We start from the raw sequence: 57671 nt of genomic DNA, 5'->3' as shown, positions 1-57671 counted from the left end.
GAGGGTATCGCCGACGAGACGTTCATCGCGGCGCAGATAGTCGGCGACGCCGCGCAGCGACAGCAGGCGCACGCCGAGCTCGCTGCGGCCAAAAAAGGTCTCGACAAAGTCATTCTTCGGCTGCAGCAGCATCTGCAGCGGCTCCCCCTGCTGCACCACTTCGCCGCCGTCCATCAGCACCAGGTGATCCGCCAGCCGCAGCGCTTCGTCAATATCGTGAGTAACCAGCACAATCGTGCGCCCCAGCAGCCGGTGAATGCGGATCATCTCCTGCTGCAGCGCCTCGCGGGTCACCGGATCGAGCGCGCCGAAGGGCTCGTCCATCAGCAGCACCTCCGGATTGGCCGCCAGCGCCCGCGCCACCCCAACCCGCTGCTGCTGGCCGCCGGAAAGCTGGTGCGGATAGCGCGCCCGCAGCGTGGCCTCCAGCCCCAGCAGCGCCATCAGCTCATCAACCCGCGCCTCCACTTTTTGGCGCGGCCACTTCTGCAGCTGCGGAACGGTGGCGATATTCTGCGCCACCGTCCAATGGGGAAACAGGCCTATCGACTGGATGGCGTAGCCCATCCGCCGCCGCAGCGCCAGCACCGGCTGCTCGCGGATATCCTGGCCGGCGAAGCGGATCGCGCCGCTGTCGTGCTCAACCAGCCGGTTGATCATCTTCAGCGTCGTCGACTTGCCCGAGCCGGAGGTGCCGATCAGCACCGAGAAAGCCCCCTCGCGCAGGCGCAGGTTGAGGTTTTTCACCGCCGGCTGCCCGGCAAAAGATTTGCTTACGCCGTCAAATTCAATCACCGGCCTCTCCTTTTAGCAACGCGCCCCACAGCGCAAAAAGCGCATCCACCACCACCGCCAGCGCAATCGTCGGGATCACCCCCAGCAGCACCAGGTCCAGCGCGCTGCTGAGCAGGCCCTGGAAGACCAGGACGCCGAATCCGCCGGCGCCGATCAGCGCCGCCACCACCGCCATGCCGACGGTTTGCACGCTCACCACCCGCAGGCTACGCAGCAGTATCGGCAGCGCCAGCGGCAGCTGTACCTGCCAGAAGCGCTGGAGCGCGCTCATGCCCATCGCCACGGCGCTTTCCAGCGCTTCCCGCGGCACCTGCTGCAGGCCGGTGACCACCCCGCGCACCAGCGGCAGCAGCGCGTAGAGTACCAGCGCAATCAGCGCCGGCGCCGTTCCGGTACCGGAAATACCGGCATCGGCCAGCGCGGGAAAGCGCCGCGTCAGGCCGGCAAGCGGCGCGATCAACAGGCCAAATAGCGCCACCGAGGGGATAGTTTGAATCACGTTGAGGCAGGTAAACACCGACGACTGCCAGCGCGGCTGTCGCCAAATCCATACGCCCACCGGCACGCCGATGAGCAGAGCGGGCAGCAGCGTGCCGAACAGCAGAAGCACGTGCTGGCGCAGGGCATCGTCAAAGATGTCCTGACGGTTGGCGTACTCTTTGAGCAGCGAGAGCGAATCAAGCCTTCCCGCCGCCAGCAGAACGCAGGGGATAACCCAGATTTGCGCATTGAGCAGCCAGCGCCACAGCGCCCGCGGCGTCAGGCGCCGTATCGCATCGCTGGCCAGCAGCAGGCACAGCGCCAGCGAAAGCCACAGGCCGCTGCCCGGCGACGTGCGCGCCAGCGGCGACCCGCTTTGCGCCAGCTGCAGACCCGCCTGCCCGGCGCCGTACCACAGCAGCGGCAGCAGCGCATCGGCGATCAGGAAGGTTAGCAGCAGCGGTAAACGGCCCGGAAGCGCGCAAAGCAGCAGGACGGCCAGCGCCATCCCCAGCTGCGCGGCGGCCAGCCACGGCCAGCTCTGCCACAGCCAGCGCGCCTCTCCGGATAGCAGCCGGTTCGGCGCATAGTTCACAAACGGCAGCGCCACCATCATCAGCAGTAAAAGTGCCAGCAGCAGCGAAACGCGGTTATAGCAACGAATAGCCACCAAAACCTACTTCAACAGCCCTTTTTGCTGCAGATAATCTGCGGCAACTTTCTTCGCATCCAGCCCTTCCACCGCGATGCTGGCGTTGAGCTGCTGCAGCGTTTTTTCATCAAGGCTGGTGAAGACCGGCTGCAGCCACTGCGCCATCTGCGGATAGGCCTTCAGCACCGCTTCACGCACCACCGGCGCCGGGGCGTAGATCGGCTGCACGCCTTTCGGGTCGCTCAGGGTTTGCAGCCCGAGCGCGGCCACCGGCCCGTCGGTACCGTAGGCCATCGCCGCGTTGACGCCGGAGGTCTGCTGCGCCGCCGCCTTGATGGTCACCGCCGTGTCGCCGCCCGCCAGCGACAGCAGCTGGTTTTGATTCAGTTTGAAATCGTAGGCCTTTTCAAAGGCCGGGAGCGCGTCCGGGCGTTCGATAAACTCGGCGGAGGCCGCCAGCTTGAATTCACCGCCCTTCTGCAGATAGCCGCTCAGATCGGCCAGCGAGGTGAGATGGTTTTTTTGCGCCACATCCTGACGCACGGCGATAGTCCAGGTATTGTTGGCCGGCGCCGGCGTTAGCCAAATCAGCTTATTCTTCTCGCCGTCCAGGGTTTTGACCTTCTCATAACCCTGCTGCGCGTTTTTCCACGCCGGGTCGTTCTCCTGCTTAAAGAAGAAGGCCCCGTTGCCGGTGTACTCAGGGTAAATATCTAATTCCCCCGCGGTAATGGCGCCGCGCACCACCGGCGTGGTGCCGAGCTGAATTTTATTCACCGTCTTCACGCCGTGGCTCTCGAGAACCTGCAAAATAATATTGCCCAGCAGCGCCCCTTCGGTATCAATTTTTGAGCCCACTTTGACAGGTTCCGCCGCCTGCAGCGGCAGGCTCACCAGGGCTGCCAGCGCCAGCGCGCCCGACCATTTGCTTGCAATCATCATCCCGCTTCCCTCTTTAATTTGCGCTCCATTTACAGAAGGTTAAGAGAAAAGCGTAGCCCAAATGCGCGATGAAAGGAAAAGAAAAGGCCGGTTACCCGGCCTGATAGATGGTCAACGTCGGCGCACCGCGCCCGGCGAAATTAGAGCAGTTCAAACTCACCCTGCTTCACGCGGGCGGAGTCTACGCCAATAAAGACGTTGAATTTCCCCGGCTCGGCGGCGTATTTCATTTTCTGGTTCCAGAACTTCAGCGCGTCGACCTCAATCGGGAAGCTGACGGTTTGCGTCTCGCCCGGTTTGAGCATCACGCGCTTGAAGCCGCGCAGCATTTTCACCGGCCGGCTCATCGAGGCGGTCACGTCCTGCAGGTACAGCTGGATCACCGTCGCCCCTTCGCGCTTGCCGGTATTGGTTACCTGCACGCTGGCGGTCACGCTGCCGTCGGCCCGCATGGTCGGCGCCGACATTTTGACGTCAGAAACGCTAAAGGTGGTGTAGCTCAGGCCGTAGCCGAATGGGTACAGCGGGCCGTTGGCCTCGTCGAAGTAGCGCGAGGTGTACTTGTTCGGCTTATCGGCGTTGTAGGGACGACCGGTATTGAGGTGGCTGTAGTAGACCGGGATCTGCCCCACCGAGCGCGGGAACGACATCGGCAGCTTGCCGGACGGGTTCGCGTCGCCGAACAGCACGTCGGCGATGGCGTTGCCGCCTTCGGTGCCGGCGAACCAGGTTTCCAGTATCGCGTCAGCCTGCTGGTCCTCTTTAACCAGCGCCAGCGGGCGGCCGTTCATCAGCACCAGCACCAGCGGCTTGCCGGTGGCCTTCAGGGCGCTGATTAAATCGCGCTGGCTCTGGGGCAGCGTGATATCGGTGCGGCTGGAAGCCTCGTGCGCCATCCCCTGAGCTTCGCCAACAACCGCGACGATCGCGTCAGACTGCTTCGCGGCGGCCACCGCCTCGTCGATCATCGCCTGCGGCGAGCGCGGATCGTTCTGCACCGCTTTCTCATACAGGTTGAGGAAATCAACGATGCCTTGATCGTTCGTCACGTTGGCGCCGCGGGCGTAGATCACCTTTCCGCGATCGCCGAGCGCCGTTTTGATCCCGGCGAGCACGGTAACCGACTGATCGGCGACGCCCGCCGCCGACCAGCTGCCCATCATGTCGCGCTTGCTGTCGGCCAGCGGCCCGATGACCGCCACGGTGCCCGATTTTTTCAGCGGCAGGGTCTCGAGACGGTTTTTCAGCAGCACCAGGCTTTCGCGCGCCACTTCGCGGGCCTCTTTGCGGTGCAGGCGGCTTTCGGCGTTGGTGTCCTGCGGGTCGGACTCCTTCGGCCCCAGGTGGCTGTACGGATCGTTAAACAACCCCATATCATATTTGACGTTCAGAACGTGGCGCGTGGCGTCATCCAGCTCTGCCATCGTCACCTTGCCGGACTTCACCAGATCCGGCAGGTATTTGCTGTAGTACTCGTCGCTCATGCTCATATTGATGCCGGACTTCAGCGCCACGCGCACCGCGTCTTCCGGGTCGGAGGCGACGCCGTGCTTGATCAGCTCTTTAATCGCGCCGTGGTCGGAAACGGTAATGCCCTTAAAGCCCCAGTCGTCGCGCAGCACCTCTTTGAGCAGCCACGCGTCGGAGGTAGCCGGCGTGCCGTTGAGCGAGTTAAGCGCCACCATGACCGCGCCGCTGCCGGCATCCAGCCCCGCTTTGTACGGCGGCATATAGTCGTTGAACAGGCGCTGCGGGCTCATATCGACGGTGTTGTACTCTTTCCCGCCCTCCACCGCGCCGTAGGCGGCGAAGTGCTTGACGCTGGTCATCACCGAGTAGCGGTCCGCCGGGCTCTTGCCCTGCATCGACTCAACCATCGCTCTGCCCATCATGGTGGTTAAGTAGGTATCTTCGCCAAAGCCTTCCGAAGCGCGCCCCCAGCGCGGATCGCGGGAGACATCCACCATCGGCGCCCAGGTCATGTTGAGTCCATCGTCGGCGGCCTCATAGGCCGAAATACGCCCGACGGTATTCACCGCGTCGAGGTTAAAGGAGGAGGCCAGGCCGAGGCTTATTGGGAAGACGGTGCGCTGGCCGTGGATCACGTCGTAGGCGAAGAACAGCGGGATTTTCAGCCGGCTGAGCTGCATCACCTGGTCCTGCATCGCGCGGATGTCCGGGCGGGTCACGGTGTTAAAGATCGCCCCCACCTGGCCGTCCTTGATCATCTCGCGGATCGCCTCTTTCGGGTTATCCGGGCCGACGCTAATCAGCCGCAGCTGGCCGATTTTTTCATCGACGGTCATTTTCGTCAGCAATTCGCTGACGAACGCATCTCGCGCCTGCGGCGTTAAGGGGTGGTTGCCAAACAGTTCATCCGCCAGCGCGGGTTGCAGCGCCAGACTTACGGCGACGCCTACAGTGCAGAGCCATTTCATTGTTATCTCTCTTCTCTCAGGCCGGGATCACGGCAAAACATAAATAAAAACCGCAGTTTGCCATAAACATAGGCGAGACGCCTGTAGAAAGCTCGGCTTCTGCTCTGATTTTTCGCAACATTCATGCACCAAATTGTCATACAAAGCGCTATTCTTAGTGCAGAATTTTTTGTCCCACCACAAGGAGTGGATCATGTCATCTGCAGCAACACCGCAAAATAACGCTTTTCTGACCGAGCTGGCGAGAGTGGTTGGCGCCTCGCACCTGCTCACCGATCCGGCCAAAACCCAGCGCTATCGCAAAGGGTTCCGCTCCGGCCACGGCGATGCGCTGGCCGTGGTCTTTCCCGGAACGCTGCTGGAACTCTGGCGGGTGCTGAACGCCTGCGTGGAAGCCGATAAAATTATTCTGATGCAGGCGGCGAATACCGGCCTCACCGAAGGCTCCACCCCCAACGGCAACGATTACGATCGCGATATCGTGATTATCAGCACCCTGCGCCTCGACAAGCTGCATCTGCTGGATAAAGGCGAGCAGGTGCTGGCCTTCCCGGGCACCACGCTCTACTCGCTGGAGAAAGCGCTGAAGCCGTTTGGCCGCGAGCCGCACTCGGTAATCGGCTCCTCCTGCATCGGCGCATCGGTTATCGGCGGCATCTGCAATAACTCCGGTGGCTCGCTGGTTCAGCGCGGCCCGGCCTATACCGAGATGTCGCTGTTCGCGCAGATTGACGAAAGCGGCAAGCTGCGCCTCGTTAACCACCTCGGCATCGACCTCGGCGCCACGCCGGAGCAGATCCTCAGCCGCCTCGACGACGAACGAATTAAAGATGAAGACGTCCTCCACGACGGCCGCCACGCCCACGATCATGATTACGTCACCCGCGTGCGCGACGTCACCGCCGACACCCCGGCGCGCTACAACGCCGACCCCGATCGCCTGTTTGAGTCTTCGGGCTGCGCCGGCAAGCTGGCGGTCTTTGCCGCCCGTCTGGACACCTTCCCGGCGGAAAAGCGCCAGCAGGTCTTCTATATCGGCACCAACCAACCGGCGGTGCTAACGGAAATCCGTCGCCATATCCTCGCTGAATTCGAGCATCTGCCGGTGGCGGGGGAATATATGCATCGCGATATTTACGATATCGCCGAGCGCTACGGCAAGGACACCTTCCTGATGATCGACAAGCTCGGCACCGACAAAATGCCGTTCTTCTTCACCATGAAGGGCCGCACCGACGCGCTGCTGGAGAAGGTGTCGCTGTTTAAACCGCACTTCACCGACCGCTTTATGCAAAAAATCGGTCACGTTTTCCCGGCGCACCTGCCGGAGCGGATGAAAACCTGGCGCGATAAATATGAGCACCACCTGCTGCTGAAGATGGCGGGCGACGGCGTCGAGGAGGCCCAGGCGTGGCTGACGGAGTACTTTAAACAGGCCGAGGGCGACTTCTTCGTCTGCACGGCGGAAGAAGGCAGCAAGGCGTTCCTGCACCGCTTCGCCGCGGCGGGCGCCGCCATTCGCTACCAGGCCATCCACGCCGACGAGGTGGAGGATATTCTGGCGCTGGATATCGCCCTGCGCCGCAACGACAGCGAGTGGTTTGAGCATCTGCCGGCCGACATCGACGACCAGCTGGTCTATAAGCTCTACTACGGCCACTTTATGTGCCACGTCTTCCACCAGGATTACATCGTCAAGAAAGGCGTGGATGCCCACGAGCTGAAGGAAAAAATGCTGGCGCTGCTAAAAGCGCGCGGCGCGCAGTACCCCGCCGAACACAACGTGGGGCATCTGTACGAGGCGCCGGAGAGCTTAAAGCAGTTCTATCGCCAGAATGACCCGACCAACAGCATGAACCCGGGGATCGGCAAAACCAGCAAGCAAAAATACTGGGGCGAGCCGCGGGAGAGCGACAGCAGCGCCTCGTAGGCGCGCTGGCCGAATCCGTTCGGCCTGGCCGTCATCCGCGGGCGGCCAGGCCGAAGGACGATCCCCGCCGGGGCTATTCATCTACCGGGGTTATGTATTACGCTGCATGCCGAAGAAAACGCGTCCCCGGTAAACCTGGCTTAAGGAGCCCCACCATGTCCGAAGCGGATATGTTACACAGCGCTGAATTAGAGATCCGCGAAGCCCTGCCCGATGATGCTCACGCCATCGCCGCGCTGTACGTCTGGCACGTGCTGAACGGCCGCGCCTCCTTTGAGGATATTCCCCCCACCGTCGACGAAATGCGCAAGCGGATTAAAACCGTACGCGACAACGGGCTGCCGTGGCTGGTAGCGCTGTGGCGGGGGAGCATCGTCGGCTACTGCTACGCCACCTTTTACCGCCCTCGCCCGGCCTATCGCTACACTCTTGAAGAGTCGATTTACGTCGAGTCGGGCATGGGCGGGCGCGGCATCGGCAGCGCCCTGCTGTCGCAGCTGATCGCCAGGTGCGAACAGGGTCCGTGGCGGCAGATGCTGGCCATCATCGGCGACGGGCACAATAACGCCGGCTCGCTGGCGATCCACAAAAAATTTGGCTTTAGCGTGGCGGGCCAGCTGCGCAGCGTGGGCTACAAGATGGGCGACTGGCGGGATACGCTGATTATGCAGCGTCCGCTCGGCGACGGCGACCTGACGATCCCGGAATAGGTTCGGGTGAAAATCCGCAGCGGCGTCGCGCGCCGCCTGCGGGGAGAGCGCATACTCGCCGGCCCGGGCCGGCGAGTATGGCGAAGTTTGACGTTCGCTTAATCGTTCTGCGCGGTCTGCGCGCCGCCTTTCAGCATCGCATCCGCCATCTGCGCTTCGCGCTGCTTTTTATAGCTCAGCGCCGAAGCCGGAACCGGCATCACTTTCCCGGTCTCAATCCACGTCCGCAGGCGGCTGGCGTCGGCAAAGTGCGTATATTTGCCAAAGGCGTCCATCACCACCAGCGCCACCGGGCGCTGATTAATCACCGTGCGCATAATCAGGCAGTGCCCCGCGGCGTTAGTAAAGCCGGTTTTGGTCAGCTGAATATTCCAGTTATCGCGATACACCAGGTGGTTGGTGTTGCGGAACGGCAGCGTATAGGCCGGCCGGGCGAACGTGGCCATATCCTCTTTGGTGGTGCTCAGCTGGCCAATCAGCGGGTACTGCTCGCTGGCAATCAGCAGCTTAGTCAGATCGCGCGCGGTCGAGACGTTGTGAATCGACAGGCCGGTCGGCTCAACGTAGCGGGTACGGGTCATGCCCAGCGCCTGCGCCTTGGCGTTCATCGCGCGAATAAAGGCGTCGTAGCCGCCGGGATAGTGATGGGCGAGGCTCGCGGCGGCGCGATTTTCCGAAGACATCAGCGCCAGCAGCAGCATGTTACGGCGGCTGATTTCGCTGTTCAGGCGCACGCGTGAATAGATCCCCTTCATTTCCGGGGTGTGGCTGATGTCCACGCTCAGCATCTCATCCAGCGGCAGATGGGCATCAAGCACCACCATGGCGGTCATCACCTTGGTGATCGAGGCCATCGGGCGAACCAGATCCGGCTGGCTCTGGTAGACAGTTTTTTTACTCGCAAGATCGACAATCATCGCGCTGCCGGAAGCGATATCCGGCTGCATGGCGTGAACGGTCGCGGGGGTTTTTGCTATCGCCTGAGGCGCAAAAGGAACAGCCAGTAGCAAAGTCAGGCTGAGCAAAGAAACTCGAAATTTCGGCATGGTGAGCATTCTGAAAAGTATTTTTGCACGTTTATACGTACGCTGCGGCGCTGAAGCAAAAGCGACGCTGGCAGGGGCAATCATACCGCGCCACGGCGGCGCCTGGCTAATAAGAATCGTGAGCAAATGCTGCATTGCCAGCATAAAAATCTATTTATGCTGGCAATATGTGTTGTCAGAAAAGCCGGTAGCCGTAGCCCCACAGGATAACGGTGATCGCCAGCAGCACTTCCAGCACCAGCACCCCGATCGCGAGGGTGGAGCTGGCGAAGCTGAGCCCCTCTTCACGATTGATATTCAGGAAGGTTGGGATCCCGAGATAGAGCAGATAGCCGGTGTAGAATAGCGCCACCGTACCGACAAACGCGCACAGCCACACCAGCGGATAGAGCGCCACGATCCCGCTTAAAAACAGCGGCGTCGCGACGTAGCCGGCAAACACCATGCAGCGTTTTAGCGAAGGCCGCTGCGGATAGCTTCTCGCCATCCACCAGATGACCCGCCCCATCACCGCCACCCCGGCGAGCATCACGGCATAAAACAGCACCGCTAAGGCCAGCCCGGTGAACAGCGACGGTTTGATCACGGTGCCATCGCCGAAGTTCCAGCCCAGCTGCGTGGTGCCAATAAACGCGCAGATAACCGGAACCGCCGCCATGATCAGCACATGGTGCGTGTAGTGATGCGAAATCGTTTCGTTTTCGCTCTTGATAACGCTCATCTCTTGATTCGGATGAGAGAAAAGTCCCCAGACATGGTTCATAGCGCCCCCCTTGTCACGGCTTCGTACAGCAGTGATACAAGTATAATTCACCCTGCGAGATTATCTTGCCCGGGACGATAAAAAGGCGCTTAACCTCATTTTAAGCGCCAGGGTGTATGCTTAGGCTTTAGGGTAAATACGTCGCATCGTTCAGGATGGCTCCGGCCGGCGGCCGGGCCGCGCGCCAGCATGATCTGAAAGATGCCGCGGGGAGGGAGAATTTTTTGTATGGATATCAATAACCTGATTTCCCATTATGGCTACGCAGCGCTGGTCATCGGCAGCATCGCGGAGGGCGAAACTATCACCCTCCTTGGCGGCGTGGCGGCGCATCAGGGCCTGCTGAAGTTTCCGCTGGTGGTCATCTCCGTGGCGCTTGGCGGAATGATTGGCGATCAGCTGCTGTACCTGCTGGGCAGGCATTTTGGCGGCCGGCTGCTGCGACGCTTTTCCCGCCAGCAGGCGCGGATCCGCAGGGCGCAGCGCATGATACAGCGCCGCCCCTATCTGTTCGTCATCGGCACGCGCTTTATGTACGGCTTTCGCATCATCGGCCCGCTGCTGATCGGCGCCAGCCGCCTGCCGCCGAAGGTCTTTCTGCCGCTCAATATCCTCGGCGCGATCGTCTGGGCGCTGCTGTTTACCACCCTCGGCTATCTGGGGGGAGAGGCCATCGGCCCGTGGCTGCATCATCTTGATGGCCATCTCAAGCACGCGATCTGGCTAATCCTCGCAGTGGTGCTGGTGTTCGCCGCGCACTGGTGGCTAAAGCGCCGCGAGGCGCAGAGGAAAGAGTAGCCGGACGCCCGACCGGCGCCGGCGCCGGGCAACGCAGCTACTTCGCGGCCTGACGGTAGCCCCCGCCCAGCGCGGAGGTCAGCTGAATGCTGGCGTCCAGCCACTGGCCGTGCAGGCGAAGCGCGGAAATCCGCTCTTCGAGCGCCGGCAGCTTCGCCATGCTCACCTTCGAACCCGGCAGCATCCCGGCCTTCATCCGCTCCTGCGCCAGATCCACCATTCGCCGGGCGTCTTTTTCGACCTGCAGCTGCCGCTGGTTTTTCGCCATCAGGGTCTCAACCCGGCTTGCCGCCTTCGCCACCTGATTCACCGCGTCAACGACCGCTTTGTTGTACTTCGCCACCGACAGATTGTTCTGCGCGCTGACGATATCGAGGTTGGCGTTCAGCCGGCCGCTATCAAAGATCGGCAGCGTCAGGCCCGCGGAGAGCCCCAGCTGCTGCGCCGAATGACGGAACAGATCGCTCAGGTGCAGGGCGTCCTGCTGCAGGAAGCCCATCAGGTTAATATCCGGATAGAAGGCCGCTTTCGCCGCATCCACCTCGCTTAACGACGCCTCGATATACCAGTGCGCCTCCTGCAGATCCGGGCGGCGCGCCAGCAGCTCGTAGCCCAGCTCGGCCGGCATCTGCGTGCTGACGGCGGGCAAAGGGGCCGGGCGGAGATTCAGCGCCCGGCCCTGGCCGTTGGTCAGAGCCAGCAGGCGCGCCTCGATCTCCCGCATGCCGCCGGCCACATCGGCCAGCTGCTGCTCGGTTTTGCTGACGCTGATATCGTTCTCCGCCCCTTCGACCGAGTTGGTGATCCCGCGCTGGTATAGCGCTCGATCGACGCTAACGATATTGTTCTGCTCATCCTTCAGCTGCTGCAGCACGTCCTTCACCGCCGCCGCGGTCTGCCACTGCCAGTAGAGCCGCGCCACGCTGCCGGCCAGCAGCTCGCGGGTTTGCGCCTGCTCGGCTATCTGCGCCTTCACTTCGCCGATGCGGGCCTGTACCAGCGCGCGATTTTTACCCCACAGATCCAGATCCCAGCCCGCCGTCAGGCCGAAGGTGCCGTTGGTGTACCACGGCCCGGTGTTGCCGTCGGTATCGCCGGCAAAGGGGCCCATCAGCCCTTCAGAGGACATTTTCTGCCGCTCAACGTCGGCGGAGAAATCCATCTCCGGGCCGAGGCTGGCCTGCGCCATCCGCGCCTGAGCTTCCGCCAGCCTGATGCGCTGCCCGGCAATCTGCATATCGGGGGCGTTGGCTAAGGCGCGCTGAATCAGGCCATTTAGCTGCGGATCGCGATACTCCAGCCACCAGCTGTCATGCGGCCAGCCGTTTTTCACGCTGGCGGGCAGCTCCGTAGCCACATGGGATGCCGGAGTTTGCCGCTGCTGCGGGGCGCCGGTATCGTGCGACGGCGCGCAGCCTGCCAGCGCCATGACCAGGGGTAGCCCAGCGAGGACGCGTTTGCTCGGATTCAGGTTCATGAGATAGGTCAGATGACTTAATAAGGTCGGATATAATAAATTAACCGCCTTCTCGCCGTTAAGTAAAGCGTGTGGCCAGCCAAATCAGATGGTTAAAAATAAACCAACGAATTGGCGGAACGAATATAAGCCAGGATATTTGCGCCGGACCGCGGTTTTTCGCCGGATATGCGGCCCTCGACCGTTCGCTCAAGAGATAAACCGGCGCCTGCGTGCCGCTGGCGAAAGTGCCGTCGGGAACCCGCTCCAGCGCCAGAACGCTGCCGGACATCGGAACCAGAACATCTTTCACCTGCCGCAGCGGCGGCAACGGCGGCCTGCTCCACGCAGCTCTTCGGCAGCCCGGCGAAAAGTGAGCGAATTAGCAATCCTGAGATTAATAGCGGGCAATAGCGGCGGCAATTTCAGCAGAAGTTTTCAGGGTGCGGATCTCATTAAATACCCCCAGCGCTTCGCTATATTCTTTGCGTAAATAGCTGAGCCACTGCTTGATGCGGGCCACGTGGTACAGGCCGGTATCGCCCTGCTTTTCCAGGCGGGTATATTTTTGCAGCAGCAGCACGACCTGCGGCCACGGCATGCGCGGTTCGTTGTACTTTATCACCCGGCTCAGGTTCGGTACGTTTAGCGCTCCCCGGCCGATCATCACCGAGTCGCAGCCGGTAGCCGCCAGGCACGCCTGCGCGCTTTGCCAGTCCCAGATTTCGCCGTTGGCAATCACCGGAATCGATAGCCGCCGGCGGATTTCACTAATTGCCGCCCAGTTGATGCGTTCCGCTTTATACGCGTCTTCTTTGGTACGCCCATGAACGACGAGCTCCGTCGCTCCGGCCTGCTGCACCGCATCAGCAATTTCAAACTGACGCGCCCCGCTGTCCCAGCCCAGACGAATTTTGACCGTCACCGGCAGGTGGTCTGGAACCGCCTCGCGCATCGCCTTCGCGCCGCGGTAAATCAGCTCCGGGTCCTTCAGCAGCGTCGCGCCGCCGCCGCTGCCGTTAACCAGCTTCGACGGACAGCCGCAGTTCAGGTCGACGCCCCACGACCCGAGCTCCACCGCCCGGGCGGCGTTCTCCGCCAGCCACTGCGGATATTGCCCGAGCAGCTGCACGCGCACGCGGGTTCCGGAAGGCGTCCGGCTGTGGTGATGCAGCTCCGGGCAGAGCCTGTAAAACGATTTTACCGGCAGCAGCTGGTCCACCACGCGCAAAAATTCGGTGATGCAAAGATCGTAATCGTTGACTTCGGTCAGCAGCTCGCGCACCAGCGAATCGAGCACGCCTTCCATCGGCGCCAGTAGTACCCGCATATTGTTATTCATTGCCCGGAAAAAAGAGGCGCTATGGTAGCGCCTCTCCGTGCCGGTTGAAAGGGTCCCGTGCGGTTTTCCCGCCGCCCCTGGCGCAGGCCGCAGCGCTTTGCCGAACGGCGGCGACCGGCAATTCTTCATTTGCCTCGCATCATACAAAAAGGTAGCGTCGGGGTATTCTGGCGAAAAAGTGACACGCCATCGCTTGCCCTCAGCCGGTTTCTTGATTATTTATCGACGGAGTCATAGCCGTGGCCCTGCCCGCGCGCAGGGTTCCATTGCTCTATTCCGGCTATGCCTATAATTCATGATGTGACCGGTAGCACATTTTGGGGTTTAATTGTATGATGAATGTGGTTCATCAAGGGTTATTACCATGCGTCAATCACTGATTATTATCTGGCAGTACCTGCGGGCTTTTGTCCTGATCTACGCCTGTTTATACGCCGGGATTTTTATCGCCTCCCTGCTGCCAATCACCATCCCCGGCAGCATTATCGGGATGCTAATTTTGTTCGTGCTGCTGGCGCTGCAGATTATGCCGCCGAAGTGGGTTAATCCCGGCTGTAACGTGCTGATTCGCTACATGGCGCTGCTGTTTGTGCCCATCGGCGTGGGCGTGATGCAGTACTGGGATTTGCTCCGCGCGCAGCTCGGCCCGGTCGCCGTCTCCTGCGCCATCAGCACGCTGGTGGTTTTTCTGGTCGTCAGCTGGAGCTCCCACCTGGTGCATGGAGGACGCAAAGTGATTGGCCAAAAAGGGAGTCAAAAATGATGCATGAAATCTGGTGGTCGCTGCCGCTGACGCTGATCGTTTTTTTCCTCGCCCGCAGGCTGGCCGCGCGCTTTAAATTTCCGCTGCTCAACCCGCTGCTGGTGGCGATGGTGGTCATTATTCCCTTTCTGCTGGTGAGCGGCATCTCTTACGACCGCTATTTTCAGGGCAGTAAGATCCTCAACGATCTGCTGCAGCCGGCGGTCGTGGCGCTGGCCTTTCCTTTATACGAGCAGTTGCACCAAATTCGCGCCCGCTGGAAATCGATTATTACCATCTGCTTTATCGGCAGCGTGGTGGCGATGGTGACCGGGACCACCGTGGCGCTGCTCATGGGCGCGACGCCGCAGATCGCCGCCTCGGTTATGCCGAAATCGGTCACGACGCCGATTGCGATGGCGGTCAGCGGCAGCATCGGCGGCATCCCGGCGATCAGCGCGGTGTGCGTTATTTTCGTCGGCATCCTCGGCGCGGTTTTCGGCCATACGCTGCTAAACCTGATGCGCATCCATACCAAAGCCGCACGCGGCCTGTCGATGGGTACCGCCTCGCACGCGCTGGGCACCGCCCGCTGCGCGGAGCTGGACTACCAGGAGGGGGCCTTCAGCTCGCTGGCGCTGGTGCTGTGCGGGATTATTACTTCCCTGATCGCACCGTTTTTGTTCCCGGTGGTTTTAGCTTTAGTGGGATAAATTGTGATTAAACTCACAATTATTAATGCAACGTAATAGAGTTGCATAAACAATGAGATATTAATCACATATACAGGCCATCGCCGCCCGTACACTAGATTCCCATTACATTGTTATGAGGCAACGCCATGCACCCACGTTTTCAAGCTGCTCTCCCGCAACTGGCGGAAGACCTGCAGACGGCTATCGCCCCGATGCTCAGCGACCCGCATTTCCCGGCCATGCTCGAGGCAGAGCAGGTCGCCGCGCTGCAGCGCGCGTCTGGCCTGGACGAGGACGCGCTGGCCTTCGCCCTGCTGCCGCTGGCCGCAGCCTGCGCGCGCGCCGACCTTTCGCATTTTAACGTTGGCGCCATCGCGCGCGGCATCAGCGGGCGCTGGTATTTCGGCGGCAATATGGAATTCCTCGGCGCCACCATGCAGCAAACCGTTCATGCGGAACAGAGCGCCATCAGCCATGCGTGGCTACGCGGCGAAAAATCCCTGCTGGCCATCACCGTTAACTACACGCCCTGCGGCCACTGTCGCCAGTTTATGAATGAGCTCAACAGTAGCCAGGCGCTGCGCATCCACCTGCCGGGCCGCGAGGCGCATTCGCTGCAGCACTATCTGCCGGACGCATTTGGTCCAAAAGATCTGGAGATCAAAACGCTGCTGATGGATGAGCAGGATCACGGCTTCCCGCCGAGCGGAGATGCGCTGGCGCAGGCGGCAATTCAGGCGGCAAACCGCAGCCATATGCCCTACAGCCAGTCGCCGTCCGGCGTCGCGCTTGAGCTGAAGGACGGCACCCTCTTCGCCGGCAGCTATGCCGAAAACGCCGCCTTTAACCCGACGCTGCCGCCGCTGCAGGGCGCGCTCAATCTGCTTAGCCTGAACGGCTATGATTATGCCGATATCCAGCGGGCCATTCTTGCTGAAAAGGCCGATGCGCCGTTGATCCAGTGGGATGCCACCGCGGCCACGCTGAAAGCCCTTGGCTGCCACAGTATCGACCGCGTCCTGCTCGGCTAAATCACACATTATGCGGGCCTCGGCCCGTATTGTTGAAAATCCCCGCAATCAAACGATGGTTTCTTGCTCTTGTCCGGCGGGTAAAGTAGCCTGAACACTCCATTGTCTACCGTTGAGCCAGGTTAATGTTAAAGCGCGTGTTATACAGCCTGTTAGTCCTGTTCGGCCTGCTGCTGTTGACCGTGCTGGGTCTTGACCGCTGGATGAGCTGGAAAACCGCGCCCTACATCTACGATGAGCTGCAGGATCTGCCCTATCGTCAGGTCGGCGTAGTGCTCGGCACCGCCAAGTACTATCGCACCGGGGTCATCAATCAATACTATCGCTACCGCATCCAGGGCGCGCTCAACGCCTACAACAGCGGCAAGGTGAACTATCTGCTGCTCAGCGGCGATAACGCGCTGCAGAGCTATAACGAGCCGATGACCATGCGCCGGGATTTAATTAAAGCAGGCGTCGATCCGGCGGATATCGTGCTCGACTACGCCGGCTTCCGCACCCTCGACTCGATCGTGCGCACCCGCAAGGTCTTTGATACCAACGATTTTATTATCATCACCCAGCGCTTCCACTGCGAGCGGGCGCTGTTTATCGCCCTGCATATGGGCATTCAGGCCCAGTGCTATGCGGTGCCGTCGCCGAAAGATATGTGGAACGTGCGCCTGCGCGAGTTCGGCGCGCGCTTCGGCGCCCTCGCGGACCTCTATATTTTCAAACGCGAGCCGCGCTTTTTAGGCCCGCTGATCCCGATTCCGGCGCAGCAGGAGGTTCCGCAGGGCGCCCAGTCCTACCCGGCGGTGACCCCGGAACAGCTGCTGCAGCTGCAAAAAGAGAAGTAGCGGGCCGCGCCTTACGATAAGACAGCCAAAAAAAAGCCCGCGCACTGCGCGGGCCTGATAAGCATCGAACGTTATTTTTTGCGCGCGTATTTCAGTGAGTCCAGCGCGACGGCGAAGATAATAATGGCGCCTTTGATAATGTACTGCCAGTACGGGTTCACCCCGATGTAGGTCAGCCCGTAGTTAATCACCGTAAAGATGATAACACCGGTGACCACGCCGAGCACGGTCCCCACGCCGCCGCTGAAGGAGACGCCGCCGACAACGCAGGCCGCAATCGCATCCAGCTCGTACATAAAGCCGAGGTTGTTGGTCGCCGAGCCGATTCGTCCGGCCTCCAGCAGCCCGCCGAAGGCGTAAAACACGCCGGACAGGGCATAGATCATCAGCAGGTTAAGGGCCACGTTAACCCCTGAAACCTTCGCCGCTTCCGGGTTGCCGCCGATTGCAAAGATGTTTTTGCCAAAGCGGGTCTTGTTCCACAGGATCCAGACGAAGAACACGGCAATCAGCGCGTAGAAGGTAATATACGACAGGCGGAAGGTCCCCAGCGCAATAAACCCTTGCGCAAAATTCGAGAAGTGGCTGTCGAATCCGGAAACCGGCGAGGCGCCAACAAAATCGTAGTACAGGGAGTTGATCCCATAAACGATAATCATGGTACCCAGGGTGGTGATAAACGGCGTCACGTTGAGGTAGGCGATGATAATGCCGTTCAGCAGGCCGATCACCGCGCCAATCGCGCACACCAGCAGGATCACCAGCGGTATTGGCATAGTAGCCATATCCGGGAAGACCTTGTTGGCGTTATCCACCGCCTGCAGCATCGTTGCGGCGATAACCGCCGCCAGGCCAACCTGACGTCCGGCTGACAGGTCGGTACCCTGAGTCACGATGAGGCCCGCTACGCCCAGCGCGATAATAATACGTACCGAGGACTGGGTCAGGATGTTACTTAAGTTGAGTAAACTTAAGAAGGTGGGATCCTGGAAAATAATAATGGCCAGCAGGACCAAAAGAACAACGTAAATCCCACCGTCCTTCAGGTAGGTGAGAAAACTCTTTTTATTTAATGCGCTCATCGCAAGCCCCTGATCTTAAAGATGCAACGACGCAAGACGTAAAATTTCGTTTTGCGTAGTGGTTTTTGTCTCAACAATTCCGGCAACGAGACCGTTGCTCATTACCAGAATACGGTCAGTAATACCCAGCAGCTCCGGCATCTCGGAGGAAATAATAATGATCCCTTTCTCTCTTTTGGCCAGTTCGGCAATCAGCTGATAGATTTCAAACTTGGCGCCAACGTCAATTCCGCGCGTCGGTTCATCAAGCATTAAAATCTCCGGCTGGGTTAACAGCCAGCGGCCGATAATAACCTTCTGCTGGTTGCCGCCGGACAGCGAACCAATTTGCGTATGCTGTCCTGGAGTCTTCACACGCATGGCGTCAATAACCCATTGGGTATCGCTTTTCATGCGCGAGTTATCCAGCAATCCGACCTTGTTTTTATATTTCTTAATATTGGAGATCAGGGAGTTAAAACCGATATCCAAATACGCATAAATCCCGGTAGAGCGGCGCTCTTCGGTCACCAGCGCAAAGCCGTGGTTAATAGCTTCATTGGCGCTATGGTTATTAATTTTTTTGCCGTGCAGCTTAATCGTCCCGCTGGCCTTTTCGCGAATGCCGAATAAGGTCTCAACGATATCGGTGCGCTTCGCGCCCACCAGCCCGGCAATGCCGAGAATTTCGCCCTTATGCAGGTCGAAGGAGACGTCGCGGATCGACGGCTGACGCAGCGAGGTCAGGTTGCACACCTCAAGAATCACCTCACCCGGCGTATTTTCACGATTCGGGAAACGCTGGTTCAGGGAGCGGCCGACCATCATGGCGATAATCTTGTCCATGTCCAGCCCTTCCAGCGGCTGGGTGGCGATCCACTGGCCGTCGCGCAGGATGGTTATCTCATCGCACAGCTGGAAGATCTCTTCCATTTTGTGAGAGATATAGACAATGCCGCAGCCGCGTTCTTTCAGCTTACGGATAATCTTAAACAGATGGTTGACCTCTTTTTCGGTCAACGATGACGTCGGCTCATCCATGATGACGATTTTGGCGTCATAGGAGAATGCCTTCGCGATTTCAATCATCTGCATTTGCGATACCGATAGCGTCCCCACGCGCGCGCGCGGGTCAATATCAATATCCAGCTCATCAAATATCGCCTTGGTGTCGCGATACATTTTGTCCTGATCGACAAACACGCCTTTGGCGGGATAGCGCCCCAGCCACATGTTGTCCATCACCGAACGCTGTAATACTAAGTTTAATTCCTGGTGAACCATTGAGATGCCGTTTTCCAGGGCTTCTTTCGCCGAATGGAAGTCGATCTCTTTTCCCTGAAAAAGAATACTGCCGGAATCTTTTTGATAGATCCCAAAAAGGCATTTTAATAATGTTGATTTTCCCGCGCCGTTCTCGCCCATTAATGCATGAATAGAGTGAGGACGGACTTTCAGGTTGACATTATCGAGTGCCTTGACGCCAGGAAATGATTTGTTGATGTCGCTCATTTCCAACAAAAATTCGCCCGACCGTTCGCTATTATTACTGACCATAGTTATACCTGGCTGCGTTCATGCACACCCTCAGCTGACGAATGAACGCCAAAATAAGGATCTGGTTCTGTATCAGGAATAATCGGGCGCAGCGGCTGGCGATCCTTCAGGCTGCCGTTTTAGCGGCGACGTTGCGTGCAACGCATCCCGAGTGATGGTATTTATAGCCGATACGCCCGTACATCTACCCGATAAATATCGAGCTGCGAAATGGTATTCACCCGCAGCTCGAAAAGCGGGTATTAAATATTACTTACCAATAAACTGGCTCAGATTGTCTTTATCGACGCCAACGTAAGGCACGCGAACGATTTTATTTTCAATCTTCCAGCTGGTGCCCGCAGCAGGCTCTTTGCCGTCAGCCAGGTTTTTCGCCAGGTCAAACGTGGCTTTTGCCTGGTTGTTGGCATCGTTCAGCACGGTACCGGCCATCGCACCGGATTTAACCAGCGCCAGCGCTTCTGGTAAGGCATCGACGCCGAAGACCGGAATGCTGCTCTTGTTGTGCGCTTTCAGCGCTTCTACCGCGCCCATTGCCATCGCGTCGTTGTTGGCGATAACCACTTCAATTTTGTTAGCGTTAGGGCCGGAGAGCCAGGCGTCCATTTTATCTTTCGCCTGAGCGGTATCCCACATCGCGGTATCCAGCTGCAGCTGCTGAGTTTTCAGACCTTTGTCATTCAGCTCTTTAATGACGTAGGTGGTACGCGCTTCGGCATCCGGATGGCCCGGCTCGCCTTTCAGCAGCACATACTGAATCTGACCATCTTTGTTCAGATCCCAGCCGGCGTTCGCTTTCCAGTGCTTGGCGATCAGATCGCCCTGGATAATACCGGACTCTTTAGAGTCGGTACCGACGTAATACGCTTTGTCATAGCTGTCCAGCGCTTTACGGGAAGGTTCTTTGTTAAAGAACACCACCGGGACGTTCTGCCCGCGCGCTTTATCGATAACGGTGCCGGCGGCAGCCGGGTCCACCAGGTTAATCGCCAGCGCCTTCACGCCTTTTGCCAGCAGGACGTCAATCTGATCGTTCTGTTTGGACTGGTCGTTTTGCGAGTCATTCATCAGCAGCTGAACGTCCGGCGCGGACTTGCCGTCTTTCTCAATGGCCTTACGCACCACGGACATAAAGTTGTCGTCGTATTTATAAATGGTTACGCCGATGCGGGTATCAGCTGCGTGTGCCGCGGCGCCAAATAACATACTCGCCATAACTGCAGACAGGGTAAACACCTTCTTATTCATGGAATCTCCGGTTTTTTTTATGCAGGGTCATTGGTGTGAAAACGGCTGGCGGGAAGTTGTTACATTAACGTTACCGCACAACAAGGTTCACGACTGTAAATTCTGTCTTCCGTGTAGGATAACGCTCCAAAGGTACGACTTTACTCGCAGTTTAGCGCCATGTTCCCGTTGTAAAAGTGATTAATCACCGTGACAAAATGGTCAGGACTGGTAAACGCGGCCATCATAATCAGTTGAATGTTAATATACTGTGAATTTACTCACAGATTGAAAGCGGTTACATCCCCGCCCTTTTCAGTTAGTGATCGGCCCCACAATTTGCCGCTGGGTCACCGAATGGCGGCGCACCAAAGTCGGCATAAAGCAGTGGCGAGCCTCATGGTCAAGCTTCCCCGCAGCCCCCAGCAGCGCCAGCTCGGTGGCCAGCTTCGCCATTGACATAATAGGATAGCGCACCGTCGTCAGCTGTGGGTCGGTGTAACGAGAAATAGGGATATCATCGAAGCCAATCAGCGACAGATGCTGCGGCACGACAATGCCGTTATCTTTCAGGGTGGTCAGCGCGCCGGCCGCCATGCTGTCGTTGTAGGCGAAAACGGCGGTGAGGCCTAAATTACGCCCCAGCAGCTCAACCATTGCCGCCTCGCCGCCCTGCATATCCGGCGAACCGGAGCCGACCCAGCTGTCGGGAGCAATAATGCTTTGCTCCTGTAACGCCTTGAACCACCCCTCCCGGCGCAGGGAGTCATCCTCAATGCCGTGATTTGAGGAGAGATAGCCGATCCGCTGGTGGCCGTGGTTGAGCAGCATCCGCGTCGCCATCAGCGCCCCGCTGACGTTGTCCAGGCCGACGCAGCGGTGCTCATAGCCGGGCACGATGCGGTTGATCAGCACCATCCCCGGAATATGCTGCATGAAATCGCCGAGTTCCTCGTCGCTCAGCGCCTTGGAGTGCACGATCAGCGCCGAGCAGCGCTGGCGAATCAGCACTTCGATGGCGTTACGCTCTTTTTCCGCCTCGTGGTAGCTATTGCCGATCAGCACGTATTTCTGATGCTGCTGGGCTACGGTATCTACCGCCTTCACCAGCGCGCCGAAAAAGGCATCCGATACGTCCATCACCACCACGCCGATGGTATCGCTGACCTGCGTCGCCAGCGCCTGCGCGTTGGCGTTGGGCCGGTAGCCGAGCTGCGTTACCGCTTTCATTACGCTTTCGCGCGTATCCGGGCTCACCAGCGCGCTATTATTCAGCACGCGCGAGACCGTCGCGACGGAAACCCCCGCCTGGCGGGCGACATCACGAATGGTGATCATGCTCACCGACCTGTAGAGAATTGCAATACGTCACACCCACCTCCTGTGTTCAGCAAGGTGGCTATTCTGGCAGCGACGCGCGGCGCGCTACGTGAGTGAGGTCACACGCCTGAAAACGCTTACATCCATTTTGTTAACGATTGTGATCGAGATCGTTATCTGGATGTGTTCTTTGATGATGTCCCCGAGGCGCGCAGGGTGAGCTGACGCCACAGCCATTCAACCGGGCCCTGGCGGAAATGACGCAGCCAGAAGAGAGAGAAGATGAGATTTATCGCCCAAACCGGTACGACGAAGGCCAGCAGCTGCAGGCGGTCGAACTGCATAAACAGGCCAAGGCGATAAAAGAGCGTAGTGCAGATGAGGGTTTGCAGCAGGTAGTTGGTCAGCGCCATGCGCCCGACGCAAGCAATCGCGGTCACCAGCCGCAGCTTGCACAGCTGAGGCCAGAAGCCCCACGCTAAAGAGGCGTAGCCAATGGTTTGCAGCGGCGCGCCGAGCTCGCGCGGGGCCTGCAGCAGGAATGCGCACCAGCGGGGATCCCAGTCGAGATACCACTGGGCGACAATCGCCGGGATATTGACCGCCATTCCGGCGACGATCAGCAGGCCGCCGGTGCGCCGGTAGTGGCTGAGGCTGAACTGCCCTTTTAGCCAGCCGCTGCGCATCAGGGCCGCGCCCATCAGCATCATTCCCGCCAGCTGCCAGCCGTACTGCGCGCCGAGCGCCAGCAGATTATCCGACAGCATATCCGCGCGGTTGCTTATCGCCTCGAAGCCGCCGTTCAGCTTCCAGTACTGCTCATACTGTAAATTTGCCGCATCGGGCACCCAGGAGCGATTCGGCGAATCGCCGGAAATGACCCCAAGCAGCACCAGCACCGCCACGCCGATGACGTACAGCATTACGCCGGTATTAAACAGGGATTTGAGGTGATGCGCATCGCGAATCATTCTCCAGGCTACCAGCCCCACGAGGGCGTAGGCCAGCAGGATATCGCCGTCCCAGAAAAAGAGTCCGTGGATAAACCCCAGCAGCGCCAGCAGCGTCAGGCGCGACTGGATCCAGCGCTTGCCGCGAGGCAGCAGCATCTGAAGCCCGGCGCCAAACAGCAGAGCAAAGAGGGTCAGGAATTTCACCTGCGCCAGCAGGTCGAGGATCGCCCAGGTCCAGGCGTCGCTAAAAGAGATGCTCCCGGACCACGCCGGATTGAGATAGGCCGCCTTCGGCAGGCCGAAGGCGTTAATATTCAGCAGCAGAATACCCAGAATGGCGACGCCACGAATGAAGTCCAGCGTGACGTTGCGTTCCATGTACCCTGCTCCGATTTTAGCCGTGGTGACGTACGGCGCGCAGGAACTCCTGGCGGGTATTCTGGCTGGATTTAAACAGACCGCCCAGCGAGGTGGTTGTGGTGGCGCTGGTGGCATCGCGAATACCGCGCGCCTTCACGCAGTAATGCACCGCATCAATCGATACCGCCACGTTGCTGGTACCCAGCAGGGTTTGCAGCGCGGTTAAAATTTGCTGCGTCAGCCGCTCCTGCACCTGCGGGCGCTGGGAGAAGAACTGCACGATGCGGTTGATTTTCGACAGGCCAATCACCGAGTCTTTCGGGATATAGGCAACCGTCGCTTTGCCGTCAATCGTGACAAAGTGGTGTTCGCAGGTGCTGGTCAGGGTGATATCGCGCACGGTAACCATTTCATCAACCTGCATCTTGTTCTCAATGACGGTGATTTTGGGGAACCTGGCGTAGTCCAGTCCGGAAAAGATCTCATCGACATACATTTTGGCGATGCGATGCGGGGTTTCCATCAGACTGTCATCACTAAGATCAAGATTCAGCAGCTGCATAATCTCAGTCATGTGTCCGGCAATCAGACGCTTGCGAGTTTCATTATCTATTTCTTGTACTGGCGGACGCAACGGCGTCTCCAGCCCACGAGCGACCAGCGCTTCATGAACGAGTATGGCTTCTTTGCTCAGTGATGACATTTATGTTCTCCTGCAGGTGTGGCGCTCTTTGCTCTTCTGAGGGCAAAGTTTGCATGCATTGTGCGTGAGGTAGCGCACATAATCTAGTAGCCGAAACGATAATTATTGAAATTTGCGTGACCTATTGATAGCGCGCTTCTGGTCCCACGTCCTCCACATCGCGCCCGTCAATCGTCTCACGCCCGCCAGTTGCCACTTCCCGAACAAAAGAACGACTTCGCGTCATTCTAAATAGCACAGCAGCCGGAGCATGTTGGCTAAAAGTTGCATTAATGATGCAATATGTTCCCGAAAGGAGAAAGTGAAAGTTGCTCACGCGTGAATGAAATATCTGTATTATGGAAAATTACGTCCCTGTACGCAGAATCACTCAGCGGCCGCTACCACGCTATCTCCGTGAAGTAGGGTCTGCCGACTCGCGCGTATCCCCCCTTTTTGAGGAGCCCGGCATGGAATTGCTTGAAGAGCATCGCTGTTATGAAGGTCGGCAGCAACGCTGGCGGCATGACTCCACGACGCTGAACTGTGCAATGACGTTCAGCATCTTCCTACCCCCGCAGCGCGATGCCGCGCCGCCGCCGGTTGTATACTGGCTCTCCGGCCTGACCTGCAACGATGAGAACTTTACCACCAAAGCCGGCGCTCAGCGCATCGCGGCCGAGCTCGGCCTGGCGCTGGTGATGCCGGATACCAGCCCGCGCGGCGACGACGTCGCCGACGACAGCGCCTACGATCTGGGCAAAGGCGCGGGATTTTATCTCAACGCCACCGAGGCGCCGTGGTCGGCGCATTTTCGCATGTACGATTACCTTCGCGACGAGCTGCCGCGGCTGATTGGTGGCCAGTTTAACGTCAGCGATCGCTGCGCGATCAGCGGCCACTCAATGGGAGGGCACGGGGCGCTTATTATCGCCCTGAAGAACCCGGGCCGTTTCACCAGCGTGTCGGCCTTTGCGCCGATCGTCAATCCCGCCCGGGTGCCGTGGGGGCAAAAGGCGTTTACCGCCTACCTCGGCGCCGACGAAGCAAGCTGGCAGGAGTGGGACAGCTGCGCATTAATGCAGGCCAGCCAGGCCAGCGACGCGATACCCACGCTTATCGATCAGGGCGACAGCGACTCGTTCCTCGCCCAGCAGCTGCAGCCTGCGGTGCTGGCCGAAGTTGCGCGACAAAAGGCGTGGCCGCTGACCCTGAGAATTCAGCCCGGCTACGATCATAGCTACTACTTTATTGCTTCATTTATCGAAGACCATCTGCGTTTTCACGCCCGGTATCTCATCAAATGAAACAAGAGGGCTGATGCCCTCCATCTTTACATATCCCTATCCTACTGAATTTAGGCTCTTTTACCCCACCAACAAGTAAATACAAATGATTTCAATTATCATTAATATTTACAAAATAACATTTTTTTGTACAATTCATCCCTCTTCTCTCCATCATTCAGAGTGCTTACAAGACAAATAAATACGGTTCTCAGGGTTATCCCGATGGAGATTTATTCATTTGAAATGGAATGTAAAAATGACTATACCTCGCGTTAAGGTACTTGCCGCCGCCATATGCGCAGCCACCATCCCATCACTTGTTCATGCAGCAGATTCAGACACTATGGTCGTGACGGCCACCGGCTTTGAACAGAAAATCCAGAATGCACCTGCTTCTATCTCCGTTATCTCCAAACAGCAGATTGAAGATAAGGCCTACCGTGACGTTACCGACGCGCTAAGAGACGTACCCGGCGTAGTGGTTACAGGTGGCGGAAGCAGCAGCGATATCAGCATTCGCGGCATGTCATCCCAGTACACCCTTTTCCTCGTTAATGGTAAGCGCATCAGCACCCGCAGCACTCGCCCAAACAGCGATAACTCGGGGATCGAGCAGGGCTGGCTGCCGCCTCTGGAGTCTATTGAAAGGATCGAAGTCATTCGCGGACCGATGTCCTCACTCTATGGCTCCGATGCGATGGGCGGCGTCATCAACGTCATTACCAAAAAGATCTCTAATACCAAGGCCTGGACCGGGTCGCTGCATGGCGACGCAACGTTCCAGGAAAATAATGATTCTGGTGACCTGTTCCAGACCAACGTCTACGCTTCTGGCCCGCTGATTGACGGGCTACTGGGGGCGAAAGTCACGGGACTGCTCTCCCGCCGCGCGGAAGATAAAATCGAAAACGGTTTCAACGAGCAGAAAATGCGCAACGGCGGCGTCACGCTGAACTTTACGCCTGACGACAAAAACGATTTCGATCTCGACTACGCGCGCGAACTGCAGGACCGTAACAGTACGCCGGGGATGTCAACGGCTGAGGAGAGCTGCCGCGGTACTGTCTGTACGCCAAACAGCAAAAGCGATTCCCGTTACGAACACACCACCTACTCGCTGACCCATAGCGGTTATTACGAGCACTTCAATACCACCAGCTATGTCCAGCAGGAAGAGACCAGCAACCCCGGGCGTAAAATGAAGTCGTACAATACAACCCTTAATAACCAGAACCAGGTTTTCCTTGGCGATCACACCCTGACGCTGGGTGGACAGTATCGCTATGAGAAGCTCAGCGATAAAGGCAATCAGCTGGAGGCGGCCGATGGCCTGAGTAAGCTGACGCGCTGGAGCTGGGCGCTGTTTGCTGAAGATGAATGGGCGATGACCGAAAGCTTTACGCTAACCGGCGGCCTGCGCATGGATAAAGATGAGAACTACGGCACCAACTGGACGCCACGCGGCTATGGCGTATGGCACCTTGCCGAACAGTGGACGCTGAAAGGTGGCGTTTCTGCCGGCTACCGCGCGCCGGATCTCCGTCAGTCCTCCGCCAACTGGGGCCAGGTCACCGGCGGCGGTCGCCTTGACGGCATTATCGTGGGTAACCCGGATCTGAAGCCGGAAAAGAGCCTGAGCGAAGAGATTGGCCTGCTGTGGGATAACAACGATAACCTGAACGCAGGCGTTACGCTGTTCAACACCGACTTTAAAAATAAGATCACCGAAGTACGTCGCTGTAACAGCAAGTCCGATCCGGCCTGCACCATCGGTAATACCAGCTACGATTTCGTCAGCGATCGCGTCAACGTCGATAAAGCCAACATGCGCGGCGTGGAATCGACCTTCGGCTGGAAGATCACCCGCGACCTGAACTGGACGGCAAACTATACCTACACCCGCTCAGAGCAGAAAAGCGGCCAGTTCTCAGGTAAGCCGTTGAACAAAATGCCGAAAAATATGTTTAACACCACCCTGGACTGGCAGGCTACCCCGGAGGTTGGCTTCTGGAGTCGTCTCAACTTCCGCGGGAAAACCTCGGAGTATCTGAGTCGTACCTCTATGTCGCAGGGCACGCCATCCTATACGCAGGTCGATCTCGGCTTACGCTACAACGCCAACAAAAACCTGCTGGTTTCCGCCGGGGTGTATAACGTTCTTGATAAGCAGATTGCTTACGATACCTACGACACGGTACTTGATGGCCGTCGCTATACGGTGGGCCTGACCTACAGCTTCTGATGATCTAACGATCTGATGACGAAAAAAACCCCGGGAAACCGGGGTTTTTTTATCAGGTAATAGCGCTATTGCTTAAAGCGCTGCGGGAACTTCATTTCGCTATAGCGGACAAACCGGGTACCTTTGGCAAGCTTATAGCCAAACCAGATAACCAGGAACAGCGGAATACCGATATAGGTCGCCGCCACGCCGCCCCAGTCAATGGTGTCTTTCAGGAACGCTTCGTAGTTCTGGCCGAGGGTAATAATCAGGCACAGGACGAAGGCGAAGATCGGCCCAAGCGGGAAGAACCCGGAACGGTACGGCAGATCGTTGACATCGTTGCCCTGCAGCACGTATCCGCGACGGAAGCGATAGTGGCTGATGGCGATCCCCAGCCAGGCAATAAAGCCGGTCATCCCCGAGGTATTCAGCAGCCACAGGTAGACGGTCTGGTTGCCAAACATCGAACTCAGGAAGCACAGCGCCGCCACCACGGTGGTGGCGTACAGCGCATTGCGCGGCACGCCGCCGCGTGACAGCTTCGCGAAGATGCGCGGCGCTTTACCGTCGCAGGCCAGGGTGTAGAGCATACGCGTGGAGGCGTACATTCCAGAGTTGCCCGCCGAAAGCACCGCCGTCAGGATCACCGCATTCATCACCGCGGCCGCAGAAAGCAGGCCCGCATGCTGGAACACCAGGGTGAACGGACTAACGGAAATATCCTTCACGTCGTTACGCAGCAGGCTCGGATCGGTATAAGGGATAATCAGGCTAATGATTAAAATCGCGAACACGTAGAACAGCAGAATACGCCAGAACACCTGGCGCACGGCGCGCGGAATGTTCTTCTCCGGGTTTTCCGATTCACCCGCGGCGATACCGATAAGCTCGGTGCCCTGGAACGAGAAGCCGACGATCATCGCCACGCCGATCATTGCCGCAAAGCCGCCGGCAAACGGCGCATCGTCAATTCCCCAGTTACTCCAGCCCGCAGGCTTTGTGCCTTCAAAGATGCCGACGATCATCAGCACGCCAACGACAATAAAGATGATGACGGTGGCGACCTTGATCAGCGAAAACCAATATTCTGCTTCACCGAAGCCTTTGACCGAGATCCAGTTCAGCAGGAACATAACGCCGAGGAACAGCGCGCTCCAGATCCAGCCCGGGGCGTCAGGGAACCAGTAGGTCATGACCAGCTGCGAGGCAACGAGGTCAACGGCGATGGTCACCGCCCAGTTGTACCAGTAGTTCCAGCCCAGCGCGAAGCCGAAGCCCTCTTCGACATAGTTCTGACCGTAGGTGGCAAAGGAGCCGGACACCGGCATAAACGCCGCCAGCTCGCCAAGGCTGGTCATCAGGAAATAGACCATCAGACCGATCAGAATATAAGAAAGCAGCGCGCCGCCGGGGCCTGCCTGGGAAATAGTTGCACCGGATGCAACGAAAAGACCTGTACCGATGGAACCGCCAATAGCGATCATGGTCAAGTGACGCGCCTTCAGTTCACGGCGTAGGCCGGGCGCTTCTGTGGTTTTAGTATCCGAAACCATGTGAAAATGCTATCCATCAAAAAAATGAGGCGAGATTGTAGCAGACGATCGGCGATCCATCCGGTACAAATACAAAGTTATAAGAGAGGTTCATGATCGAACATGGATTATTAGTAAAGCACTAAATCGCGGAATTGCCAGCAATAATCCCCCCGCCTCTTTTCACCTCAGCACGCTGAATCCGCCCTTTTACACCTCGCAGTAGCGCAGAAAACGCTGTAATGCTTTGGAAATGTGCTTCTGGCGATGGTGAATTCGCCACAGGGTGCGGGTTAACAGCGGTAGCGGCACGTTCAGCTCAACCAGCGATCCTACCTCCAACTGCTCGGCGATAACCCGCCGCGAAAGGCAGCTGATGCCCAGGCCGTGACGCACGGCATGTTTGATGGCCTCAGAGTTACCCAGCTCCATCCCCAGATGAAACGCCGGCAGATGCGATAGCAGTAAATAGTCGACGATTTCCCGGGTACCCGAGCCGTGCTCGCGTAGGATCCACGGCGCCTCCGCCAGCCGCTGCAGCGTCACCTCGCCCTCCAGCAGCGGCGAACCGGGGGCGGCAAACACCACCAGCTCATCCGCCAGCCACGGCTCGGCGATAATATCCGCCGCATGGCACGGCCCCTCAATCAGCCCGATATCCACCCGCAGATCGGCCACGGCGTTAATCACGTCCTGGCTGTTGCCGACGCTCAGCTCCAGCGGCAGTTCGGGGAAATCGCGGCGATAGCGGGCAATAATTTCCGGCAAAATATAGTTGCCGATGGTGCTGCTGGCGTAAACGCGGATCGCGCCGTTGTCGCCGCGAAACAGCTGCTCGATTTCGCCGGCGCGTTCCAGCAGCGCCAGCGCGCGCGGGTAGAGCAATCTACCGTGCTCGTTGACCACCAGCCGCTTGCCGACGCGATCGAAAAGCTGCACGCCCAGCTGCCCTTCGAGATCGGTCAGCGCCGCGCTGACCGCTGACTGTGAAAGCGCCAGCATTTGCGACGCCTGGGTGGTTGAACCGCTCTTGAGAACTTCAGCAAAAACTTCCAGCTGCCGCAGTGTGATATGCATAACCCTTCCTTGCTCGTCCAATCGACATCACTCTTCGCAGCGCCGCGAGAGCCGCGAAGAGGCTTATCTACCACTTATTACGATTGATTATAAATATATAATCAATTTTATATTTAAACCAGCGAGTCGTAATCTTTACGCAGACAAAGGAGAAGGTTATGACAGCACTCACTTTACCGACAAAACATCGCACGCTGTGGCATTTTATCCCAGGCCTGGCGCTCACTGTCGTACTTACCGGCGCCGCGCTCTGGACAGGCAGCTTTCCCGCTATCGCCGGCGCCGGTTTCAGCGCCCTGACGCTGGCCATCCTCTTCGGCATGGTCGTCGGCAATACGGTCTACCCAAAAATGTGGCAATCCTGCGACGGCGGCGTGATCTTTGCCAAACAGCACCTGCTGCGTCTCGGTATTATTTTATACGGCTTTCGCCTGACCTTCGCCCAGATTGCCGACGTCGGCGTGAGCGGCATTGCCATTGACGTTCTGACCCTGACCAGTACCTTTTTTATCGCCTGTTTCCTCGGGCAGAAAGTCTTCGGTCTCGACAAGCACACCAGCTGGCTAATTGGCGCCGGCAGCAGCATCTGCGGCGCGGCGGCGGTTCTGGCCACCGAGCCGGTGGTAAAGGCGGAGGCCAGTAAGGTAACCGTCGCCGTCGCTACGGTGGTGATTTTCGGCACCCTGGCTATCTTCCTCTATCCAGCAATGTATCCGCTGCTGGCGCACTGGTTTACGCCGGAAACCTACGGCATCTATATGGGCTCGACCATGCACGAGGTGGCGCAGGTGGTCGCGGCGGGTCACGCGGTGAGCCCGGATGCTGAGAACGCGGCGGTGATTGCTAAAATGCTGCGCGTCATGATGCTGGCGCCGTTCCTGCTGTTCCTCGCCGCCCGCGTTAAGCAGCTGGCCCCGGCCGGCAGCGGTGAGAAAAGTAAAATCACCATCCCGTGGTTTGCCATTATGTTCATCCTGGTTGCGGTATTTAACTCCTTCCACCTGCTGCCAAAAGCGGCGGTCGACATGCTGGTGACCCTCGATACCGTGCTGCTGGCGATGGCGATGGCCGCACTGGGGTTGACCACCCACGTTAGCGCGCTGAAAAAAGCCGGCGCCAAACCGCTGCTGATGGCATTAATGCTGTTCGTCTGGCTGATTGTCGGCGGCGGCGCGATTAACCTGGCGGTCCACGGCCTGATGGCCTGAAGTATGACGGCTATGTTAAGGATGATGTAACTCTCCGGTTAAGCCGCTATCATTACCCACCCCGCAGCGGCTTAACTGGAGTTTTTTATGAAATATATTGGAGCGCACGTCAGCGCCTCCGGCGGAGTGGCCAATGCCGCCATTCGCGCAGCCGAAATCGGTGCGACCGCCTTCGCCCTCTTCACCAAGAACCAGCGCCAGTGGCGCGCCGCCCCGCTGAGCGACGAAACCATTGCTGAATTCAAAGCCGCCTGCGAAAAATACCGTTTCGCTCCCGGGCAAATCCTGCCGCACGATAGCTATTTGATCAACCTCGGCCACCCGGTGGAAGAGGCGCTGGAAAAATCCCGCGAAGCCTTTATTGATGAGCTGACCCGCTGCCAGCAGCTGGGGCTGACGCTGCTGAACTTCCATCCCGGCAGCCATCTGCAGCAGATACCGGAAGAAGAGTGCCTGGCGCGTATCTCCCGCTCGATTAATATCGCGCTGGAAAAAACCGCAGGCGTGACCGCGGTTATCGAAAACACCGCCGGCCAGGGCAGCAATCTTGGATTTAAGTTTGAACATCTGGCCGCCATTATCGACGGCGTGGAGGATAAATCCCGCGTCGGCGTATGTATTGATACCTGTCACGCCTTTGCCGCCGGGTACGATCTGCGTAGCGCCGAAGAGTGTGAGAAGACCTTCACTGACTTCGAGCGCATCGTCGGCTTCAAATACCTGCGCGGGATGCACCTGAACGATGCGAAAAGCGCCTTCGGCAGCCGCATCGACCGCCACCACAGCCTTGGCGAAGGCAATATCGGCCACGATGCCTTCCGCTGGATCATGCAGGACAGCCGCTTTGACGGGATTCCGCTAATTCTGGAAACCGTGAATCCCGATATCTGGGCGGAAGAGATAGCCTGGCTGCGGGCGCACCAGACTACGGAAGCGTCGGCCTGAGGTCGCTGCCGGGCTAATCGCAACCGCTAAAAAAAGAAAGGGCCGAATTATCGGCCCTTTTGCTTATGATAATGTGACTCAGGCGGTTTTTTCCAGCGTCTGCGCCTCCGGACGCTTCAGCACCGCGTAGGAGAGGCCGGCAACCAGCGTCCCGGCAATAATCGCCAGCAGATAGCCGAGCACCGGCGTAATCGCGCCTGGGATCAGCAGCACAAACAGGCCGCCGTGCGGCGCCATCAGTTTGGCGCCAATCGCCATGGAGATGGCGCCGGTTACCGCCCCGCCGACGATACAGCATGGCAGGACGCGCATCGGGTCACGGGCGGCGAACGGAATCGCCCCTTCGGTAATAAAGCACAGCCCCAGAACCAGCGACGCTTTGCCGCCTTCGCGCTGGCCTTTATCAAACTTATTACGCGCCACCAGCGTCGCGATGCCCATCGCCAGCGGCGGTACCATGCCTGCGGCCATAATCGCCGCCATCGGCGCGTAGGTTTGAGTACTCAGTAGCCCGACGCCAAAGGCGTACGCCGCTTTGTTCACCGGACCGCCCATATCGGTACACATCATTGCTCCGAGGATGGCGCCCAGCAGGACCGCGTTAGCCGTACCCATGGTTTGCAGCCAGTGGGTCAGACCCTCAAGGATACCGGCAACCGGCTTACCGATCAGGTAGATCATCGCCAGACCGACAATCAGGCTGGAAACCAACGGAATGATCAGAATCGGTTTCAGCGCCTCCATGCTCGGCGGCAGCTTCAGCTTCGTGCTGATCAGTTTAGCCACGTAGCCGGCAAGGAAGCCCGCAATGATCCCGCCAATAAAGCCGGAACCGCCGCTCACCGCCAGCATACCGCCGATAAGACCCGGCGTCAGGCCCGGACGGTCGGCGATGGAGAAGGCAATAAAGCCCGCCAGCACCGGAACCATCAGCGCAAAGGCTGAACCGCCGCCGATCTGCATCAGCGCCGCCGCCAGCGTATCCTTCACTTCAAATGCTTTAATCCCGAAGGCGAAGGAGAGCGCGATGCACAGGCCGCCCGCCACCACCATCGGCAGCATGTAGGAGACGCCGGTCAGCAGGTGACGATAGGCGCCGCCGCCCTCTTTCTTCGCGCTGTCCGCCTGAGGTGATCCGGAAGGCTGATAGGGTTTAGCTTCCAGCTGCGCCTTTTCAAACTCCTGAGCGGTTTTCTTCAGCGCCAGGCCGGTAGTGGTGCGATACATTGGCTTACCGGCAAACTTCGCCAGGTCAACTTCAATATCCGCCGCAACGATAACCAGATCGGCCTGCGCCACCTCTTCCGGCGTAATCGCATTGCCCGCGCCGACGGAGCCGCGCGTTTCCACCTTCACCCACCAGCCGCGTTTTTTCGCTTCGCTTTCGATAGCCTCAGCGGCCATAAAGGTATGCGCCACGCCGGTTGGGCAGGCGGTAACGGCGACGATGCGCTTCGGGCCGCTGGCCGCGGCGGGCGCCGCAGCCGGCGCGCTGTAAGGGGTCGCATGGCTTTTCGCCTCGCCGAGGAACAGCTCCGGGTGGGCAACGGCGCGGTTAATATCGCCGAAATAGACCTTTTTACCGTTCAGCGCGCTGTCAGCAGGCAGCGTTGAGCCGAGGACGATAGCCAGCTCCGCATCGTTCGGGTTATCAATCAGTTCGAGTTGCTCTTTTTGCGCCGCGGTGCCCAGCAGGGTTTTCGCCATATAGGCGCGCGCCTGTCCGAGTCCGGCATCAATAATCAGCAGCGTTTTCATTATGCCTCTCCTGCTGTTAATTAAACGGTTGTAAGTCGACGCGCGCCATCATTGCGGCCAACTGGGTACGATCGGTAATACCAACGTTGCTCTGGCTCACCGCCAGGGCGGCAACGGCCGTCGCCAGGCGCAGAGTATGCTCGCTGGACTCGCGCATCAGCAGGCCGTAAATCAGGCCGCCAACCATCGAATCGCCGGCGCCAACGGTGCTGACGACGTCGACTGAAGGCGGCCTGGCAATCCACTCTCCGGAGGCGTTAACCCACAGCGCGCCCTCTTCGCCCAGCGAGATAACCACGTGGGCAATCCCCTGCTCGCGCAGGGCATGGGCGGCGTCGATGACGTCTTTCATTTCCGGCAGCTTGCGCCCGGCCCAAATCTCCAGCTCGCGGCGGTTTGGCTTAACTAACCACGGCGCCGCCTTCAGGCCGGCAACCAGCGCTTCGCGACTGCTATCGAAAATAATGCACGGACACTGGCTGCGCAGGCGGATCATCCATTCGGTGAAGGCCTCAGGACTGACGCCTGACGGCAGGCTGCCGCTGACGCAAACCATGTCAAACTGACCGAGCCAGCTCAGGGAATCGTTGACGAAGCGCTCCCAGTCACCCTGGGTCACCTCAAAGCCGGAGAAGTTAAAGTCGGTGACCTCACCGTCTTTTTCCGTCAGCTTGACGTTAATGCGGGTACGGCCCTGCACCACCTGAAAGCGGTTGGCAATTCCCAGCTCGCTAAACAGTTGCTGAAAACCATCCTGGTTATCTTTGCCGAGGAAGCCGCCGACGGTGACGTCAATACCAAGATCTTTCAGAACCTTGGCGACGTTGATGCCTTTGCCGGCCGCGTGCAGGCCGGTGGTGCGGACGAGGTTGACTTCGCCGCGCTCAATTTCCGGCGTGAAGCCCACCAGATCGTATGCCGGGTTTAACGTAATCGTTGCTACACGTCTGCTCATTTATGCGCCCTCCCCAAGGCCTGCGGCGATAGCTTCGCCAATCGCATCCAGCGCTTGTTGCGCATCTGCACCCTGCGCGGTAAAGCGCAGACGGTGTCCTTTCTTCACTCCCAGCGCCACCACCTTCATCAGGCTGCGGCCGTTTGCCGGCTTGCCGGAACCGTCGAGGTTGGTGACGGTAATGTCGCTGGAAAACTGTTTGATGGTATTCACCAGCATCGTGCCCGGACGCGCGTGCAGACCGTGCTCGTTGCGCACCACAAATTCGGCGCTCAGCACGTCTTCAGCAATTGCATCATCGCTGGTCAACAGCGCCAGCAGCGTGGCGCTATCAGCCTTCAGCAGACGTTCAGCTTTTTTGTCAATCAGCAGATTGCTCAGGCGGCTGAGCACCGCGGTCGGCTGTTCATCGGCCATCGCGACGGTAATCAGCAGCGATACCGGCTGGTCGTCGGCGGTAAACGCGCTGGCGGCGCGGCTGACGGCAACGGCGCTGCGCAGGTTGCCTTCCGCGCAGTCGTTCAGCCAGATGCCCTGACCGAGGTGCAGCGGCTTGTCGTTAATGGTGCGGCTGACAAACGCGGCGTCAACGGCGCCGGCCTCTTTCAGCCGCGCGGCGTTCAGCGCCTGCAGGGTCAGCAGATCGCTGGCCGCGATATCGAGGCTTAGCGTGTCGTTATCCAGCTTCAGCGCCTCGCTCTGCTTTTCCCCCATCAGCAGGGCGCGCAGCTCTTCGGCCGTGGTAGCGGATCTGAGCTGCTCCGCGACCGAATCATCGCTCAGCACGTGGGTCAGCTGACGCAATAATCCGAGATGCTCATCCGAACTGGCGGCGATACCAATCGCCACGTAGGCCGTCTGCCCCTCCCCCCAGGCTACGCCCTGTGGGAACTGATAGACCTGAACGCCGGTTTTCAGTACCTGGTCGCGCGTGTCGGTGGTGCCGTGCGGGATCGCAATCCCGTTGCCGAGGAAAGTCGAGGTCTGCTGCTCGCGCGCCAGCATCCCGTTAACGTAGCCTTCCGCCACGTTGCCTGCGCTTACCAGCGCGGAAGCAACCTGACGAATCGCCTCTTCTTTATTACCGGCCTGCTGACCGGGATGAATATCCTGCACAGATAACTGGAACATGGATCTCCTCTCCTGCTGAGTTGAATCGTTTCAGCTGTTTGGCGAAAAAATGCGTCATCCTACAAAGGAAGGAACTCCTGAATGACGCTGAAACGTTTCAAGGAGTCTGTACCTTTATTAATCACCGCGCAAGATAAGTTATCAGTTTGATAGCAGAAGTTAGAGATAACGCACATTTTTGCTGAAGCTGTATCGCAAGATTGACCTCCGCTTCAGCATTTTGCTGAACGCAACGTTTTGAAACGCCTTTTTGCTTTATTCGTGCCATACTACTGTTCATTTTCTGACTGGCGGCGTAAACTCCGCGACTCCTGAAACCACAGATAACCGCACATGCAAGACAGTAGCGCCGCCCTTCCCCGCCGCGGGTTCGATTTAACCTCTTCCGCCTTCCTGATTGTCGCCTTTCTGACCGGGATTGCCGGCGCGTTGCAAACACCAACCTTGAGCCTGTTTTTGACCAACGAGGTGCACGCGCGCCCGGCGATGGTCGGCTTCTTTTTTACCGGCAGCGCGGTCATCGGCATTCTGGTGAGCCAGTTTCTCGCCGGGCGCTCGGACCGCCGCGGGGATCGTAAGCAGCTGATTGTTTTCTGCTGCCTGCTCGGCGTGCTGGCCTGCCTGCTGTTTGCGTGGAACCGCAGCTACTTTGTCCTGCTTTTCGTCGGGGTATTTCTCAGCAGCTTCGGCTCCACCGCCAACCCGCAGATGTTCGCCCTGGCCCGCGAGCATGCGGATAAAACCGGCCGCGAGGCGGTGATGTTCAGCTCGATTCTGCGCGCCCAGGTGTCGCTGGCGTGGGTTATCGGCCCGCCGCTGGCCTACGCGCTGGCGATGGGGTTCGGCTTTACCGTGATGTACCTCTGCGCCGCCGTCGCCTTTGTCTTTTGCGGCGCGATAGTCTGGTTCTTTCTGCCCAGCATGCGCAAAGCGCCACAGGCGGCCTCGGGTCAGCTGGAAGCGCCGCGCACCCATCGCCGCGACGCGCTGCTGCTGTTTAGCGTCTGCACGCTGATGTGGGGCATCAACAGCCTCTACATAATTAATATGCCGCTCTATATCATTAATGAGCTGCACCTGCCGGAGAAACTGGCCGGCTTAATGATGGGCGCCGCCGCCGGGCTCGAAATTCCGACGATGCTGATCGCCGGCTATTACGCCCGCCGTTTCGGCAAGCGTTTTCTGATGCGCGTCGCCGCCGTCGCCGGGCTGCTGTTTTACGTCGGCATGCTGCTGGCTCACACGCCCGGGCTGCTGCTGGCTTTACAGCTGCTGAACGCCATTTTTATTGGCATCCTCGCGGGAATCGGCATGCTCTATTTTCAGGATTTAATGCCGGGTCAGGCGGGGGCTGCGACCACGCTGTACGCCAATACCATCCGCGTCGGCTGGATTATTGCCGGGTCGCTGGCCGGCGTGGTCGCCGAGATCTGGAGCTATCACGCGGTATTCTGGATTGCGCTCGGCATGGGGGCCATCGTCCAGCTGTGCCTGTGGCGCATCAGGGACATTTAGCCCGCAGAGCTAATACGGCGCGCCGCTAGCCGGCGGTGAGCCGTTCGAGGTGAATAAGGTACGCCATTGCCTCATCGCGCCGGGTGCCGCACATCTCGCGTTCCGGCTGCAGGCTGCCGCAAACTTTCGGGCGCAGCGGCGAGCCAAAGATATTGCACAGGTTGCTCGCAGAGAGCTGAACGCAGCGCGTATTCGCGGGTTTGCCGTTCGGCATGCCGGGGATCGGGGATGAGATGGAGGGGGCGATACAACAGGCACCGCAGTCAGTACGACATTCCATAGATGGTTCTCTTAACGGTGCTTTTTCAGCCTCAGCCTAAACGTTTTATCCGAAGATAGCAAAACGCGCGAATTCCGCTTGCCTGAAAGGCCCGGCGCGAGTAGTTTGACGCGATATTTTGACCCTTTACGTTACAGGATTACCGCAATGCCAAGAGCGAATGAAATTAAAAAAGGTATGGTGCTGAATTACAACGGCAAGCTGCTGATTGTGAAAAATATTGATATTCAGTCACCAAGCGCCCGCGGCGCAGCAACGCTGTACAAAATGCGTTTCGCCGACGTCCGTACCGGCCTGAAGGTTGAAGAACGCTTTAAGGGCGACGATATTGTCGACACCGTGACCCTGACCCGCCGCTACGTTGACTTCTCCTACGTCGACGGCAACGAATACGTATTTATGGATAAAGAAGATTACACTCCGTATATCTTCACCAAAGAGCAGATTGAAGAAGAGCTGCTGTTTATTCCGGAAGGCGGCATGCCGGACATGCAGGTTCTGACCTGGGACGGCCAGCTGCTGGCGCTGGAGCTGCCGCAGACCGTCGATCTGGAAATTGTTGAAACCGCTCCGGGCATCAAGGGCGCATCCGCCAGCGCGCGCAACAAACCGGCAACCCTGAGCACCGGCCTCGTGGTGCAGGTTCCTGAGTATCTGAGCGCGGGTGAACGCATTCGCATCCATATCGAAGAAAGCCGCTATATGGGCCGCGCCGACTAATCAAACGGCGGGTCGCCAATGCAAAAATGCCCGTCAGCTGAAACGCTGACGGGCATTTTTTTATCCGACGTGCGGTGAACTACAGCAGTTCCGGATACTTCGTCATCTTCAGCGCCAGCTCAACGCCGCGCACTTCCGCCATCCCCTTCAGGCGACCGATCGCCGAATAGCCCGGGTTGGTTTTCTTACGCAGATCGTCCAGCATCTGGTGGCCGTGATCCGGGCGGAACGGGATCGGACGCAGATCGCCGGCGCGCCGGCGGCGCAGCTCTTCGCTCAGAATCGCATTCACCACCGCCACCATGTTCACGTCGCCGTTCAGGTGCGCCGCTTCGTGGAAGGTTTTCGGGTTCTCTTCGCGGCAGGTCGAGCGCAGATGGGTGAAGTGAATGCGATCGCCGAAGGTTTCAATCATCTTCACCAGGTCGTTGTCGGCGCGCACGCCGTAGGAGCCGGTGCACATAGTAAAGCCGTTGTGAATGCTATCAACCACCTCTTTCAGCCACTGCATATCTTCGATGGTCGACACGATGCGCGGCAGGCCGAGGATTGGACGCGGCGGATCGTCCGGGTGAACGGCCAGACGCACGCCCACCTCTTCGCATACCGGCACGATGGCGCGCAGGAAGACCGCCATATTTTCGCGCAGCTGCGCTTTATTAATATGGTCATATTCCGCCAGGCGCGCGCGGAACTGCTCGAGGGTATAGCCCTCTTCGGCTCCCGGCAGGCCGGCAATAATATTGCGGGTCAGCTTTTCCACTTCCGCCGCGCTCATCGCCGTAAAGTAGGCCTGCGCCTGGCGCTGCTCCTCTTCGCTGTAGTCGGCCTCCGCGCCGGCGCGCTGCAGAATATGCAGCTCGAAGGCGGCAAAAGCGATTTGGTCAAAACGCAGCGCCTTAGAGCCGTCCGCCAGCTGATACTCCAGATCGGTACGCGTCCAGTCGAGGATCGGCATAAAGTTGTAGCACACGGTATCTATCCCGCAGGCCGCCAGGTTGCGGATGCTCTGCTGATAGTTGGCAATCCACGTCGCATACTCCCCGCTGTGGGTTTTGATCTCTTCATGCACCGGGATGCTTTCGACGACCGACCACGTCAGCCCTTTTTCCGCCAGCAGCGCCTGGCGCTGCTTAATCTCTGCAACGGGCCAGACCTGACCGTTCGGAATATGGTGCAACGCGGTAACCACGCCCGTCGCGCCGGCCTGTCGTACATCATCAAGCGATACCGGATCGTTCGGTCCGTACCAACGCCAGGTTTGCTCCATCGCTATACCCTCTTAAAGTTGTTATACCAATAATGCGAACATCAATGACGACTACCATACAGGCTTCTCGCGAAGGATCAATTTATCCCGCTGAATTGATTGATCCAGCTCACACTAAGCGTATAAATACGGCTCACCAATTTAACTTGTTGTCATATAACTTTAGACTGACTGTGTTAATCATTGGTTAATCAGGTGTGTAAATAATGACAACTATTGCTACAGCTACGCTACCGGAAGACGTCCAGCTTCCCCGCTACGATCGCAACCGGCTGCGCTCGCGCATTGTGCACTTTGGGTTTGGCGCCTTTCATCGCGCGCACCAGGCGCTGCTCACCGACCGGGTGCTCAACGCCGGCGGCGGCGACTGGGGGATCTGCGAAATAAGTCTGTTCAGCGGCGATCGGCTGATGAGCCAGCTTCGCCAGCAGGATCACCTGTTTACCGTGCTGGAGAAAGGAGCGCAGGGCAATAAGGCTATCGTGGTCGGCGCGGTGCACGAGTGCCTGAACGCCAAACTCGATTCGCTCCCGGCAATAATAGAGAAGTTTTGCGAACCGCAGGTCGCCATCGTCTCTCTGACGATTACGGAAAAAGGCTACTGCATCGACCCGGCCAGCGGCCTGCTGGACCTCCGCCAGCCGCGCATCCTGCACGATCTGGATAACCCGACACAGCCGCAGTCGGTGCCGGGCATTCTGGTCGAGGCGCTCGCCCGCCGCCGCGAGCGCAACCTGCCGCCGTTTACCGTGCTCTCCTGCGATAACATCCCCGACAACGGCCACGTGGTGAAAAACGCCGTGCTGGGAATGGCGGAGAAGCGCTGTCCGCAGCTGGCGCAGTGGATTGCCGAACGGGTCAGCTTCCCGGGGACGATGGTTGACCGCATCGTTCCCGCCGCCACCGAGGAGTCGCTGGCGGAAATCAGCGCCGCGCTGGGCGTCGAAGATCCCTGCGCCATCAGCTGCGAGCCGTTTATTCAGTGGGTGGTTGAAGATAACTTTGTCGCCGGCCGCCCGGCGTGGGAAACCGCCGGCGTGCAGATGACCGACAACGTGCTGCCGTGGGAGCAGATGAAGCTGCGGATGCTCAACGGTAGCCACTCTTTCCTCGCCTGGCTCGGCTACCTGGCGGGCAATGCGCATATTAGCGACTGCATGCAGGATGAGGTGCTGCGCGCCGCCGCCCGCCGGCTGATGCTCGACGAGCAGGCGCCGACGCTCTCTATTGAAGGCGTCGATCTGACGAGCTACGCCGACGGCCTTCTCGATCGTTTCAGCAACCCGGCGCTGAAGCATCGCACCTGGCAGATCGCAATGGACGGCAGCCAGAAGCTGCCGCAGCGCATGCTTGACGGCATTCGGCTGCATCTCGCGCGCGGCAGCCGCTGGCCGCTGCTGGCGCTCGGCGTCGCGGGCTGGATGCGCTACGTCAGCGGCGTGGACGATGCCGGTCAGCCGATCGACGTGCGCGACCCGCTGGCGGAGAAAATCCAGGCCCTGGTCGCCAACAGCTCTGAGCAGGTGCGGGTCGGCGCCCTGCTCTCCCTCGAGGAGATTTTTGGCAGCGACCTGCCGCGCAGCGCGGAATTCGTGGCTAACGTGACGTCAGCCTGGCGCCAGCTCTCATCGCTGGGCGCGCGCAACGCTATCGCCGCCGCGCTGGATTCTTAGCAATTACTGCGGTTTAACGGACAGAAATATTTTCTGTCCGTCGTAACCCTTCTCTTTTCCCCTTTTTTTCGTCAGGATAGTCTCAACTGTTACAACATTACATTTGTATCCTGGAGAGAAGGTGACCAAAACAAACTTGATCACGGGGTTTCTCGGCAGCGGTAAAACGACCTCAATTCTTCATCTGCTGGCCCATAAGCCTGCAGATGAAAAATGGGCCGTACTGGTCAATGAATTTGGCGAAGTTGGCATCGACGGCGCGCTGCTGGCCGATAGCGGCGCGCTGCTTAAAGAGATCCCCGGCGGCTGCATGTGCTGCGTCAACGGCCTGCCAATGCAGGTTGGGCTGAATACGCTGCTGCGCCAGGGGAAGCCGGACCGCCTGCTGATTGAGCCCACCGGGCTCGGTCACCCGAAGCAGATCCTCGATATTCTCACCGCCGCGGTCTACGAGCCGTGGATCGACCTGCGCGCGACGCTGTGCGTTCTCGATCCCCGCCAGCTTCTGGATCCGAAAGTCGTGGCCAACGAAAACTTTCGCGATCAGCTGGCCGCCGCCGACGTTATTATCAGCAATAAAACCGATCGGATGACCGCTGAAAGCGAGCGCGCCTTCAGCACCTGGTGGCAGGAGTATGCCGGCAGACGCCTGCAGGTCAGCGCCACCCGGGGGAGCATTGATCCGGCGCTGCTGGATCTGCCGCGGCTCAATCTTCGCCCGCTGCCGGAAAGCGCGGAACACGCCCACGCCCACGGCCAGCAAAAAGGGCTGGCGGCGCTGAGCCTCCCCGGCCACCAGCGCTGGCGCCGCAGCCTGAACGGCGGTCAGGGCTACCAGGCCTGCGGCTGGATTTTTGATGCGGATACCACCTTTGATACCGTTGGCCTGCTGGAGTGGGCGCGCCTGGCCCCGGTGGGCCGGGTGAAGGGCGTGATGCGCATTGCTGAAGGCCTGGTGCGGATTAACCGTCAGGGGCTGGACCTCAATATTGAAACGCAGAACGTTGCCCCGCCGGACAGCCGCATTGAGCTGATCTGCGACGGCGAAGCGGACTGGAATGCGCTACAAGCTACTCTGTTGAGGCTACGTTTAAGTTAAGGCGGCTATGTTTGCCCTCGTTTACCTAATATGCGACCGTTATGAATAAAACCCGAATCCCCCTCATCCTGCTGCTTAACGCCGCGGGTGTTGCGCTTTTTTTATCATGGTATCTGCCCGCCAACCACGGGCCGTGGTTTCCGCTGGATTCCTCCATTTTCCACTTCTTTAACCATAACGTGGGCGTCAACCGCGGCTATACCTGGCTGCTGGCGATTATCAACAACCGCGCTTTCGACGCCTGCTCTTTGCTGGCAATGGGATGCCTGATGCTGAGCTTCTGGCTGAAAGAGCAAAGCGCCGGCCGCCGCCGAATCGTGATTATCGGCCTGGTGATGCTGCTCTCTGCGGTGGTGATAAACCAGCTGGCACAGCACCTGATGCCGGTTAAGCGCGCCAGCCCGTCGCTCTCGTTTAGCGGTATCGTCAAGGTCAGCGACGTGGTCTCGTTCCCGACGAAAGATGGCTCGAAGGATAGCTTCCCGGGCGATCACGGGATGATGCTGCTGATTTTCGCCACCTTCATGTGGCGCTATTTTGGCAGGCGGGCGTTTGCTATTTCCCTCGTCATTTTCGTTGTGTTTGCCTTCCCGCGGGTAATGATTGGCGCCCACTGGTTTACCGATATTGCCGTCGGCTCATTAACCGCGCTGCTGATTGGCGCTCCCTGGGTTCTGCTGACCCCGTTGAGCGACAAACTGATTGCCTGGTTCGACCGAACCCTGCCCGGCGGAATGCATAAAAATTAACATTCCCGTCGCATATTATTAAATATCCATAAGGGATCGTTCTCGGTCCCTTTTTTTATGTTGCGCCCTTTTTATCCCCACCATCATCTTCCTGTCACATTGTTCGTCTTAAAAATGAGGTAATTGCGTATTTTTTACCCATTCTTGCCGCTATTTTGTCCTTTCCCGATGATTCACTTTTTGTCGCAAAAATTCTTATAAGAAATCGCGCAAAACCGCTCGCCATCCCAGTGTTGATAGGGTAATCTCGTTCTCGTTTTGCCTTTCCAGCAACGTAAAACCGGCACCAGAATTAAATTGTGCGTTACCGCACAAATTTGGGTTTCAGGAATTGTCTCATTGCTGCCAGGTATTTAGGCTCTAACACGTTTGGCATTTTTTATAACGACATTGTCGTTAAGGACAACAAGGGAAAACAAACAACATGGTCAAATCTCAGCCGATTTTGAGATATATCCTGCGGGTCGTTCCCGCAGTTGCAGTGGCAGTTTTGCTCTCTGCCTGTAGTTCGACCAGTAGTACCGCAAAGAATATGCATTCTGAGACGCTTGCTGTGGGTAGTGGCGATTTATCATCACTGCAAGCCTCTCAGGATGAATTTGAAACAATGGTCAGCAATCTGGACGTCAAGTCCCGCTTGATGGACCAGTATGCCAGCTGGAAAGGCGTGCGTTACCGTCTTGGCGGCAGCACCCGGAAAGGCATCGACTGTTCGGCATTCGTCCAGCGTACCTTCCGCGAACAGTTTGGCCTGGAACTGCCGCGCTCCACTTCAGAGCAGCAGGATTCCGGCAAGTCGATTTCACGGTCCCAGCTGCGTACGGGTGATTTAGTCCTGTTCAGAGCAGGTTCCACCGGCCGCCACGTGGGTATCTACATCGGTAACAGCCAGTTTGTTCATGCTTCCACCAGCAGCGGTGTGACCATCTCCAGCATGAACGAGCCGTACTGGAAAAAGCGCTATAACGAAGCGCGCCGTGTGCTAAGCCGTTCGTAATCTCTTCGGTCGTCAGTTTTCCCTTGGCTGACGAACGGAAATTAAAAACACTGCCGCGGCAGTGTTTTTTTTTGCTCATTGCCCCGCAAAGCCGCAATATAAGCTATGTCTTTAAATGGAAACGGTGAAATCGTTTTTCTGTCACCCCCATTGGCGCGCCTCATAAACACGGACTGACTATAGCCTATGCTTACCCGCTACTTCTCACCCCGACGAAAAATCTGGCTGACCAGCACCCTGATTGGGATTTTCGTCGCCCTGCTGGCCAGTAGCATCCAATTTATGGTTATCTATCACAACCGTGCGGAACGCTTTGACTCCATCATCAAAAACGTCAACGTTTACCTGAATAAATACTTCCACGAGCTTAATCAGACCATTGCCGACCTGCAGCCGCTGGTCGACCAGGATTGTGAGAATATCGCCTCTGGCCTGACCGCACACGCCGCGTTTAGCCCGAACGTACGGGCCTTTCTGCTGGTCAAAAATGGCCAGGCGTTTTGCTCTTCGGCAACCGGGCCAATGAATAGCCCCCTGGCGCAGCTCATTCCCCAGCTCGATATCACTAAACCTGTCGCTATGGCCATTCTGCCGGGTACGCCGAAGATGCCCAAAAGCTCGGCGCTGGCGCTATGGGTACGCAGCCCGCACGGCGGCAGCGACGGCGTTTTCGTGTCAATCAATACCAACCTGACGCCCTATATTCTCTATTCAGCCCGCCAGAATGACTTCAGCGGGCTTGCGCTGGTGGTCAACAACCGCGCCATTTCGGCCTTCAGCAGCCGGCTGCTTAACCCCGAAGCGATCCCCGCCACGCCGAGTCGCGAAGCGCAGATCGAGGGGCTGCCGCTCAAGGTTTATCTCTACGCCAACAGCTGGCTGGCTGAAAACACCCAGTACGCCCTGCTGTTAGGCGTGGTATGTGGCCTGCTGGCGGGGCTGCTGGGCTATTACGTGCTGACGATCAAGTCCGATCCGCGAAAAGCGATCATGGTGGGAATAAAGAACGACCAGTTTTATATCGTCTATCAGCCGGTCGTTAAAGCCGATACGCTGCACATTAGCGGCGTTGAGGTGCTGATGCGCTGGCGCCACCCGGTAGCCGGCGAAATTCCGCCGGACGTCTTTATCAACCTGGCCGAAACCCAGCAGATGATCGTGCCGCTGACCCACCATCTGCTGGCGCTGATCGCGCGCGACGCGCCAACGCTGCAAAAGATCCTGCCGGCGGGAAGCAAGCTCGGCCTGAATATCTCTCCGGCCCACCTGCACGCCGACAGCTTTAAGCCGGATTTGCAGCGCTTCGCCGCTGCCCTGCCGGTCAACCACTTTAGCGTGGTGCTGGAGATAACCGAACGCGCGATGATCGATAAGCGCCGATCGCTGGCCATCTTTGACTGGCTGCACGAGCAGGGCTTTGAAATCGCGATTGATGATTTTGGCACCGGCCACAGCGCGCTGATCTATCTTGAGCGCTACAACTTCGACTATTTGAAAATCGATCGCGGCTTCGTGCAGGCTATCGGGACCGAAACCGTCACCTCGCCGGTGCTTGATGCCGTGCTGACGCTGAGCCGCCGCCTGCAGCTTCTGACCGTTGCCGAAGGGGTTGAAACGCCTGAACAGGCCGAGTGGCTGCGCAAGCACGGCGTGCACTATCTGCAGGGCTACTGGATAAGCCGGCCCGTGCCGCTGGAAACGCTGCTCGCCGCCCATGACGAACCGGCGACATATTTCGCCCCGCCGGGCGCTGATAATGATTTAGTCTACGGACGGGCCCGCTCTGGCTCCGCCGACAGAGGATGATAACCTGGCCATGTTTGCGCGTATCTGCCTGATCTTAATAACCTTCATTAGCCTTAACGGTCAGGCGCAGACCGTGAAAGAGAGCCGCAGCTTCGCCATTATCGGCGAGCCGAAATACCCTGACGGCTTTAGCCATTTCGCCTACGCCAACCCGACGGCGCCAAAAGGCGGCGGCATCACGCTCGCTACCATTGGCACCTTCGACAACTTCAACCGCTATGCGCTGCGCGGCAATCCCGGCGTGCGTACCGATGCCCTGTACGATACCTTATTCACCACCTCCGACGACGAAGCGGGCAGCTACTATCCGCTGATCGCCGACGGGGCGCGCTACGCCGATGACTTTTCGTGGGTAGAGGTCACCCTCAATCCGCAGGCCCGCTTTCATGACGGCACGCCGATCCGCGCCAGCGACGTCGCCTTTACCTTCCAGAAATTTATGACCGAAGGCGTCCCGCAGTTTCGCCTGTACTACAAAGGCACCAGCGTCAAGGCCATCGCCCCGCTCACCGTGCGCATTGAGCTCGGCGAGGCGGGCAAAGAGAACATGCTCAGCCTGTTCACCCTGCCGGTGATGCCGGAAAAATTCTGGCGCAACCATAAGCTCAGCGATCCGCTCTCCACCCCGCCGCTGGCCAGCGGCCCCTATCGCATTACCGACTGGCGGATGGGTCAGTACATCGTTTACTCGCGCGTTAAAACCTACTGGGCGGCCAATCTTGCGGTCAACCGCGGGCGCTGGAACTTCGATACGCTCCGCTACGACTACTATCTCGACGATAACGTCGCCTTTGAGGCCTTTAAGGCGGGGGCGGTAGACCGGCGCGAGGAGACGATGGCTAAAAACTGGGCTACCCGCTACGTGGGACGCAACTTTACGCGCGGCTACATCGTGAAGGATGAGTATCAGAATACCTCGGCGCAGGATACCCAGTGGCTGGCATTCAACATTCAGCGCCCGGTGTTTGCCGATCGTCAGGTACGCGAAGCCATCACCCTCGCCTTCGATTTTGAATGGATGAACAAGGCGCTGTTTTACAACGCCTACAGCCGCGCCAACAGCTACTTCCAGAATACCGAGTACGCGGCCCGCGCGGCGCCCGATGCCGATGAGCTCGCCCTGCTGACGCCGATGAAAAACGATCTGCCGCCCGAGGTCTTCACCGGGATCTATCAGCCGCCGCGGTCCGACGGCGGCGGTTTCGATCGGGCGAATCTGCTGAAGGCGGACGACCTGCTCAACCGGGCCGGTTGGGTGTTGAAAAACCAGCGCCGGGTGAACGGGAAAACCGGGAAGCCGCTGCGTTTTGAGCTGCTGCTGCCCGCGGGCGGTAACGATCGCTGGGTTCTGCCCTTTCAGCACAACCTGCGGCGTCTCGGCATCACCATGGATATTCGCCAGGTTGATAATTCCCAGTACAGCAATCGCCGCCGCAGCCGGGATTACGATATGATGCCCGTGGTCTGGCGGGCGACGCCGTGGCCCGGCACCGACCTGCAGATCTCCTGGGACTCGGCCTATATCCACTCCAGCTACAACGCTCCGGGAGTGCAAAGCCCGGTGGTGGATCGCCTCATCGCGCAGATTATTCGCTGGCAGGGCAATAAGCAGAAGCTGCTGCCCTTAGGCCGCGCGCTGGATCGGGTGCTCACCTGGAACTACTACATGCTGCCGATGTGGTATATGGCGCAGGACAGAACGGCCTGGTGGGACAAGTTCTCGTTCCCGCCAACGCGGCCGGTGTACTCCTCCGGCTTTGACAGCTGGTGGTATGACGTTAACAAAGCGGCAAAACTGCCCGCGGACAGACGCTAAGGAACGACGATGGGCGCATACCTGATCCGCCGACTGCTGCTGATTATCCCTACCCTGTGGGCGATCATCACGATCAACTTTTTTATTGTTCAGATTGCCCCCGGCGGCCCGGTCGATCAGGCCATCGCCGCCGTTGAGTTCGGCAATCATAGCGGGATGCCGGGCGCGGGCGACAGCGGAATGGCCGCCAGCCACGCGCGTACCGGGGTTAGCAACGTCAGCGAGGGCCACTACCGCGGCGGGCGCGGCCTCGACCCGGAGATTATCGCCGAGATAACCCATCGCTACGGCTTTGATAAGCCTATTCACGAGCGCTACCTGAAAATGCTCGGCGACTACCTGCGCTTTGATTTTGGCGACAGCCTGTTTCGCAGCGCCTCGGTGCTGCAGCTGATCAAAAACAGCATGCCAGTCTCCATTACCCTTGGCCTGTGGAGTACGCTGATTATCTACCTGGTGTCGATTCCGCTCGGCATCCGTAAAGCCGTCAGCAACGGCAGCCATTTTGATATCTGGAGCAGCACGCTGATTATTATCGGCTATGCGATCCCGGCATTCCTGTTCGCGATTTTGCTGATTGTTATTTTCGCCGGCGGCAGCTATTTCGACCTGTTCCCGCTGCGCGGGCTGGTCTCCGCTAATTTCGCCAGCCTGCCGTGGTATCAGAAGATCCTCGACTACCTCTGGCACATCACGCTGCCGGTGCTGGCGACGGTGATCGGCGGCTTTGCGGCGCTCACCATGCTGACCAAAAACAGCTTTCTGGATGAGATCCGCAAGCAGTACGTGGTCACCGCCCGCGCCAAAGGGGTGAGTGAAAAACAAATTTTGTGGCGCCACGTATTCCGCAACGCCATGCTGCTGGTTATTGCCGGTTTTCCGGCGATGTTTATCAGCATGTTCTTTACCGGTTCGCTGCTGATCGAGGTGATGTTCTCCCTCAACGGCCTGGGGCTGCTGGGTTATGAGGCGACGGTTTCGCGCGACTATCCGGTGATGTTTGGCACGTTGTATATTTTTACGCTGATTGGCCTGCTGCTGAATATCGTCAGCGATATCTGCTACACGCTGGTCGATCCGCGTATCGATTTTGAGGGCCGCTGATGTCTTTTTTGAGTCCCGTCAACCAGGCCCGCTGGGCGCGCTTTCGCCACAACCGCCGCGGCTACTGGTCGCTGTGGCTGTTTTTGATCCTCTTCATCTGCAGCCTCGGCGCGGAGCTGATTGCCAACGACCGCCCGCTGCTGGTGCAGTACCGCGGCAGCCTGTACGTTCCGCTCTTAAAAGAGTATAGCGAGAAGACCTTCGGCGGCGACTTCGCCACCGCCGCCGACTATCAGGACCCGTGGCTGCAGAAGCAGCTCGACGCTCACGGCTGGGTGCTGTGGGCGCCGGTGCGCTTCGGGGCGACGAGCATCAACTTTGCCACCCAGTCTCCCTTCCCCTCTCCGCCATCGTCGCAGAACTGGCTGGGCACCGACGCCAACGGCGGCGACGTGCTGGCGCGGATCCTCTACGGAACGCGGATCTCAATCCTGTTCGGCCTGCTGCTGACGCTCTTTTCCAGCGTCCTCGGCGTGCTGGCGGGCGCTATCCAGGGGTACTACGGGGGCAAAATCGACCTCTGGGGGCAGCGCTTTATTGAAGTGTGGTCGGGCATGCCGACGCTGTTTTTGATTATTCTGCTCTCCAGCGTCGTGCAGCCCGGCTTCTGGTGGCTGCTGGCGATTACCGTCCTGTTCGGCTGGATGACGCTGGTGGGCGTGGTGCGCGCCGAGTTCCTGCGCACCCGCAACTACGACTATATCCGCGCGGCGCAGGCGCTGGGGGTGAATGACCGCAGCATCATCCTGCGCCATATGCTGCCCAACGCGATGGTCGCCACTCTCACCTTCCTGCCGTTTATTCTCTGCAGCTCGATTACCACCCTGACCTCGCTGGATTTTCTTGGCTTCGGCCTGCCTCTGGGCTCGCCTTCGCTGGGCGAGCTGCTGCTGCAGGGGAAAAACAACCTGCAGGCGCCGTGGCTGGGGATCGCCGCCTTTTTGTCCGTCGCGGTGCTGTTGACGCTTTTGATTTTCATTGGTGAAGCGGTTCGCGACGCCTTCGACCCCAGTAAGGCGGTATAAGATGGCGCAGCCTCTGTTAGAAATCGACAATCTCTCCATCGCCTTTCGCCAGCAGGGCGAAATCCAGACCGTCGTCAGCGAACTGTCGCTGCACATTGCGGCGGGGGAAACCCTGGCGCTGGTGGGCGAATCCGGCTCCGGGAAGAGCGTTTCCGCGCTGTCGGTGCTGCGCCTGCTCCCCTCGCCGCCGGTAAGCTACCCCAGCGGCGATATCCGCTTTCACGGCCAGTCGCTGCTGCATGCCGACGAGCGAACCCTGCGCGGAGTGAGCGGCAACCGTATTGCCATGATTTTTCAGGAACCGATGGTGTCGCTCAATCCGCTACACACCCTGGAAAAACAGCTCTATGAGGTACTCTCTCTGCATCGCGGCATGCGCAAAGAGGCCGCCTGGGGAGAGATTCTCGACTGCCTGGAGCGCGTCGGCATTCGCCAGGCCCCGCGTCGGCTGGCGGACTATCCGCATCAGCTCTCCGGCGGCGAGCGCCAGCGGGTGATGATCGCCATGGCCCTGCTCACCCGCCCGGAGCTGCTGATTGCCGACGAGCCGACCACCGCCCTGGACGTTTCGGTGCAGGCGCAAATTCTGCAGCTGCTGCGCGAGCTGAAGCAGGAGCTGAACATGGGCCTGCTGTTTATCACCCATAACCTGAGCATCGTCCGCCAGCTCGCCGACCGCGTGGCGGTGATGCAAAACGGACGCTGCGTCGAGCAGAACGACCGTAGCGCCCTTTTTTCCGCCCCTCAGCACCCCTATACCCGCCGCCTGCTGGATAGCGAGCCGGCGGGGCTGCCGGTGCCGCTGGCGCCCGATGCGCCGCTGCTGCTCGCGGCAGACGGGCTCAGCGTCGTCTTTCCCGTTCGTCGGGGCCTTCTGCGCCGGGTGGTTGAGCATAATCGGGTGGTTAACGGCCTGAGCTTTCAGCTACGCGCCGGCGAAACTCTGGGCCTGGTGGGCGAGTCCGGTTCCGGCAAAAGCACCACCGGGCTGGCGCTGCTGCGCCTGATTGCCTCTGAGGGGGAGATTGCCTTTGATGGTCAGACGCTGCAGGGGCGCAATCGCCGACAGATGCTGCCGCTGCGCCGCCGGATGCAGGTGGTGTTTCAGGATCCGAACTCATCGCTGAACCCGCGGCTGAACGTTTTACAGATTATTGAAGAGGGGCTGCGCGTTCACCAGCCGACGCTCGCGGCCGCCGGGCGTGAGCAGGCGGTTATTCAGGTGATGCAGGAGGTGGGGCTGGACCCGCAAACGCGCCTGCGCTACCCGGCCGAGTTTTCCGGCGGCCAGCGGCAGCGTATCGCTATCGCCCGGGCGCTGATCGTCAAACCTCAGCTTATCGTGCTGGATGAACCCACCTCGTCGCTGGATAAGACCGTACAGGCACAAATCCTCGCCCTGCTGAAAACGTTACAGCAAAAGCATCGGCTGGCCTATATTTTTATCAGCCACGATCTGCGCGTCGTGCGGACGCTATGCCATCAGGTGATAGTGCTACGGCAAGGAGAGGTGGTTGAGCAGGGAGAGTGCGATCGCGTATTTACCGCTCCGCAGCAGGAGTATACCCGCCAGCTGCTGGCGCTGGGCTGACGGTTAGAAGGGGTTGTTGCCGGAGAAGGGTTCGGCAATGGCCACGCCGAAGTTTTTCAAACGACAGGTGGCGGCAAACTCGTCCTGCATGCTGACAAACAGGCACGGCTCCCCTTCACACTCCACGATTGAGCAGTCGACTTCGATGTCGCTGAGCGCCTGGCTAAGCTTATGCATAACCGACCACGCGTTCTCGCCGTCCGGGCTGAGTAACTTCAGCGCCACGAGGCTATTTTCGCTCTGCGCGCCGTTTTGCGGAATCGGTTCAACTCTTGAACCCGCAAAACCGGCCAGCCAGCGATAGCTTTGCGGCAGTCGGTGTACGATAGAGAGTTGCTGTGTATTCACCTGGTTTTCCCCGGAAGCAAAATGCTTCACAATAAATTTACATCAATATTAACACATTGTTGACAAGTAGTCCTGTCTCAGCGTGGAAAACGTTTACACCGGCGCGGCGCCGGGGTTAACCGCTTATTATCCAGAACTTTATAGTTTCGCTGTGGAACCGTTCGGGGCTATATGTACCCGTTTCTGTGATCCAAAACAACTTTTTTATCGCAACATTGCGACTTTTTACGCGAATTGATTTTACATAAAAGAAACAAATAGCAGAATAACGAAGCCCTCTGCGGTTGATATGCATCAAAAAGGGGCTGAAATAGCCCCCTTAAATGCGATTCAGAGCGCGACCTTTCGCCGCCGGCTGGCGTAGAGGTAGAAGAGAATGGAGCTGCTGGCGCAGAAAGCGATAGAGATCAGCATCGGCCAGGCGGTGGTGAAGGTCGCCATCGACAGCAGCGCGCCGACAATCGCGCCAATCCCGAAGCGGAAGGTTCCCGCCAGCGAAGAGGCCGTTCCGGCCATATGCGGGAACTCATCAAGAATGACCGCCATCGCGTTCGAGGACACCATCGACACGCAGCCGATAAACGCCGCCACGCCGAACACCAGCGCCCAGAAGCCGACATCAAACAGCGCGCAGACCACCATCCACACGGCCATTGCGAACTGGATCCACAGCCCGGCGCGGAACATATTCAGCGCCCCAATCCGCCGGACGAAGCGGCTGTTAATCATGGTCATGACGAACAGGAAGGCCACGTTGAGCGCAAAATAGTAGCCGAAGTGCTGCGGAGAAACGTGGTTAATATTGATGTAAACGAACGGGCCGGCGCTCAGAAATGAGAACATCCCGGCGAAGCTGAAGCCGCTCGCCAGCATATAGCTCAGCACGCGCTTGTGGCGGAACAGGGTGGCAAAGTTGCCGAGCGTGGTGCGCACATGAAACTTCTGCCGCCGCTCCGGCGGCAGGGTTTCGCTAATGAAGAATGCGATCATCGCCGACGCCAGCAGCGCCGCCACCGCAAGGATCCAGAAGATGGCGTGCCAGCTGAACCACACCAGCACCGCCCCGCCCACCATCGGCGCAACCAACGGGGCGATGGTGGTCACCAGCATCACGAAGGACATCATCCGCGAAAACTCTTCTTTCGGATAAATATCGCGCATCAGGGCGTTAATCACCACGCTCGCCGCCGCCGCCGCGAGGCCGTGGAAGAAGCGCATGGTAATCAGCATTTCGATGGTCTGCGACAGCGCGCAGGCCACCGCGGCGGCGGCAAAAATCAGCGTCCCCCCGAGGATCACCGGCTTGCGGCCGATGCTGTCGGCCATCGGGCCGTACAGCAGCTGGCCGAAAGCAAAGCCCAGAATATAGGTGCTAAGCGTCATCTGCGCGCTGCCGTCCGGCACGTTAAACTGCGCCGAGATCACCGGCAGAGCCGGAAGATACATATCAATCGACAGCGGCATCAGCATGGCCAGCAGGCCAAGAATAAACACAATCCCTAATGAAGAATTCTGCTTTGCGGTCACGTTTTGCTCCGCGCATGCTGAACGCCAACGCTGGCAATCTCTTCTTCCGTCAGCGGGCGATACTCGCCGGGCTCCAGAGAGTCGTCCAGCGCGATAGCGCCGATTCGTTCACGATGCAGGCCGACAACGTGGTTGCCCACGGCGGCAAACATCCGCTTAACCTGATGGTAGCGCCCTTCGCTGATGGTCAGCCTAACTTCCGTCGGGGTCACCACTTCGAGAACCGCTGGCCGGGTCAGCTCCTTTTCATTATGCAGCTGAACGCCCCGGGCAAACTGCTCCGCGGTGCTTTCATCGACCGGGTTTTCCAGGCTCACCAGATAGGTCTTTTCGCAGTGATGGCGCGGAGAGGTAATACGGTGCGACCACTGGCCGTCGTCGGTCATTAGCACCAGGCCGGTGGTATCGATATCCAGACGACCGGCGGCATGCAGCTTGTGCGCCACCGGGACGTCAAGAAAATAGAGCACAGTCGGGTGATCCGGATCGTCGGTCGAGCAAACGTAACCCTGCGGCTTGTTAAGCATAAAGTAGCGCGGGCCGTTCTGCTGGGTCAACGTATTGCCGTCATACTCAACGCCATGCTCCGGCAGGAGCTTGAACGAAGCGTCTTTCACGATTTCACCATCCACAAGAACGCGGCTGCTGCGGATTTCACGTCCGGCAATAGCCCTGCTGACGCCAAGTTGCTGAGCGATAAACTTATCAAGTCGCATGAGATTTTTTTAGCCTGTAATAATGCTGGAGCGGGCAAGCGCCCGAAAAAGAAGAAATTCACTGGCTAGTATAACGGGCTCTTAACGCCACTCAAGGGAAAAGATTCATGGCATACTATTTGCGAGTTAATTAACGCCTGTGAAGCCATGAATTTTACCTTACGCCCCTACCAAAAGGAGGCGGTCGATGCCACCTTAGCCTGGTTTCGTCGCCACCATGAGCCCGCCGCCATCGTCCTGCCGACCGGGGCCGGCAAAAGCCTGGTCATTGCCGAGCTGGCGCGCCTCGCCCGCGGCCGCGTGCTGGTGCTGGCGCACGTCAAGGAGCTGGTGGCGCAAAATCACGCGAAGTATCTTGCCCTTGGGCTGGAAGCCGATATTTTCGCCGCCGGGCTGAAGCGTAAAGAGAGCCACGGAAAGGTGGTTTTCGGCAGCGTGCAGTCGGTTGCCCGCAATCTTGCGCAGTTCCAGGGAGAGTTTTCGCTACTGATCGTCGATGAGTGCCACCGCATCGGCGATGACGACGATAGCCAGTACCAGCAAATTATCGCCCACCTGCGGCAGGTCAATCCGCAGCTGCGCCTGCTCGGGCTCACCGCCACGCCGTTTCGCCTCGGCAAGGGCTGGATTTATCAGTTCCATTATCATGGCATGGTGCGCGGCGACGAGAAGGCGCTGTTTCGCGACTGCATTTATGAACTGCCGCTGCGCTACATGATTAAAAACGGCTATCTGACGCCGCCGGAGCGGCTCGATATGCCGGTGGTTCAGTACGATTTCAGCCGCCTGCAGGCGCAGAGCAACGGCCTGTTCAGCGAGACCGACCTCAACCATGAGCTAAAAAAACAGCAGCGCATTACGCCGCATATCGTCAGCCAGATCGTCGAGTTTGCCCAAACGCGAAAAGGGGTGATGATTTTCGCCTCGACGGTGGAGCATGCGCGGGAAATCACCGGCCTGCTGCCCGCAGGCGAGGCCGAACTGATTACCGGCGAAACGCCGGGGCCGCAGCGCGACCGCATAATTGAATCGTTTAAAGCGCAGCGCTACCGCTATCTGGTCAACGTGGCTGTTCTGACCACCGGCTTTGACGCCCCGCATGTCGATCTTATCGCCATTCTGCGCCCCACCGAATCGGTCAGTCTCTATCAACAGATCGTCGGCCGCGGCCTGCGCCTGGCGCCGGGGAAAACCGACTGCCTGATCCTCGACTATGCCGGCAACCCGCACGATCTCTACGCACCTGAAGTCGGGACGCCGAAAGGCAAGAGCGACAACGTGCCGGTGCAGGTATTCTGTCCGGCCTGCGGTTTCGCCAATACTTTCTGGGGCAAAACCACCGCCGACGGCACGCTGATCGAACATTTTGGCCGCCGCTGCCAGGGCTGGTTTGAAGATGATGAAGGCCATCGCGAGCAGTGCGACTTTCGCTTTCGCTTTAAGCACTGCCCGCAGTGTAATGCCGAAAACGATATCGCCGCCCGCCGCTGCCGCGAGTGCGATACGATCCTCGTTGACCCGGATGATATGCTGAAGGCGGCGCTAAAGCTTAAAGATGCGCTGGTGCTGCGCTGTAGCGGCATGGATCTGCAGCACGGCGCCGACGACAAAGGCCCGTGGCTGAAAATTACCTACTACGATGAAGACGGCGCCGACGTCAGCGAGCGCTTCCGCCTGCAGACTCCAGCCCAGCGCACCGCGTTTGAACAGCTGTTTATTCGCCCGCACACCCGCACGCCCGGCGTGCCGCTGCGCTGGATAACCGCTGCCGATATCCTCGCCCAGCGGGCGCTGCTGCGCCATCCGGACTTTGTCGTCGCCCGCATGAAGGGGCAATACTGGCAGGTGCGGGAGAAAATGTTCGACTATCAGGGACGCTTTCGCCGGGCCAACGAACTGCGCTAATCAGCGTTGAGGCTGAGGTTTTGATTGCCGTAAAAACCTCATGCGGCTATAATGCCGCCCGCTTTTGCATTCGCAAAGCAGATCATCTGCCTGCTGCTGGGTCGCCTGTAGCAGGATTTAAATATAGAGAGACATCAATGTTTACTATCGACGCAGAAGTACGTAAAGAGCAGGGTAAGGGTGCGAGCCGCCGCCTGCGTGCAGCTAATAAATTCCCGGCCATCATTTATGGCGGCGAAGCTACTCCGGTAGCAATTGAGCTGGACCAGGACAAAGTGTGGAACATTCAGGATAAAGCTGAGTTCTACAGCGAAGTTCTGACCATCGTTATCGCTGGTAAAGAAGAAAAAGTTAAGGTTCAGGCTGTTCAGCGTCACCCGTTCAAGCCGAAACTGGCTCATATCGACTTCGTTCGCGCTTAATCGCCGAAAGTCAGTTGAATGGCAAACGCCCCGGTCCGCAAGGTCCGGGGCGTTTTGTTATGTGCTTTGCGTCCACAGCACCGGCGCTAAATCGATAACCGTCTTCAGGGCCTGGTGCTTGTTCATCCCCGGCTGCCAGAGCATCGCCATCGTGACGTTCAGCCCCTGACTGCCGACCTCGGTTTCAATTTTACTCACCCCATCCCAGCTCTGCGCCTGGAAATGATCGGCCAAAAATCCCTGCCCCTGCTGCATGGCGTGACGCAGCAGCGCGATTTCATTCATATACTGCGTATGGCCGGAGATTTGCAGCCGGCGGGCTATCTGATCGTCAGAGCGGCGGTGCATCACCAGCTGCGGCACCAGCGCCAGGTTCAGCAGCGTCAGCGGCCTTGCGTAGCCGGCAAACAGCCGGTCTGCGGCATAAAACCCCAGCTCAACGGTCCCCAGCGCGCGCCACTCCATCTCGCTGCCAAGGGTGCGATTATTGGCCTGGCATATCGCCAGATCGGCATGGCCGTCGGCCAGCGCCTGTTCCGCCTCGCGGCGCGATGCGCTACCGCGGGCGGGAGCGTTGAGTTTCAGCTTCCGCCGGAAGTTCGGCGCTGCAGCTGATCGCGCAGATTCGGCGGCGTGCCTTTGATGGTTAGCGTATCCGTCGCCGGGTCCCAGAACACGCGTTCGCCGAGCAGCATGGCATCAAAGTTGATCGTCAACCCGCCGCCGCTGCCGGCAAACTTAGTTAACTGCCGCAGGGTGCTGCGATCCGCCGGGAAGCTCTCTTCCAGCTCATACCCCTGTTCGGCGGTAAACTCCTGGAAACTCTTCTCGCTCACCCCCGCCAGCTCTTTAGAGAGCGATTCGAGCTCGATCTCTTCTCCGGACTGCAGCTGCTCGCTGCAGTAGGCGTAAACCTGCTGGCGCACGTTCTGCCGCTCGGATTTATCCAGCTGCGCGTCGGCGGCAAAATCATCCACCGCCTGCAGCAGGCCGCGGTTCTGCGCTTTGGCGTTCAGCCCTTCGCTGGCACCAAGGAAATCCATAAAGAAATCGGCGACCTTGCGCCCTACCCGCCCCTTCAGGAAGGTCAGATAGCGGGTGGATTCCGGGTTCGTCTCCCACTCGGTTAAATCAATGCGCGCCACGATATCGGCATGATTAATGTCCAGG

The 57671-nt window shown here is 58.7% G+C and carries 48 protein-coding genes and 3 pseudogenes (2 of these 51 only partly in view); 25 read left to right on the top strand and 26 right to left on the bottom strand.

From position 1 onward, the window contains the following. The 4 genes from AC1M2H_RS09050 to bglX all read right to left on the bottom strand — a co-directional run. Positions 1-795: the 5' portion of an ABC transporter ATP-binding protein gene (locus AC1M2H_RS09050; RefSeq protein WP_480151107.1), read on the bottom strand. The gene continues 153 nt to the left of window position 1, outside the view; 795 of the gene's 948 nt are visible here — the first part of the coding sequence; the start codon lies at positions 793-795; its stop codon lies beyond the left edge, outside the window. Next, positions 788-1945: an ABC transporter permease gene (locus AC1M2H_RS09045; protein WP_480151106.1), complete on the bottom strand. Its 1158-nt coding sequence runs from the start codon at positions 1943-1945 to the stop codon at positions 788-790. Before AC1M2H_RS09045 ends, AC1M2H_RS09050 begins: the two co-directional genes overlap by 8 nt. Positions 1946-1951: 6 nt before the next feature. Beyond that, the gene (gene osmF, locus AC1M2H_RS09040; RefSeq protein WP_480151105.1) at positions 1952-2869 is read right to left on the bottom strand and encodes a glycine betaine ABC transporter substrate-binding protein OsmF; all 918 of its coding nucleotides are present in this window, start codon (positions 2867-2869) and stop codon (positions 1952-1954) included. A gap of 140 nt (positions 2870-3009) precedes the next feature. Next, entirely contained in the window at positions 3010-5307 is a 2298-nt protein-coding gene (bglX, locus tag AC1M2H_RS09035) for a beta-glucosidase BglX (protein ID WP_480151104.1), read from the bottom strand. A gap of 193 nt (positions 5308-5500) precedes the next feature. Here bglX and dld point away from each other — a divergent pair, with 193 nt between their 5' ends. Together dld and AC1M2H_RS09025 are read left to right on the top strand one after the other, a co-directional pair. Continuing rightward, positions 5501-7237, top strand: a complete 1737-nt coding sequence (dld, locus tag AC1M2H_RS09030) for a D-lactate dehydrogenase (RefSeq protein ID WP_480151103.1) — start codon at positions 5501-5503, stop codon at positions 7235-7237. A 155-nt stretch (positions 7238-7392) separates the two neighbouring features. Further along, positions 7393-7947 (top strand): GNAT family N-acetyltransferase, encoded by a 555-nt coding sequence (locus AC1M2H_RS09025; RefSeq protein WP_426814129.1) that lies wholly within the window; start codon positions 7393-7395, stop codon positions 7945-7947. A gap of 98 nt (positions 7948-8045) precedes the next feature. Here AC1M2H_RS09025 and pbpG read toward each other — a convergent pair whose 3' ends face one another. Next, a complete protein-coding gene (gene pbpG, locus AC1M2H_RS09020; RefSeq protein WP_480151102.1) occupies positions 8046-8993 on the bottom strand; it encodes a D-alanyl-D-alanine endopeptidase in 948 nt (315 codons plus the stop codon). Positions 8994-9168: 175 nt separating this feature from the next. Further along, positions 9169-9756 carry a Yip1 family protein gene (locus AC1M2H_RS09015; protein WP_464415258.1) on the bottom strand — a complete coding sequence of 196 codons (588 nt, stop codon included), beginning with the start codon at positions 9754-9756 and terminating at the stop codon, positions 9169-9171. Between the two features lie 228 nt (positions 9757-9984). Between AC1M2H_RS09015 and AC1M2H_RS09010 the strand changes: the two genes are divergently transcribed. Beyond that, entirely contained in the window at positions 9985-10554 is a 570-nt protein-coding gene (locus AC1M2H_RS09010) for a DedA family protein (RefSeq protein ID WP_480151101.1), read from the top strand. A gap of 37 nt (positions 10555-10591) precedes the next feature. Here the strand turns inward: AC1M2H_RS09010 and mdtQ are convergent, their stop codons facing one another. Next, positions 10592-12031 (bottom strand): multidrug resistance outer membrane protein MdtQ, encoded by a 1440-nt coding sequence (gene mdtQ, locus AC1M2H_RS09005; protein ID WP_480151100.1) that lies wholly within the window; start codon positions 12029-12031, stop codon positions 10592-10594. Positions 12032-12407: 376 nt separating this feature from the next. After that, positions 12408-13340, bottom strand: coding sequence for a tRNA dihydrouridine(16) synthase DusC (gene dusC / locus AC1M2H_RS09000; RefSeq protein WP_480151099.1), 933 nt, complete (start codon positions 13338-13340; stop codon positions 12408-12410). Between the two features lie 93 nt (positions 13341-13433). Here dusC and AC1M2H_RS08995 point away from each other — a divergent pair. The 5 genes and pseudogenes from AC1M2H_RS08995 to sanA all read left to right on the top strand — a co-directional run. Beyond that, positions 13434-13589: pseudogene (locus AC1M2H_RS08995) on the top strand (LysR family transcriptional regulator); the annotation flags it as partial. 127 nt (positions 13590-13716) lie between these two features. After that, positions 13717-14115 (top strand): CidA/LrgA family protein, encoded by a 399-nt coding sequence (locus AC1M2H_RS08990; RefSeq protein ID WP_480151098.1) that lies wholly within the window; start codon positions 13717-13719, stop codon positions 14113-14115. Beyond that, entirely contained in the window at positions 14112-14807 is a 696-nt protein-coding gene (locus AC1M2H_RS08985; protein WP_480151097.1) for a CidB/LrgB family autolysis modulator, read from the top strand. The genes AC1M2H_RS08990 and AC1M2H_RS08985 overlap by 4 nt, the downstream gene beginning before the upstream one ends. A gap of 128 nt (positions 14808-14935) precedes the next feature. Next, positions 14936-15820 (top strand): cytidine deaminase, encoded by an 885-nt coding sequence (gene cdd / locus AC1M2H_RS08980; protein WP_480151096.1) that lies wholly within the window; start codon positions 14936-14938, stop codon positions 15818-15820. Positions 15821-15945: 125 nt separating this feature from the next. After that, positions 15946-16659 (top strand): outer membrane permeability protein SanA, encoded by a 714-nt coding sequence (sanA, locus tag AC1M2H_RS08975; protein WP_480151095.1) that lies wholly within the window; start codon positions 15946-15948, stop codon positions 16657-16659. Between the two features lie 71 nt (positions 16660-16730). Here sanA and mglC read toward each other — a convergent pair whose 3' ends face one another. The 6 genes from mglC to folE all read right to left on the bottom strand — a co-directional run bounded on the left by mglC (position 16731) and on the right by folE (position 23840). After that, on the bottom strand, positions 16731-17741 hold the full coding sequence (mglC, locus tag AC1M2H_RS08970) for a galactose/methyl galactoside ABC transporter permease MglC (RefSeq protein ID WP_480151094.1): 1011 nt from the start codon (positions 17739-17741) through the stop codon (positions 16731-16733). Between the two features lie 15 nt (positions 17742-17756). Beyond that, positions 17757-19277, bottom strand: a complete 1521-nt coding sequence (gene mglA / locus AC1M2H_RS08965; protein WP_480151093.1) for a galactose/methyl galactoside ABC transporter ATP-binding protein MglA — start codon at positions 19275-19277, stop codon at positions 17757-17759. Positions 19278-19526: 249 nt separating this feature from the next. Then, the gene (gene mglB / locus AC1M2H_RS08960; protein ID WP_480151092.1) at positions 19527-20525 is read right to left on the bottom strand and encodes a galactose/glucose ABC transporter substrate-binding protein MglB; all 999 of its coding nucleotides are present in this window, start codon (positions 20523-20525) and stop codon (positions 19527-19529) included. Between the two features lie 294 nt (positions 20526-20819). After that, positions 20820-21842 carry an HTH-type transcriptional regulator GalS gene (gene galS, locus AC1M2H_RS08955; RefSeq protein ID WP_480151091.1) on the bottom strand — a complete coding sequence of 341 codons (1023 nt, stop codon included), beginning with the start codon at positions 21840-21842 and terminating at the stop codon, positions 20820-20822. Positions 21843-21997: 155 nt separating this feature from the next. After that, the gene (gene yeiB, locus AC1M2H_RS08950) at positions 21998-23155 is read right to left on the bottom strand and encodes a DUF418 domain-containing protein YeiB (RefSeq protein WP_480151090.1); all 1158 of its coding nucleotides are present in this window, start codon (positions 23153-23155) and stop codon (positions 21998-22000) included. Between the two features lie 16 nt (positions 23156-23171). Next, complete coding sequence (gene folE, locus AC1M2H_RS08945; RefSeq protein WP_426814119.1) at positions 23172-23840, bottom strand: GTP cyclohydrolase I FolE; 669 nt, start codon at positions 23838-23840, stop codon at positions 23172-23174. Positions 23841-24289: 449 nt separating this feature from the next. On the opposite strand from folE, the gene fghA reads away from it, so the two are divergent. Together fghA and AC1M2H_RS08935 are read left to right on the top strand one after the other, a co-directional pair. Next, entirely contained in the window at positions 24290-25126 is an 837-nt protein-coding gene (fghA, locus tag AC1M2H_RS08940) for an S-formylglutathione hydrolase (protein ID WP_480151089.1), read from the top strand. A gap of 238 nt (positions 25127-25364) precedes the next feature. Continuing rightward, positions 25365-27350, top strand: coding sequence for a ligand-gated channel protein (locus tag AC1M2H_RS08935; protein ID WP_480151088.1), 1986 nt, complete (start codon positions 25365-25367; stop codon positions 27348-27350). Between the two features lie 65 nt (positions 27351-27415). On the opposite strand, the gene AC1M2H_RS08930 is transcribed toward AC1M2H_RS08935, so the two are convergent. Both AC1M2H_RS08930 and yieE read right to left on the bottom strand, forming a co-directional pair. Beyond that, complete coding sequence (locus tag AC1M2H_RS08930) at positions 27416-28885, bottom strand: amino acid permease (protein ID WP_480151087.1); 1470 nt, start codon at positions 28883-28885, stop codon at positions 27416-27418. Between the two features lie 189 nt (positions 28886-29074). Next, on the bottom strand, positions 29075-29941 hold the full coding sequence (gene yieE / locus AC1M2H_RS08925) for a DNA-binding transcriptional regulator YeiE (protein ID WP_480151086.1): 867 nt from the start codon (positions 29939-29941) through the stop codon (positions 29075-29077). A 158-nt stretch (positions 29942-30099) separates the two neighbouring features. On the opposite strand from yieE, the gene AC1M2H_RS08920 reads away from it, so the two are divergent. Together AC1M2H_RS08920 and nfo are read left to right on the top strand one after the other, a co-directional pair. Beyond that, a complete protein-coding gene (locus AC1M2H_RS08920) occupies positions 30100-31149 on the top strand; it encodes a YeiH family protein (RefSeq protein ID WP_480151085.1) in 1050 nt (349 codons plus the stop codon). 87 nt (positions 31150-31236) lie between these two features. Continuing rightward, complete coding sequence (gene nfo / locus AC1M2H_RS08915) at positions 31237-32094, top strand: deoxyribonuclease IV (protein ID WP_480151084.1); 858 nt, start codon at positions 31237-31239, stop codon at positions 32092-32094. A gap of 78 nt (positions 32095-32172) precedes the next feature. Here the strand turns inward: nfo and fruA are convergent, their stop codons facing one another. The 3 genes from fruA to fruB are packed head-to-tail and all read right to left on the bottom strand — an operon-like array spanning position 32173 to position 35938. Further along, entirely contained in the window at positions 32173-33852 is a 1680-nt protein-coding gene (gene fruA / locus AC1M2H_RS08910) for a PTS fructose transporter subunit IIBC (RefSeq protein WP_480151083.1), read from the bottom strand. Positions 33853-33868: 16 nt separating this feature from the next. After that, positions 33869-34807 carry a 1-phosphofructokinase gene (gene fruK / locus AC1M2H_RS08905; protein ID WP_426814112.1) on the bottom strand — a complete coding sequence of 313 codons (939 nt, stop codon included), beginning with the start codon at positions 34805-34807 and terminating at the stop codon, positions 33869-33871. After that, on the bottom strand, positions 34808-35938 hold the full coding sequence (fruB, locus tag AC1M2H_RS08900; RefSeq protein ID WP_480151082.1) for a fused PTS fructose transporter subunit IIA/HPr protein: 1131 nt from the start codon (positions 35936-35938) through the stop codon (positions 34808-34810). Positions 35939-36271: 333 nt separating this feature from the next. Here fruB and setB point away from each other — a divergent pair, with 333 nt between their 5' ends. Then, positions 36272-37453: a sugar efflux transporter SetB gene (gene setB, locus AC1M2H_RS08895; protein WP_480151081.1), complete on the top strand. Its 1182-nt coding sequence runs from the start codon at positions 36272-36274 to the stop codon at positions 37451-37453. Between the two features lie 25 nt (positions 37454-37478). On the opposite strand, the gene AC1M2H_RS08890 is transcribed toward setB, so the two are convergent. Then, entirely contained in the window at positions 37479-37733 is a 255-nt protein-coding gene (locus AC1M2H_RS08890; protein WP_464415252.1) for a YkgJ family cysteine cluster protein, read from the bottom strand. 147 nt (positions 37734-37880) lie between these two features. Between AC1M2H_RS08890 and yeiP the strand changes: the two genes are divergently transcribed. Further along, a complete protein-coding gene (gene yeiP, locus AC1M2H_RS08885) occupies positions 37881-38453 on the top strand; it encodes an elongation factor P-like protein YeiP (RefSeq protein WP_076945747.1) in 573 nt (190 codons plus the stop codon). A gap of 79 nt (positions 38454-38532) precedes the next feature. Here yeiP and uxuA read toward each other — a convergent pair whose 3' ends face one another. Next, the gene (gene uxuA, locus AC1M2H_RS08880) at positions 38533-39723 is read right to left on the bottom strand and encodes a mannonate dehydratase (RefSeq protein ID WP_480151080.1); all 1191 of its coding nucleotides are present in this window, start codon (positions 39721-39723) and stop codon (positions 38533-38535) included. Positions 39724-39929: 206 nt separating this feature from the next. Between uxuA and AC1M2H_RS08875 the strand changes: the two genes are divergently transcribed. From AC1M2H_RS08875 to yejF, 9 genes and pseudogenes are all read left to right on the top strand, one after another. After that, positions 39930-41396: a mannitol dehydrogenase family protein gene (locus tag AC1M2H_RS08875; protein WP_480151079.1), complete on the top strand. Its 1467-nt coding sequence runs from the start codon at positions 39930-39932 to the stop codon at positions 41394-41396. A gap of 121 nt (positions 41397-41517) precedes the next feature. Further along, positions 41518-42495, top strand: a complete 978-nt coding sequence (locus AC1M2H_RS08870; protein WP_480151078.1) for a CobW family GTP-binding protein — start codon at positions 41518-41520, stop codon at positions 42493-42495. 41 nt (positions 42496-42536) lie between these two features. After that, positions 42537-43244, top strand: coding sequence for a phosphatase PAP2 family protein (locus AC1M2H_RS08865; protein WP_480151077.1), 708 nt, complete (start codon positions 42537-42539; stop codon positions 43242-43244). A gap of 424 nt (positions 43245-43668) precedes the next feature. After that, on the top strand, positions 43669-44241 hold the full coding sequence (mepS, locus tag AC1M2H_RS08860) for a bifunctional murein DD-endopeptidase/murein LD-carboxypeptidase (RefSeq protein ID WP_464415249.1): 573 nt from the start codon (positions 43669-43671) through the stop codon (positions 44239-44241). A gap of 186 nt (positions 44242-44427) precedes the next feature. Continuing rightward, positions 44428-45978, top strand: a pseudogene (locus AC1M2H_RS08855) (cyclic di-GMP phosphodiesterase); the annotation flags it as partial. A gap of 79 nt (positions 45979-46057) precedes the next feature. Further along, positions 46058-47863 (top strand): extracellular solute-binding protein, encoded by a 1806-nt coding sequence (locus AC1M2H_RS08850; protein ID WP_480151076.1) that lies wholly within the window; start codon positions 46058-46060, stop codon positions 47861-47863. Positions 47864-47872: 9 nt separating this feature from the next. After that, positions 47873-48967 (top strand): microcin C ABC transporter permease YejB, encoded by a 1095-nt coding sequence (locus tag AC1M2H_RS08845; protein WP_426814107.1) that lies wholly within the window; start codon positions 47873-47875, stop codon positions 48965-48967. Next, a complete protein-coding gene (locus AC1M2H_RS08840; protein ID WP_480151075.1) occupies positions 48967-49992 on the top strand; it encodes a microcin C ABC transporter permease in 1026 nt (341 codons plus the stop codon). Before AC1M2H_RS08845 ends, AC1M2H_RS08840 begins: the two co-directional genes overlap by 1 nt. Position 49993: 1 nt before the next feature. Beyond that, positions 49994-51583, top strand: coding sequence for a microcin C ABC transporter ATP-binding protein YejF (yejF, locus tag AC1M2H_RS08835; protein WP_480151074.1), 1590 nt, complete (start codon positions 49994-49996; stop codon positions 51581-51583). Positions 51584-51586: 3 nt separating this feature from the next. Here yejF and AC1M2H_RS08830 read toward each other — a convergent pair whose 3' ends face one another. The 3 genes from AC1M2H_RS08830 to rsuA all read right to left on the bottom strand — a co-directional run bounded on the left by AC1M2H_RS08830 (position 51587) and on the right by rsuA (position 54174). Next, positions 51587-51931: a YejG family protein gene (locus tag AC1M2H_RS08830; RefSeq protein WP_426814104.1), complete on the bottom strand. Its 345-nt coding sequence runs from the start codon at positions 51929-51931 to the stop codon at positions 51587-51589. 330 nt (positions 51932-52261) lie between these two features. Next, positions 52262-53458 carry a Bcr/CflA family multidrug efflux MFS transporter gene (locus AC1M2H_RS08825; protein ID WP_095100677.1) on the bottom strand — a complete coding sequence of 399 codons (1197 nt, stop codon included), beginning with the start codon at positions 53456-53458 and terminating at the stop codon, positions 52262-52264. Continuing rightward, entirely contained in the window at positions 53455-54174 is a 720-nt protein-coding gene (rsuA, locus tag AC1M2H_RS08820) for a 16S rRNA pseudouridine(516) synthase RsuA (protein ID WP_480151073.1), read from the bottom strand. The genes AC1M2H_RS08825 and rsuA overlap by 4 nt, the downstream gene beginning before the upstream one ends. Positions 54175-54321: 147 nt before the next feature. Here rsuA and radD point away from each other — a divergent pair, with 147 nt between their 5' ends. Next, positions 54322-56079, top strand: a complete 1758-nt coding sequence (gene radD, locus AC1M2H_RS08815) for a DNA repair helicase RadD (RefSeq protein ID WP_480151072.1) — start codon at positions 54322-54324, stop codon at positions 56077-56079. Between the two features lie 137 nt (positions 56080-56216). Next, entirely contained in the window at positions 56217-56501 is a 285-nt protein-coding gene (gene rplY, locus AC1M2H_RS08810) for a 50S ribosomal protein L25 (protein ID WP_426815596.1), read from the top strand. A 57-nt stretch (positions 56502-56558) separates the two neighbouring features. Here the strand turns inward: rplY and AC1M2H_RS08805 are convergent. Beyond that, positions 56559-57095 (bottom strand): annotated as a pseudogene (locus AC1M2H_RS08805) (LysR substrate-binding domain-containing protein); the annotation flags it as partial. Continuing rightward, positions 57083-57671 carry the 3' portion of a nucleoid-associated protein YejK gene (yejK, locus tag AC1M2H_RS08800; RefSeq protein ID WP_095100661.1) on the bottom strand. Its footprint extends 419 nt past the window's final position, so the window shows 589 of its 1008 coding nt (coding positions 420-1008); its start codon lies beyond the right edge, outside the window — the gene reads right to left on this strand; it ends in the stop codon at positions 57083-57085. The gene yejK and the pseudogene AC1M2H_RS08805, both read right to left, overlap by 13 nt.

The organism is Klebsiella sp. F11, from assembly GCF_056712265.1.
Note: the sequence above shows the minus strand (reverse complement) of the source record. Positions and strands in the feature narration are given on the sequence as shown.

What these genes read in the sequence shown, in the direction of transcription:
- osmF (WP_480151105.1), bottom strand. Translation starts at nt 2,869, where the DNA reads ATGATGATTGCAAGCAAATGGTCGGGCGCGCTGGCGCTGGCAGCCCTG.
- bglX (WP_480151104.1), bottom strand. Translation starts at nt 5,307, where the DNA reads ATGAAATGGCTCTGCACTGTAGGCGTCGCCGTAAGTCTGGCGCTGCAA.
- dld (WP_480151103.1), top strand. Translation starts at nt 5,501, where the DNA reads ATGTCATCTGCAGCAACACCGCAAAATAACGCTTTTCTGACCGAGCTG.
- AC1M2H_RS09025 (WP_426814129.1), top strand. Translation starts at nt 7,393, where the DNA reads ATGTCCGAAGCGGATATGTTACACAGCGCTGAATTAGAGATCCGCGAA.
- pbpG (WP_480151102.1), bottom strand. Translation starts at nt 8,993, where the DNA reads ATGCCGAAATTTCGAGTTTCTTTGCTCAGCCTGACTTTGCTACTGGCT.
- AC1M2H_RS09015 (WP_464415258.1), bottom strand. Translation starts at nt 9,756, where the DNA reads ATGAACCATGTCTGGGGACTTTTCTCTCATCCGAATCAAGAGATGAGC.
- AC1M2H_RS09010 (WP_480151101.1), top strand. Translation starts at nt 9,985, where the DNA reads ATGGATATCAATAACCTGATTTCCCATTATGGCTACGCAGCGCTGGTC.
- mdtQ (WP_480151100.1), bottom strand. Translation starts at nt 12,031, where the DNA reads ATGAACCTGAATCCGAGCAAACGCGTCCTCGCTGGGCTACCCCTGGTC.
- dusC (WP_480151099.1), bottom strand. Translation starts at nt 13,340, where the DNA reads ATGCGGGTACTACTGGCGCCGATGGAAGGCGTGCTCGATTCGCTGGTG.
- AC1M2H_RS08990 (WP_480151098.1), top strand. Translation starts at nt 13,717, where the DNA reads ATGCGTCAATCACTGATTATTATCTGGCAGTACCTGCGGGCTTTTGTC.
- AC1M2H_RS08985 (WP_480151097.1), top strand. Translation starts at nt 14,112, where the DNA reads ATGATGCATGAAATCTGGTGGTCGCTGCCGCTGACGCTGATCGTTTTT.
- cdd (WP_480151096.1), top strand. Translation starts at nt 14,936, where the DNA reads ATGCACCCACGTTTTCAAGCTGCTCTCCCGCAACTGGCGGAAGACCTG.
- sanA (WP_480151095.1), top strand. Translation starts at nt 15,946, where the DNA reads ATGTTAAAGCGCGTGTTATACAGCCTGTTAGTCCTGTTCGGCCTGCTG.
- mglC (WP_480151094.1), bottom strand. Translation starts at nt 17,741, where the DNA reads ATGAGCGCATTAAATAAAAAGAGTTTTCTCACCTACCTGAAGGACGGT.
- mglA (WP_480151093.1), bottom strand. Translation starts at nt 19,277, where the DNA reads ATGGTCAGTAATAATAGCGAACGGTCGGGCGAATTTTTGTTGGAAATG.
- mglB (WP_480151092.1), bottom strand. Translation starts at nt 20,525, where the DNA reads ATGAATAAGAAGGTGTTTACCCTGTCTGCAGTTATGGCGAGTATGTTA.
- galS (WP_480151091.1), bottom strand. Translation starts at nt 21,842, where the DNA reads ATGATCACCATTCGTGATGTCGCCCGCCAGGCGGGGGTTTCCGTCGCG.
- yeiB (WP_480151090.1), bottom strand. Translation starts at nt 23,155, where the DNA reads ATGGAACGCAACGTCACGCTGGACTTCATTCGTGGCGTCGCCATTCTG.
- folE (WP_426814119.1), bottom strand. Translation starts at nt 23,840, where the DNA reads ATGTCATCACTGAGCAAAGAAGCCATACTCGTTCATGAAGCGCTGGTC.
- fghA (WP_480151089.1), top strand. Translation starts at nt 24,290, where the DNA reads ATGGAATTGCTTGAAGAGCATCGCTGTTATGAAGGTCGGCAGCAACGC.
- AC1M2H_RS08935 (WP_480151088.1), top strand. Translation starts at nt 25,365, where the DNA reads ATGACTATACCTCGCGTTAAGGTACTTGCCGCCGCCATATGCGCAGCC.
- AC1M2H_RS08930 (WP_480151087.1), bottom strand. Translation starts at nt 28,885, where the DNA reads ATGGTTTCGGATACTAAAACCACAGAAGCGCCCGGCCTACGCCGTGAA.
- yieE (WP_480151086.1), bottom strand. Translation starts at nt 29,941, where the DNA reads ATGCATATCACACTGCGGCAGCTGGAAGTTTTTGCTGAAGTTCTCAAG.
- AC1M2H_RS08920 (WP_480151085.1), top strand. Translation starts at nt 30,100, where the DNA reads ATGACAGCACTCACTTTACCGACAAAACATCGCACGCTGTGGCATTTT.
- nfo (WP_480151084.1), top strand. Translation starts at nt 31,237, where the DNA reads ATGAAATATATTGGAGCGCACGTCAGCGCCTCCGGCGGAGTGGCCAAT.
- fruA (WP_480151083.1), bottom strand. Translation starts at nt 33,852, where the DNA reads ATGAAAACGCTGCTGATTATTGATGCCGGACTCGGACAGGCGCGCGCC.
- fruK (WP_426814112.1), bottom strand. Translation starts at nt 34,807, where the DNA reads ATGAGCAGACGTGTAGCAACGATTACGTTAAACCCGGCATACGATCTG.
- fruB (WP_480151082.1), bottom strand. Translation starts at nt 35,938, where the DNA reads ATGTTCCAGTTATCTGTGCAGGATATTCATCCCGGTCAGCAGGCCGGT.
- setB (WP_480151081.1), top strand. Translation starts at nt 36,272, where the DNA reads ATGCAAGACAGTAGCGCCGCCCTTCCCCGCCGCGGGTTCGATTTAACC.
- AC1M2H_RS08890 (WP_464415252.1), bottom strand. Translation starts at nt 37,733, where the DNA reads ATGGAATGTCGTACTGACTGCGGTGCCTGTTGTATCGCCCCCTCCATC.
- yeiP (WP_076945747.1), top strand. Translation starts at nt 37,881, where the DNA reads ATGCCAAGAGCGAATGAAATTAAAAAAGGTATGGTGCTGAATTACAAC.
- uxuA (WP_480151080.1), bottom strand. Translation starts at nt 39,723, where the DNA reads ATGGAGCAAACCTGGCGTTGGTACGGACCGAACGATCCGGTATCGCTT.
- AC1M2H_RS08875 (WP_480151079.1), top strand. Translation starts at nt 39,930, where the DNA reads ATGACAACTATTGCTACAGCTACGCTACCGGAAGACGTCCAGCTTCCC.
- AC1M2H_RS08865 (WP_480151077.1), top strand. Translation starts at nt 42,537, where the DNA reads ATGAATAAAACCCGAATCCCCCTCATCCTGCTGCTTAACGCCGCGGGT.
- mepS (WP_464415249.1), top strand. Translation starts at nt 43,669, where the DNA reads ATGGTCAAATCTCAGCCGATTTTGAGATATATCCTGCGGGTCGTTCCC.
- AC1M2H_RS08850 (WP_480151076.1), top strand. Translation starts at nt 46,058, where the DNA reads ATGTTTGCGCGTATCTGCCTGATCTTAATAACCTTCATTAGCCTTAAC.
- AC1M2H_RS08845 (WP_426814107.1), top strand. Translation starts at nt 47,873, where the DNA reads ATGGGCGCATACCTGATCCGCCGACTGCTGCTGATTATCCCTACCCTG.
- AC1M2H_RS08840 (WP_480151075.1), top strand. Translation starts at nt 48,967, where the DNA reads ATGTCTTTTTTGAGTCCCGTCAACCAGGCCCGCTGGGCGCGCTTTCGC.
- yejF (WP_480151074.1), top strand. Translation starts at nt 49,994, where the DNA reads ATGGCGCAGCCTCTGTTAGAAATCGACAATCTCTCCATCGCCTTTCGC.
- rsuA (WP_480151073.1), bottom strand. Translation starts at nt 54,174, where the DNA reads ATGCGACTTGATAAGTTTATCGCTCAGCAACTTGGCGTCAGCAGGGCT.
- radD (WP_480151072.1), top strand. Translation starts at nt 54,322, where the DNA reads ATGAATTTTACCTTACGCCCCTACCAAAAGGAGGCGGTCGATGCCACC.
- rplY (WP_426815596.1), top strand. Translation starts at nt 56,217, where the DNA reads ATGTTTACTATCGACGCAGAAGTACGTAAAGAGCAGGGTAAGGGTGCG.